This window comes from Candidatus Eisenbacteria bacterium (assembly GCA_035712145.1).
Classification (GTDB): Bacteria; Eisenbacteria; RBG-16-71-46; order RBG-16-71-46; family RBG-16-71-46; genus DASTBI01.
In genome coordinates, this window is the sequence record DASTBI010000117.1 from 1 (window position 1) to 44,903 (window position 44,903).

Sequence of the window (44,903 nt, forward strand, 5' to 3'; positions counted from 1 at the left end):
CGCGACGCGCCACCTTGATATCCCGCGCGCTCGCTGCGGCCTTCCTGGCGGCTGGCGAGGACCGTGAAGTCGAGCGGCCCGATCCGGGTCGTCGCCTTCATCCCGAAGAGACCTTCGTTCTTGCCGCTGTAGGACACGTACTGGGTGCCGGGCAGCGACAGGTTGGTGTTGCCGAGGTCGAGGGCCTGGACCAGGTCGTCTTCGTCGCCCTTGTAATTGATGGCGATCCGGTTCGCGAGCGGGATCTGGTTGGCGGAGTTCTGGAGCAGATTGACCCCGACGCGGTCCGACAACCGGCCCTCGAGACGGATGTCGAGGTCCTGCTGCATGTCGAGCGACGGGAAGAGGGAGCGCTTCTGGCCCAGCTGAGTCACCTGCTGGTTGGACCAGTTGCTCGTGCCCGAGAGCCGGATGTTCTCCGAGCCCGACACCGTGAGGGACGGATTGCCCGAGCCGAAGATCCCCTTGGCGTAGGAAGGCAACGGCGACGGGAACTCGAAGGTGAGCCCGCCGGTCGGCTTCGCGGCCGTGGTGGCCGCCGGCCCGGCCGCGAGTCCGGTGCGGGTCCGGTCGGCCCACAGGCGCTGGAAGTTCCTCCGAGTCATCTCCTGGGTGAAAGTCTCGATCGGCACCCGGGTGGGCTCGGCGACCGAGAACTCCCCGACTTCGGTGGTGTACCGCACCACCCCCGAGTCGGGCTCGAAGGACACCCGGAGCTGGCGCGGGTCGGAATTGAGCTTGATCCCCGCGGGTCCCGAGGGGATCGGAGGCAGGACGGCGCGGACGAAGTGATTCTCCAACGCCAAGCGGGACACCGGCTTCCACGCGGGAGGAAGCGAGTCCAGAGGGGGCGCCGCCTTCTGACGCAGCTTCTTGAGGTCGCCGAGACCAGGCAAGCCGGGCAGCTTCGGGAGCCCAGGCCACGCCAGGAGCAGCGCGACGAGAGGCGGCGTTATGACGGAGAACATTTGGGCATCAAATCAGATGCTTCCCCGGGAGAAAGCGACCGGGCCCCGGGGCCCCAAGCTTCGGCGCTCGAAGCCTTTACGGGCAAATTCGGTCGCCCCCGCGGGGACCCATGCGGTAGGCTCGCGTCCGTGCGTCTGCTCCGTTCCTACATCCTCAGGCTGCACTTGGTTCCGTTCCTCCTCGGCTTCGGGGTGGTCACGTTCATCCTCGTGATGGACGTGCTGTTCGACTACCTGGACCTGGTGGTCAACCGAGGAGTCGGGGTCGGCGTGGTCCTGCAGCTCTATATCCTCTCCCTGGGCTACATCGTGGCCCTCTCCGTCCCCTGCGCGGTGCTGGTCGCCACGCTCATGACCTTCGGCAGGCTCTCGCAGGACAACGAGATCACCGCCTTGAGAGCCAGCGGGGTCCACCTCGGGAGCGTCCTGGTCGGCCCCCTGGTCGCGGCCCTGGTCCTGACCGGCGGACTGACCGCGTTCAACAACTACGTCCTGCCCGAGAGCAACCACGCCTTCATGAACCTGCTCATCGATATCGGCCGCATGCGGCCCACGGTGAAGCTTCAGGAGGGGACCTTCATCACCGACTTCCCGGGGTACAACCTGTTGGTGCAGTCGGTGAACGGGCGCACCAACGAGATGCGCGGGCTCACCATCTACCAGCTCAACCCCGGGGGGCCTCCCACCACGATCCTGGCCAAGAGTGGAACGCTGTCCTACACGCCCGATGGCCGGACCGCGGTGCTGCGGCTCAAGGACGGAGAGATCCACGAGGTGCCGATGGAGGAAGGCGGGGCGCGGCGCTATCGGCGGCTGACGTTCAAGACGCACGTGATCAACGTCCTGGGCGCCGGCGCGATCCTCGAGCGCTCGGCCCGCATGGCGCGCAGCGACCGCGAGCTCTCCGCCGCGGCCTTGATGGCGCAGCGGCAGGACGAGCGCGACCGCTACCGCAACGCGATGGAGATTCGCCGCAAGCAGTACCAGGGGCGCCACCTGACCAAAGAGGTCGAGGCGATGCTCGAGTTCCAGGACCTTCCGTGGGCCACCCGCATGAGCCAGACGCTCGAGCGCCTGCGCGCCGGTCCGGAAGCCATGCAGCGTTTCACGAACGAGCACCCGATCGAAGCCGGCGAGCTGAACATCTGGCTGCTCCAGAAGAACGCCTACGAGAAACGCATTGCCAGCCTCGCGGTCGAGATCCACAAGAAGTTCTCGCTGCCGGCCGCCTGTCTCGTCTTCGTGCTGATCGGAGCGCCGATCGGCATGCGCGTGCGCCGCGGCGGTCCGGCCGTGGCGTTCCTCTCGGTCGCGTTCTTCCTGTTCTACTGGCTGTGCCTGATCGGCGGCGAGGAGCTCGCGCACCGGCTGATGATCCCGGCGTGGCTGGCGATGTGGCTCCCGAACTTCCTGCTCGGCGGGCTCGGGCTCCAGTGGACGCTCGAGGCCTGCGACGTCCAGATGCCGTGGAAGCGCGGCCGCCGGACGACCGGCCGGCGGATGGCGCGTGGTGAGCGACGGGCCGTGGCGTGAGGACACTGGATCGCTACCTGCTCCGCGAATTCTCGATGTACCTGGCGCTCGGACTGATGGGGTTCATCACGATCTTCATCGTGGTGGACGTGTTCGAGAAGATCGACGTCTTCCTCGACCATCACGCTCCGTTCGACCTGGTGTTCCGCTTCTACGTCTACCGCGTGCCCGAAGTCGTCGTGCGCGTGCTGCCCGTGGCGCTCCTCATGGCCACCTTCCTGGCGCTCGGGCAGCTCAACAAGTTCGGCGAGCTGACCGCGATGCGGGCCGCCGGGCTCTCGCTGGTGCGCATCCTGGCGCCGATCTTCGGGCTCGCCACCGTGGGCGTGATCGTCGCGCTCGCGATCAGCGAGGTCCTGGTGCCGACCGCGAACCAGCAGCGCGACCGCATCTACGACGAGCAGATCCAGAAGATTCAGCGCGACGAGGTCAGGGAGCGCGCGGACGTGACCTACCTGGGCGCGGGAGGCCGCATCTTCTACATGCGGCTCTACCTGGTGGGTGAGCGGCGCATGCACGAAGTGTCGCTGCAGGAGTTCACGAAGGGCAATCTGCGGCGCCGGATCGACGCCGCCGAGGCGACGTGGGACGGCAAGCAATGGGTGTTCAGCTCCGGATACCTGCGGACCTTCGAAGACGGCAAGGAGAAGGTCGAGCCTTTCACCCGGATGTCGGTGAAAGGCCTGCCCGAGCGGCCCGAGGACTTCGCCAAGGAGACGAGGCAGCCCGATGAGATGAGCTATCCGGAGCTCAGGAGCTACGTGGAACGCCTGCGCGCGAGCGGCAGCCGGGTATCGAACTATCTCGTGGACCTGCACCTCAAGCTGGCGTTTCCGCTGGTCAATCTGATCGTGGTGATGATTGGAGCGGCGATCGCCACGCGTCTTCGCCTGCAGAGCAACGCGCTCGGGTTCGGGCTCTCGGTGACGATCTCGTTCCTCTACTACGCCTTCATGCGCACCGGCCAGGCATTGGGGCACAACGGCGCCCTTCCTCCCTACCTCGCCGCATGGCTCGGCGACCTCGTGTTCGGGACTGTCGGCCTAACCATGATGATCCAGGCCCAGCGCCGCTAGGCTCTAGATCTCGAAGGCATCGTCCAGCGCGTCGAGGTCGCCGCAGAACTCGACGTCCCGCGCGAATTCGGGGCCCAGAGCGCGAAGGTAGCGGCCGTGCGCGGCGCCCTGGACGAGGGCCTTGGTCTCGGCGGAATCGCGCGGCGCCAGCCGGCGCGCGAGCGCGGCCGCCGGCCCCTCGGGCTTCGCTCCCCGCGCGACGAGGCGCTCCACCAGGAGTCCGGCGCAGGCGGCGTCTTCGAGCGCGAATCCTCCAAGCTTGCCCGCGCACACGATGACGACTCGAGGCTCGGACGCCACGCGCTCGGCCACGGCGTGGAGATTGACGAACGCGGCGAGCAGCCGCCGCCGCGCGTTCGCCGCCGCGATCATCGCGAGCGAGCCGTTGGTCGAGGCGAAGATCAGCGGACGGCCGGACACCGCCGTCACCGGGTACTCGAACGGTGAGTTGCCGAGATCGAATCCCTCGATGCGCCGTCCCTCCCGCTCGCCGCAGAGCAGCGCCTGGGGCATGAGACTGCGCTTGCGAAAGGCCTCTTCGGGAGTCGCGGCTGGATGCACGGCAGAGGCGCCATGACCGAGGGCCACCGTCAGCGTGGTGGTGGCGCGCAGCACGTCGATCACCACGGCGGCTTCGTTCGCGGCGGCTGCCGATGCCGCGCGCGTCTCCGCGCGCGGCGTCAACAGGACACGCACCCGGCTCGCGGCCACGCTCAGAGCAGTGGTTTGGCGATTCCGCTTCGGATCGCCTGATCGACCAGGCTCCGCACCTGCCTCTGAGCCTGGCGCGAGGCGCGCTCCATGTCGCGGCCCAGCAGCGTCATCTGCTCTCCCAGCTCCTGCTGCCGGCGGCTGAGCGGCTCCATCCTTCTCGACAGCTTCTGCTGCTCCCGGCTCAGCATCTCCATCTGGTCCGCGAGGTCTTCCTGGAGGCGCTCGAACTCCGAGCGATCCGGTCTGCCGGCCATCGCTTCCGCCAGCTCGGCTTGCTTTTGTCCAATCTCGGACTGCTTCTCGCCGACCTTGGACTGCTGCTCGCCGATCAGGCTCTGCTGCTCCCCGATCATCGACTGGACCTCGCCCAGCTCACTCTGACGCCCACCGATCGCCTGCTGGGGAGCGAAAGCATCTTCGACCCTCGAGAGAAGCGACTTGTCCTCGATGAGGTAGCGCTTGTCTCCAACACGCACCCACAGGAAGTCGCCTTTGCGCTGCTTGCTCAGACGATTGACTTCCTTCCAGTCCGCGCTGCCCCCCGAGCCCGAAAAGTTGCGCTCGGCCCCCTTCACCAGGACGTACGCGTACTGGTCCCTGCCGTGATCGCCGTCGCGGTAGGCGTATCCCGAGCCGGAGTAGCGAAACGGGACCGGCGGTGTGGGCGGTGTGGGCGGAATGGGCGGTGTGGGCGGCGTGGGTGGTGTGGGCGGAGTCGGCGGTGTGGGCGGAGTGGGTGGAGTCGGCGGTGTGGGTGGCGTGGGCGGCGTGGGCGGATCCCATTCGTCCCAGTCCCAGCGATCCCAATCCTGATCGGCGTTTCTCTCTTCGTCCGCAATGGCGCTCGTGCGGACGAGCGCTTCGTCGTCACGGGACAGCCGGTCCGTGGAGGCGGAGGACGTCGGCACCAGGCGCAACGGGGCCAGGCCGACGAGCGCAAAGCCGGCGATCACGGCGAACGCGGCGCGGCGCAGGCGCGGGGACAGCGGCGAGACGTGCTTGAGCCGCGAGAGCCTTCGCTCGAGCTGGCCTTTGCTGGGTGATCCGCACGGCATGGCCGTGGCGCCCGTCAGGCGGCGATGCACGCCGAACGCGACGAGCAGCCGGCCATAGTCGTACGGGCTCGCACCCGTGATGCGCAGCGCTTCGGCGTCGCACGCTTGCTCGCTCGCCTCGACATACTCGCGGACGCTGCGCCAGACCAGCGGATGGAACCAGAACAGCGTCTCGGCCAGGGCCGGCACCCACGCGAGCCACAGGTCGCCGCGGCGCACGTGGGCCAGCTCGTGAGCGACGGCGAGTCGCAGGTCCTTGCCCGGATTGCGGAGCATCGCCTCGGGGAGGAGCACCACCGGCCTCCAGAGGCCGGTCACCATCGGCACCGGAGCGTCGCTGCTGGCGGCGAAGCGGATCGTGGTGTCAGGCGCAAGCGCCTCGCACAACACGCCATTCAGCGGCCGGGCGCCCCACACCATCCGGCTCACGCGGAGGCCCTGACGCAAGAGCCCCATCGCTCGCACCAGGACTCCGGCGACCCAGACTCCGAAGAGGGCCAGCAGCAGCGGCTGAGGATTCCAGGGCCGGGCGGGAGGAGGCGGCGGCGCCGGACCAGCCACCGCGCGGTCCGCCTCGGTGGTCACCGGCTCGCCCAGCAACGCGCTCACGGGCGACGATTCCGGCGCGGGGGCCGAAGCGACCGGTGCCGCCACGGCCGAGGGCCACCACACGGCGGTGACCGGCAGCGCCGGCGTCCGCACCTCGAGCTGCGCGAGCGGCAGGAGGCCGATCAGCAGGCGGGCGCTCGCCATCCACCACAGGCTGGCGCGCGTCCACGCCGGCAGACCCGACCACGCGCGCGTCACGATCCACACCACCGCGATCAGGATCGCGCCTTCGAGCGAGGCGCGACCCAGCGTTTCGATCCAGGGCCAGGCGTTCATCGGCTCGTCCCTCCTCGCTTGGAGCGCAGGCGTTCCAGGGCCCGCTCCAGGTCCAGAAGCTCCGACTCGCTCACCTGCGAGCGCTCGGCGAGATATGCGGCGAAAGGCGACACCGAGCCTTCGAGCGCGCGCTGGACGAAGCGGCCGACCGCATCGCGCAGCAGGTCTTCGTCTCGCGACGACGTTGCGTATACGAAGACGCCTTTGACCCGGCGACGGGTGAGGTAGCCCTTGGCCCGCAGCCGCTCCATCATGGTGAGCACGGTGGAGCGGGCGAGATTCTGCGACGCTCCGAAAGACTCCGCCACCTGGCCGACGCTGGCGGGGCCGCCGCGGGCGATGTGGCGCAGCAGTTGAAGCTCCTGTGTTCCCGGGGGTGCTTTGCTCATCGGATCCTCCCTGCCGACACCTGTCGTCAACGGGGAGCCTATGGCTTGACTACGGATGTAGTCAACGGGGAAGTCGCGGGAAACACCCGCGCTGGTGGGTGGAGAGGCGGCGTCGGTCCGGTCTAGCGGGCGGCGCCCTGTGGCTCGCCCTTCAGCAACGCCTCGACGAAGTGGGTGTCGAGGTCGCCGGCCTGGAAGCGCGGGTCGCGCAGAGCCTTCAAATGGAAGGGGATGGTCGTCTGGATGCCCTCGACGATCATCTCCTCGAGGCCGATCTGCATGCGGCGCATGGCCTCGGCTCGGTCCTTCCCATAGGCGATCAGCTTGCCGATCATCGAGTCGTAGTGGGGCGGCACCGTGTAGCCCGCATAGACGTGGCTGTCGATCCGGAGGCCGGGACCGCCGGGCTTGTACCAATAGGTGATCTTGCCGGGACTCGGGCGAAAGTTGTGCTCGTGATCCTCCGCGTTGATCCGGCACTCGATGGCGTGACCGCGCCATTCGACTTCGTCCTGCGTGAGCGTGAGCGCCTCTCCCGCCGCGATCCGGATCTGCTCCTTGACGATGTCGATTCCGGTGACCTCCTCGGTGACCGGGTGCTCGACCTGGACGCGGGTGTTCATCTCCATGAAGTAGAAGGAGCCGTCGGCGTCGAACAGGAACTCCATCGTGCCGGCGTTGAGGTAGCCGATCGAGCGCGCGCCACGCACCGCCAGCTCGCCGACCTCCCGGCGCCGCGCGTCGGAGAGGAAGGGGCTCGGCGATTCCTCGATCAGCTTCTGGTGGTTGCGCTGCACCGAGCACTCGCGCTCGCCGAGATGGATGAGGTTGCCGTGGGCGTCGCCGAGGATCTGGAACTCGATGTGGCGGGGCTTGGTGATGAACTTCTCGACGTAGACGGCGTTGTTGTTGAACGCGGCTCCCGCCTCGGCCTGGGCGATCCCGAAGCCGGCGCGCAGCTGCTTCTCGTCGAACGCCACCCGCATGCCCCGGCCGCCACCGCCGGCGGTGGCCTTGATGATGACCGGAAAGCCGATCCCCCTGGCCACTTCCAGCGCGGCGTCGATGTCGGGCAACGTCCCTTCGCTGCCCGGGACCACCGGCAGGCCGGCAGCCGTCATGCTGCGCCGCGCCTCGGCCTTGTCGCCCATGGAGCGGATCATGTCCGGGGTGGGACCGATGAAGACGAAGTTGCACGACGCGCAGACCTCGGCGAAGTGCGCGTTCTCGGACAGGAAGCCATAGCCGGGATGGATGGCATCGACGCCGGTCACTTCCGCGGCGGAGATCAGACGGGCGACGTGGTTGTACGACTGCGAGGCCGGCGGCGGGCCGATGCACACCGACTCGTCGGCGAGACGCACGTGGAGGCTGTCGCGATCGGCTTCGCTGAACACCGCGACGGTGGAGATGTTGAGCTCGCGACAGGCGCGAATGACACGCAGCGCAATCTCGCCGCGGTTGGCGATCAGGACTTTCTTGAACATGCGCCGCGCACTATAGGGAAACCCCGTCTCCCCTGCCACGTCGGCCGGGGAAGGCTACAGCTTGGTCATCCAGCTGGGCTTGCCGCCGCCCGAAGGCGCGCCGCTCTCGGCGTCCTTCGCGGCTTCGACCGGCTGCCACAGCCGGTCCGAGGTGGCCGAGATCCCCTTGAGCTTGAGCGCGAGCTCGTTCGGATTGTTGCAGTTCTTGATCGCCTCTTCCTCCGTGATCACGCCGTCCTTCAGCAGGCCCATGACCGACTGGTCGAAGGTCTGCATGCCGTACTGCGTGACGCCCTCGGCCACCGCCGAGTGGATCAGCGGCATCTTCTCCGGGCTCAGCAGGAACTCGCGAATGGTCGGGGTGTTGATCATGACCTCGACCGCGGGCGCGCGGCCCGCCCCGTCGCGCCGCGGAATCAGGCGCTGGCAGAGCACCGCACGCAGGTTGGAGGCGATCGACATGCGGATCTCGTCGTGCTGGTGCGGCGGATAGAACGAGATCACGCGCTGCAGCGTCTGCACGACGTCGGTGGTATGAAGCGTCGACAGCACCAGGTGCCCGGTGTCGGCCGCCATGAGCGCGGTGCTCATCGTCTCGAGATCGCGGATCTCGCCGACCAGGATGATGTCGGGGTCCTGGCGCAGCACGTAGCGCAGGCCCTCGTGGAACGAGCGGGTGTCGAGCCCCACTTCGCGCTGATGGATGAACGACATCCGGTCGCGGTGGAGGAACTCGATCGGATCCTCCACCGTGATCACGTTTCGCGTGGTCACACGGTTCAGCGCGTCGATCATCGCTGCCAGCGTGGTGGACTTGCCCGAGCCGGTTCGGCCGGTCACCAGGATCAGGCCGCGCGGGGCGAAGGCCAGCTCGCGCACCAGCGCCGGGAGACCGAGGTCTTCGATGGTCGGCACGTCCACGGGAACGTGGCGCAGCGCCAGGGCCGGAGACCCGCGCTGCATGAAGACGTTGGCGCGGAAGCGCGCCAGGCCCGCGACGCCGAAGGCGAAGTCGATCTCGTGGTGGGTCGAGAAGAACAGGCGCTGCTCCTCGTTGAGGAGCTGCGACACCACCGAGCGCAGGTCGTCGGCGTTGGGCGGCGTCTCGTCGAGCGTGTAGAGCACGCCGTCGACGCGCACGACCGGGGGCGTTCCGATCTTGATGTGGAGATCGCTGGCGCGCGCGGCGATCATCTTCTCCAGCACGCTGCGGATGTTCATCGGGCACCTTCGAGGCGCCGCGGTTTCAGACCGGCTCGACCAGGAAGAGCTTCTGTCCGAACTCCACGGGCTGGGCGTTCTCGACCAGGATGTGGACGATACGTCCCTTGACCTCGGACTCGATCTCGTTCATCAGCTTCATGGCTTCGATGATGCAGACCGTCTGCCCGACTTCGACGCTCGTCCCCACTTCGACGTAGGGGTCCGCATCCGGAGCCGGCGCCCGATAGAACGTCCCCACCATCGGAGACGTGATCGCCTTCAGGTGTTCCGTCGTCTCCGGCGTCTTCGCCGGTGCAGCCGCGGCGGATGCGGGCGCCGAGGCGCTCGCGGCCTGAGGGCTCGCGATGACCGCGGAGGCCGTGCCGTGCGCGCTGATGCGCACCGTCCGCCCTCCCGAGGAAACCTCGAGCTCGCCGATCCCGGTGCGTTGCACCAGCCGGATCAGCTGCCGAAGCTCGGCGAGCTCGAAGCCGGCGGGTCGCACCCCGCCGGCGTTATCGGCCGATTTGGCGTTCGACTTCACGCTCGCGCCCTTCTTCGGCTTGCGGTTCTTCATGCCGTCCACCGACTCGCCAGCCCTCGCAGCGCCAGCTCGTAGCTCAAGGCGCCGAAACCCTGGACGACGCCGGCCGCGGCCCCCGCGGTCAGCGAGACCTGGCGGAACGGCTCGCGCGCGGCGGGATTGGTGAGATGCACCTCCACCACGGGGACGCCCGCGGCCTTGATCGCGTCGCGCAGCGCCACGCTGGTATGGGTGAGACCGCCGGCGTTCAAGATGACCGCGTCACAGCGGCCGCGCGCGCGATGCAGCTCGTCGATCAGGACCCCCTCCTGCTGGCTCTGGATACACTGCGCCTCGCAGCCGAGCTCGGAGGCCAGTTTCTGAATGCGTCGGTTGATGTCGTCCAGGGAGTCGCGTCCGTAGAGGTCCGGCTCGCGTGTACCCAACGCGTCGAGGTTCGGACCATGAAGGACCAGGATGCGATGCATCGGGCCATGTCCCGCCTCAGAGGCCGGGCTCATGCCCGAGCCCCGAACCGAAGAGCGATCTCCCGCACGAGGCGTGAGGCGATTGGACGCGGCACGCTAGCATGGCCCATGCGGGGGGTCAACACCCAGCGAACGCGACCGCGCGCGCCTTTCTTGTCACGCGACATCGCCCGCAGCAGGCGCGCGAGCGACGCGGGCGGCATGCGGCGCGGAAGGCCCAGCGTGTCGAGCAGGGCGTCCTGCCTCTGCCGCGCGCGCGAGGGCAGCCCGGCGAGGCGCTCCGAGAGCAGGGCCGCCGCCCGCATGCCGATCGCCACCGCCTCGCCGTGCAGGATGCCGCGGTAGCCGACCGCCGCCTCGATCGCGTGTCCGAGGGTGTGACCGTAGTTGAGCGAGGTGCGCGCGCCGCCTTCGCGCTCGAAGACGTCGCGCCGCACGACACGCACCTTGGCCCGCACCGCGCGACGCACCGCGCCTTCGAGGGCTCGCGGGTCACCGCGGCGCAGGGCGGCGGCATGGCGCTCGACCCATCGGAACAGCGCGGCGTCGGTCGCCATGCCCATCTTCGCCACTTCGGCGAGCCCGGCGCGGATCTGCCGGGCGGGCAGCGTCGCCAGCGTGGCGACGTCGGCGACCACCAGGGATGGCTGATGGAAGGCGCCCGCCAGATTCTTCCCCGCGGTCAGGTTGACGCCGGTCTTGCCACCGACGCTGGCGTCGACCTGGGCGAGCAGCGTGGTGGGCACGCAGATCCAGGGAACCCCGCGCAGCCATGACGCCGCCGCGAACCCGGCCAGATCCGAGACCGCGCCGCCGCCGAGCGCCACCACCGCGTCGCGCCGCGAGAGACCTTCACGAGCGAACCGATCCCACAGACGCGTGAGCTGCCGCGCGGACTTCGCCGCTTCGCGGTTCGGGACGACGATGCGCGACACCGAGATTCCCGCGGCCTCGAGCGAGGCGGTGGCGCGAGCGCCGTAGAGCCGGCCCACGCGCGCATCGGTCACCAGCGCGGCCCGGCGCGCGCCGGTGTCGCGGCGGGTGCGAAATCCGAGGCGATCGAGGGCGCCACGCGCGATGAGGATCCTCGAGTGCGCGGGCGATGGCGGATAGCGGACCAGGAGCTCGCGAGGCACGGTGGGCAGTATAGCCCCCGCGGAGCTAACGCCGGCCGGAGGTCTTGATGCGCTCGAGCTCGTCGCTCAGGCGGCGAATCTCACGCTCCAGCTCGGAGACACGCACCGGCGGCGTGCTGGGCTCGGAATCGGCCTCGTTCAGCACCCACATCGGCACCCGATCGGGCGATTCGCCGAGCGTCGTCCGGCTCGTGTGGCCGGTCTCGTCGCGCACCCATACCAGCTCGACCGTGACCCCGGGCCGCGTGGCCGCCACCCAGCGCGCCAGCTGCTCGGGATACTCCACGCGCTCGCGCTCGTAGGCGACGATCAGGTCGCCCGGCTTGAGCCCGGCGCTCTCGGCGGGTCCGCCCGCCACGACGCTCTCGACCAGCGCTCCGATCGGAGTCTTCTTGCCACTGGTCTCCACCTGGACGCTGGCCGGCCGGGTACGCACCCCGAGGAAACCGTGAGGGACACGCCCCTGACGGCGCAGGCTCTCGTACACGGGTCGCACCGTCTCGACCGGAAGGATGAAGCTGGCGCCGCCGGGCCGTCGCTCGGCGTTGGTCCCGGTGTCCGCCGGCTCGGGCGGCGAGAGCTCGCCCTGGACGATGCCCACCAGCTCGCCGCGCGAGTTGAGCGCGGCCGCGCCGCTGTTCCCTGGATAGACGGTGTTGGTGAGCTGCAGCAGAGATTGATGCGGCTCGCGATAGCGGTAGGCCACGTTTCCCACCGACTGCGTGGGTTGCGCGCGGTACGAGGTGCCGAGCGAGATGACCCAGCTGCCGATCTGGCCCTCCCGCGCGTCCGCGAACCGCACCGCCGGCAGCCGCACCGACGATACCCGGAGCAGGGCCAAGTTGAAGATCGGATCGAGCCCGACGATCTGGGCCTCGGACTGCAGGCCGTTGGCGGTGCGGATCACCACCCGCTGAGCGTTCATCACCACGCTCGCGGTGGTGAGGATACCGTTCTCCTCGACCGCGACACCCGAGCCCACCCGCGTGCGGGTGCGGCGCTCGAGGCCTCGCGGACCGGGCTTGGAGCCCAGCGTACGCTGCGCGAAGACCGTGACCACGGCGGGTCTCGCGCGCTGGGCGATCTGCTCCATGTCGGTCTGCAGAGCCGACAACGTGCTCTGGGCCTCGGACGGGCTCGCAGCCATCAAGGCGATGAGCGCCAGCCAACCGACGAGGCGACGACACGACACGCTTGGGGCCTCCTAGAAGGTGATGACGGCCTGAGCCTGCTCGCCCCGGGCCGGCTCGGGCTGCACGCGCACGACCGTGTGCGCCCGCCCCTTGCGGAGCGTGACCGGATCGAGGATGAACTCGACGTCCTCGGAGTGATCGAACAGGCTGTCGGTGACGCCTTCGGCGTCGGCCATCCACGCCGCGTCGGGAGCGGCGGGTAGAGGCGCTGCGCCGTCGGTCTTCACCGGTTGCGGCGCGATCAGGACCGGCTGCTCGAGCGCCACGGATCCTCCGTGGCGCGGGCCGAGCGGCATGCCGGACCACTGCATGACCATCGCCGCCACGATGGCGAGCAGCACGGCGGTCGCGGTGACCGGAACCCAGCGGCGCACCGTGCCGGGCATGCGGTCGACGGCCGGCGAGCGGCGCTTCGCCGCCGCCAGCGCGCGCTCGGCGAACCCGCTCGACACTTCGACGCGGGGCAGGTCGCTCACCGCCTCGAGCGTGCGGGCGAGCTGCTCGTATTCACGCCGGCACACCGCGCACGAGCTGAAGTGAGACTCCAGCCACTCCCGCTCGCCCTGGGTGATCTCGTCGTCCCAGTACGCGCTGAACAGGTTCTTCGCCTGGCGGCAGTTCATGGGTTTCCCTCCTTGCGGAGGAGCGGGATGAGCTTGCGCTTGAGGATGCCGCGCGCCCGGTTGATGCGTGATCGGACGGTGCCGCCCGGGATGTTCAACATTTCGCCGATCTCCTCGTAGGGGAACCCTTCGATGTCACGAAGCACGAGCGCCAGCCGATACTTCTCGGGCACCGACGCGATGGCCTTGCCCACGGTCTTCTGAAGCTGCTCCCTCTGCATCGACTGCTCCTTGCCCTCGGTCGGATCCGCCAGATGGCTGGAGCTGTCGCCCAAGACTTCCTGCAGCGCGTCGAGACTGAACCAGTTCCTTCGCCGCACCCGGCGCCGAATCTCGTTCTTGGCGAGGTTGGCGGCGATGGTGAACAGCCAAGTCGAGAACTTCGAGCCGCGCCGATAGTTGCGGCGGTGAACGAAGACCCGAACGAACACTTCCTGGGCCAGGTCGTCGGACGCCTCCCGGTCGTTCAACACGCGACTGACCAGATTCGTGACCCGGCCTTGGAAGCGCCGCACGAGCTCGGTGAACGCTCGCTCGTCGCCCTCGGCGACGCGCCCCATCAGGTCCTCGTCGGAGAGCCTGACGATGGGTACGGGTGTCGGATCGCGGTCTAGAACCAAAGGAGTCTGCACCCCGCTTTCTTACCCCAGCCGGAAGGCGTGGTTCCCATCCGTCTAACGAATACTGGACAGCTTGGCGCGCACGCGCTGGTTCGTGCTGTCGGCAGCCAGGCTCTTCCTGTATTGCTCGCGGGCCAAGTCCTTGAGTTGCATGTCCTTGTAGACATCCCCGAGATGCTCGTGGATGACCGGGTCGCCATCCGAGAGCGCCACCGCCCGCTCCAGCTCCTTGCGGGCCTCGGTCAGGCGGCCCAGCCGGTAGTAGGCCCATCCCAGAGAGTCGAGGAAGGCGCCGTTGTCCGGCTGCTGCGCCAGCGCCCGCTGGATCAGGCCGACCGCCTCGCCGACGTTGCGGTTGTGGTCGGCATAGAGGTAGCCGAGGAAGTTGAGCGCGGTGGGATTGTTCGGCTCCCGCGCGAGCACGTCGCGCACCGCCGATTCCGCTCCGGCGATATCTCCCAGCTTCTCTCGGCACAGCGCCAGATCGAAGGCGATCGCCGTGACGGCGGGGAACTTCGCGTGCGCGTTCTCGAGAATCGGCTCGGCGTCCGCGTGCTTTCCCGCCTTGTCGTAGGCGCGCGCCAGCAGCACCGGCGGAGCGATCGAGTCGGGAGCGATCACCATGGCGCGCTGCAGATGCTTGATGGCGCCCGGAAGATCGCCTCCCACTTCATGAGTGCGCGCCACGACCAGCCGCGCGTGCAGGTCGTCGGGACGTTCCGCCAGCCACTTCTCGGCCTCGTTGATCGCCTGCTTGCTGCGGCCGTTGCGGGCGAGGACGCCGAGCCGCACGTTGACGGCGTCCAAGTCCTTGGGAAAGTCATCGCGGATCTCGTCGAGCGCGCGCATGCCATCCTTGGGCTGGCCGGCCTGGAAGAAGAGGTCGGCTTCGAGATGCCGCAGGTCGAGGTCCTTCGGGTTCGCCTTCGCCAGGATCTGCGCCTCGGCCAAGGCTTCCTTGTACTTCTTGTCGCGCGCCAGCAGCGCCACGTAGCGGCGCCGCGTGGCCTGGTCGTCGCGGTGCGCCTCCAGGTGCTCGCGATAGCTGGCTTCGGCCTCGTCGGTTCTGCCGAGGATCTCGGCGATCCAGCCGCGCAGGAAGTGGAGCCCGGGTCGCAGCGGATTCAGCTCGGCCGCGATCGCCACCGCGGTGTCGGCCGCACCGAAGCGTCCCCTCCGCGCTTCGGCGGCCGCCAGCTGGAACCAGGCCTCGGCATCCTGATCATCGAGCCACACCACTCGCCGATAGCTTCGCGCCAGCAGATCGTATCGATCGAGCCGCTCGGCGGCACGGGCCAGCGTGCGCACGTACTCGACCGTCTGCGAGTCGATGGCGACGGAGCGCTGGAGGACGCTCAAAGCCTCTTCATCACGGCCCAGGTTGAGCAGCGCGGCGCCCTTCAGCCACAGCGCGCGGGGATCGGCGGGATCGACCTCGAGGGCGCGCTCGGCGAACTCGAGCGATCGCCCGGGATCGCCCATCTGCGCGGCGACCTCGCTCACGCGGCGCGCGACGTCCGTAGCGTGAGGGTCGAGGAAGAGCGCGCGGTAGTACTCGTCCAGCGCGCGTGGCCGGGCGCCCTGCTCCTCGAGCAGGCGGCCTTGGGCGTAGCGTCGCAGCGCTTCTTCGTTGGGGTAGACCGCCCGGGGTGACCCTGGACCGGCAGCCGCAGGCGCGGAGGCGAGGAGGGAGATCGAGAGGCCGAGTGAGCACCACATGCCGGTGACGAGGCTATCACGCGCCGCGCGAGCCCGGCTACAGACCGAGCCCGCGCGACGTCGATCGACGATCAGCGCCTCGAGCGGCGCCGGCCAAACCCCGCGGGCTTGGCCGCCGGACCGCTTTCTCGAGCCCGAGACGCAGGTGCGGGAGGCTCGGGAGCTTCGGTCTCGGTCTCGGAACGAGCGCCGAGATCCTCGTCGATCTCCTCCTCCAACTCGTCCCGCGAGGGAGCGAGCGGCGGCGGCGTGACGACCGACCGGGTTCTCAAGTCCGCTCCGCCCCAGGCGTAGGGATCGATGTGGCTGTCTTCCCTCGGCCCTTCGGGGCGTCCGACTTCCTCGTTCTCGTCCTCTTCGAACAGTCGAGGCATCGGCTCGACCTCGATCGCCCGGATGTCAGGGTCCGGCTCGGAGCGCACGCGCGCCGCGAGCCGTTCGAACCGCGTCTCGACCGTGGTGTCGGCTTCGGTGATCGGCCGGCTGGGAACGATGGGCGCTCGCTCGGGCGTGGCCGCTCGCTCGGGCGTGGCCGCTCGCTCGGGCGCGGCCGCTCGCTCGGGCGCCGTTGCACCTTCGGCGACCGGCTCGCCGGCGCGGCGCCGGCCCCGCCCTCCGCGACGTCCGCGGCGCCGCTTCCGGGCCGGCCCCGATTCGTCATCGGTGTCCAGTTCCACCTCCAGCACTTCCGGCGCCTCCTCGACGACTTCGGGGCGCGGGTGCCGGGTGCGGGCCGGACGTGGCGGCGCGGGATCACGCTCGACTTCGCGGCCGGTCCGGAGCTCGCGATCGGACACCGGACCGCGCTCGACCCGTTCGAGCGCGTTGCGCGCGGCGGCCTGCTCGGCCTCTTTCTTGTTGCGTCCTTTGCCGTCTCCCAGCGTCCGCTTGCCGACGATGACCTCGACCATGAATTGCTTCGAGTGGTCGGGCCCCATCTCGCTGCGGATGCGGTAGACCGGGTGGGTGCGGTAGGTGCTCTGCACGTACTCCTGCAGGTGGCTCTTGTAGTTGGTGTGGCGCTTGTCGGCCACGATCGAGCGCGTGTCCCGCAGCAGCCAGCGCTCGATGAAGGCGCGGGCCGCCTCGAACCCCTGGTCGAGGTAGATGGCCCCGACCACCGACTCGAAGGCGTCCGCCAGGATCGACAGACGCTGCCGGCCGCCGGACTCCACCTCGGAGTGGCTCATCAACACGAAGCGCCCGAGCCCCATCGCCAAAGCGCGCCGCGAAAGGATTGCCTTGGACACGAGCAGCGACTTGGTCTTGGTCAGCTGACCTTCGTGCTCGGTAGGGTGGGTGCGATAGAGGTACTCGCTGGTCACGAGCCCGAGCACGGAATCGCCCAGGAACTCGAGCCGCTCGTTGGAATCCCGCTGCCCCGTGACATGCAGGTACGAGCGATGAGTGAGCGCCAGCTTGACCAGCGAGGGATCGCGGAACGACAGCCCATAGTGGTTGCTGAATTCGCTGATGACGCGTGCTTCGTGATCGCTGCTGGTCTTCTTCGCCGGCACGGGCGGCCCCTGGAACAGGGAACGCACCCAGTCCCAGAAGCTGACTTTCGGCGCCGGTGTCGGTCCCGGAGGTCGCGTCCCGCGCCCGCCGCGGCGCCTGCGGCTTACGCCACGGCGCGAACGGCCAGGGTCACGTTGTGTCCTCCGAACCCGAACGAGTTCGAGATTGCGGCCGTCACGCGTTGCGTTCGGGCCTGATTCGGAACGAAATCGAGGTCGCATGTTGGATCTGGTCTTTCAAGGTTGATCGTGGGTGGTACGACCCCGCGCGCCACGGTCAAGGCGACGGCAACCGCCTCGAGTCCACCGGCGGCGCCAAGCAGGTGCCCCGTCATGGACTTGGTGGAGCTCACCATCAGCCGGCATGAGTGCGATCCAAAAACGTGCTTGATGGCCGCCACCTCGGCCGGATCACCGGCGGGCGTGGAAGTGCCATGCGCGTTGATGTGCTGCACGTCATGGGGGTCTAGGCGGGCGTCTTCCAGCGCGCGCTTCATCGCGCGCGCCGCGCCCTCCCCGTCCACGCAGGGCGCCGTCATGTGATAGGCGTCCCCCGTGGCCCCATAGCCGGCGAGCTCGCAGTACGGTTGGGCGCCGCGACGTCGCGCATGATCCTCGGTCTCGAGGACCAGCACGGCAGCGCCTTCGCCGATCACGAAGCCGTCCCGTTCGCTGTCGAACGGGCGGCTGGCTCGCGTTGGGTCGTCGTTTCGTGTCGAGAGAGCCCGGGCGCTCGAGAAGCCGGCCACCGCCATCGGCGTGATGGTGGCTTCACTTCCGCCCGCGAGAATGACATCTGCGTCGCCCGCGCGGATGAGGCGCAGAGCTTCGCCGATGGCGTGCGCTCCCGAGGCGCACGCGGAGACGGTGGCGAAATTGGGACCTTTGAGCCCGAGCTGAATGGAAACCTGGCCGGCGGCCATGTCGATGATCATCATCGGAATGAAGAACGGGCTCACCCGACGGGGGCCCTTCTGGAGGAGCGCGGTATGCTGCTCCTCGAACGTCTCCATGCCACCGATGCCCGAGCCGATGATGACTCCCACTCGGCTTCGGTCGATCGCTTCCAGATCCAGCCCCGAGTTCCGGACGGCCTCCAGGGCTGCCACGACCGCATACTGGACGAAGCGGTCCATCCGCTTCGCCTCTTTGCGGTCCAAGGCGCCCTCGGTCGTGAAGCCCTTGACCTCGCATGCAAAGCGAGTCTCGTACGCGGAGGCATCGAACCGCGTGATCGGGCCGGCCCCGGAATCTCCTTGGAGCAAATGGTCCCAGAACTCCTGCAGGTTGTTACCGATCGGCGAGACGATGCCCGCCCCGGTGATCCACACCCGCTTTCCGTCGTTTGCTGTCACGTCCTGCTCTCTCGCGATTGCTTCGCGTCCCCGCTCGGGGTTTCGAAGCCGTGTGAGATGGGTCGCGGCCTCGGCCTAGCTGGCCGTCGCGTGCGACTTGAGATAGTTCATGGCATCCCCGACGGTGCGCAGCTTGTCCGCGTCCTCGTCCGGGATATCGAGGCCGAACTCCTCCTCGAGCGCCATGACCAGCTCGACGATGTCGAGCGAATCGGCCCCAAGGTCCTCGATGAACTTGGCCTCGGGCACGACTTGCTTGGCGTCGACTTCGAGCTCCTTGGCGATGATCTCCTTCACGCGGTCTTCGCTGAACGTTGCCACTGCATTCACCTCCTTGGCGTGGGTTCTTCCGTTTACATCACCATGCCGCCGTCCACCGTCCACACCTGCCCGGTGACGTATGCGGCCCGGGGCGATGCCAGGAAAGCCACCACCTCGGCGACTTCGGTCGGGGTTCCGAGCCGGCCGAGTGGAATCCTGGCCATCAAATCGGCGCGCGCCGCCTCCGGGAGCGCGGCCGTCATGTCGGTTTCGATGAAGCCCGGGCAGATCGCGTTGACCGTCACGTTCCGCGAGGCGAGCTCGCGAGCCAGCGACTTGGTCAACCCCAGCAGTCCGGCCTTGGATGCGGCGTAGTTGGCCTGCCCGGCGTTTCCCATCAGACCCACCACCGACGAGACGTTCACGATCCGTCCGTAGCGGGCTTTCATCATGGTTCGCGCCACCGCCCGGCTGCAGCGAAACGCGCCGCCGAGATTGGTGTCGATCACCTGAGACCACTGCTCGTCGCTCATCCGCAGGAAGACGCCGTCACGGGTGAGCCCGGCGTTGTTCACCAGAATGTCGACCCGGCCGAACCGGCCGATGGCCTTTTCGATGGCGGCGTCGACCATCGCGGTCTGGGCGATATCGGTCTCGAAGCTCTCGGCCTCAGAGCCCCCCTGGCGGAGCGCCTCGGCCACCTGGTTGGCGCGCTCGAGATTGCGCGCGAAGATGGCCACCGCGGCGCCGCGGCGGCTCAGCGTCCCGGCGATCGCCCGGCCGATGCCGGTCGCTCCGCCGGTGACGAACGCCACCTGGCCTTCCAGGTCGCGGCCGGTATTGCGGGTGAGCGCCTCGTGCGCCTGCGTCATGCGCCCTCCGCGCTTCCCGCCGTCACGCCGAGACCGGCCAGCGTCGCCTGCAGGCTCTCCGGGTCCTCGACGTTCCAGGAGCGCGCCTGCTTGTCGGTGGTGCGCAGCAGGCCGCGCAGCACGGTCCCCGACCCGAGCTCGACGCACGTGGCTTCCTCGGCGATCAGGCGGCGCAGCGTGGCTTCCCAGCGCACCGCGCCCAGGAGCTGGGCGGCGAGCGACGCGCGGATCTCCGACGACAGCCTCACCGGCTCCGCGCTCACGTTGGCCAGGATGGGACAATCGGCATCGCGCAGCGGCGCGGCTTCGAGCGCGGCCGTGAGCTCGCGGGCCGCCGACGCCATCAAGGGCGAGTGGAACGCGCCGCTCACCTCGAGGCGGATCGCGCGTCGCGCGCCGCGCTCGGTGGCCAGCGCACATGCCTTCTCGACCGCCGGGATCTCGCCCGAGATCACGACCTGTCCCGGAGCGTTGTAGTTGGCGGGCACGACCACGCCATCCGCGGCGGAATCGCGGCACACCGCTTCGACCTGATCGGCCGTCATCCCGAGGATCGCCGCCATGGTGCCGGGCCGCTCGTGCCCCGCCTGCGACATCAGCTCGCCGCGGCGCCGGGTGAGCCGCAGCGCGCTCTCGAAGTCGATCGCGCCCGCCGCGACGCATGCCGAGTACTCGCCCAGGCTGTGTCCCGCAACCCACGCGGGCTTGAGTCCCGCGGCGCGGACCAAGCGCAACGCCGCGACACTGTGGGTGAGCAGAGCGGGCTGCGCGTTGACGGAGCGGGTCAGCTCATCGAGCGGGCCTTCCCAGCAAAGACGCGACAGCGGGAAGCCCAGCACACGGTCGGCGGTGTCGAAGACGGCGCGCGCATCCGCGTGCGCCTCGGCCAGCGCGCGGCCCATGCCGACCTTCTGCGCCCCCTGCCCCGGAAAGAGAAACGCCAGCTTCATGACGCGCTCGAGGTCCTGGCCAGCCGCGAGGCCGCGCCCAAGGCGGCATCCTTGGCGTTCTCCGGTGTCTGGCGCGCCAGCGTCCATCGGATCAGCGAGGCGCCCCAGGTGGCGCCGCCGCCGAAGGCCGCGAGGCCCACGCAGTCGCCGGGCTTCACGCGACCGGCTCGCACCACTTCGTCGAGGCTGATCGGGATCGAGGCCGAGGAGGTGTTTCCATAACGCTCGATGTTGACCACCATCTTCTCTTCGGGGACGCCCAGGCGCTCGCGCACCGCGTCGAGGATGCGGCGGTTGGCCTGGTGCGGGATCACGAGATCGAGGTCGTCGGGCGTGAGCCCGGCCTGATCGAGCACGGTGCGCAGGCTCTCCTCCATGGAGCGCACCGCGAACGGGAAGAGCTTCTTCCCCCGCATCGAGATGAAGTGCTTCCGGTCGCGCACGGTCTCCTCGCTCGCCGGCAGACGCGACCCGCCGGCCGCGATCTCGAGCACGTCGCCGAGCTGGCCGTCGCTGTGCATGTCGGTCGCGAGCAAACCTTCGCCGGCCTTGCATGGGCGCATGATCGCCGCCCCGGCGCCGTCGCCGAACAGCACGCAGGTGTTGCGGTCCTTGAAGTCGACGATGCGGGTGAGGGTCTCCACGCCGATCAGCAGCACGGTGTCGGCGAGGCCGGATCCGACGACGGCACGCGCCAGTCCCATTCCGAACACGAATCCCGTGCACGCGGCATAGATGTCGTAAGCCGCCGCCCGCGTCGCGCCGAGCTTTTGCTGGACGGTGCACGCGCACGAAGGCAGGTAACGGTCGGGCGACGTGGTCGCCAGGATGATCTGATCCACGTCGTTCGGCTCGAGGCCCGCCATCTGGAGCGCGCGCTTCGACGCCTCGACCGCGAGGTCGGAGGACGCCTGGTCGGGAGCCGCGATGCGGCGCTCCAGAATGCCGGTGCGCTCGCGAATCCACTCGTCGGAAGTGTCCACCATCTTCTCGAGATCGTAGTTGCTGAGGATCGCGTCCGGCACGTACATGCCGGTGCCGGTGATGGTCACGCCGCGAATCTCAGGCTGCGGTTTCACGGTCCGCCTCGATTTCTTCCCGGATGTGCTCGTTGACCCGCTGCTCCACGAACGTGGTGACGGTGCGGATCGCGCTCCGGATCGCTTTGGGGCTGCTGCTGCCATGGCCGACGAAGCAGACGCCGTTGACCCCCAGCAGCGGGGCGGCGGCATGCTCCTCCCAGTCGAGTTGGCGCATCAGGCGACGCAGGGCCGGCCGCATGAGGAAGGTGCCCGCCATCGCCAGGGGATCGCCCGAGACTTCGGCTCGGATGCGCCTGAACAAGAGTTCGGCGACTCCCTCGGCCGTCTTGAGCACCACGTTGCCGGTGAAGCCGTCGGCCACCACGACGTCGCAACTGCCTCGGAATACGTCACGTCCCTCGACATTGCCCACGAAGTTCAGGTGGGCGGCCCGGCGGAGCAGAGGCAGGGCCTCGAAGATCAGCTCGTTCCCCTTGGTGTCCTCTTCCCCGATCGACAGGAGCCCCACGCGGGGGTTCTCGCGTCCCAGGAGGTAGCGAGCGTAGACCGCCCCCATGTGCGCGAACTGCACCAGGTAGGACGCCTTGCACGAGGAGTTGGCGCCGACATCCAGCACCACGCAGCCCCCGGCGGCGTTGGGGATGAACGCGGCCAGCGCGGGCCGCGACACGGATTCGAGACGGCCCAGGCTGAGCAGCGCGGTGGCCACCACCGCCCCTGTGTTGCCGGCGCTGAAGATGGCGTCCAGCTTGCCTTCCTTGTGGAGCTGGGCCATGACCGCCAGGGACGACGTGCTCTTGCGCGCCGCGGCCGCCGCCTTCTCGGCCATGTCGATCTTCTCGGAGGCGTGGACCAGCTCGACTCGAAGCTTGTCGGCGCCCTCGTGCTTGAGCGCCTTCTGGATCTCGCTCTCGTCGCCGATCAAGGTGACGCGGAAGCGCCCGGGCATCTCGCGCAGCGCCAAGGCAACGCCCTGGACGACCACGGAGGCGCCGTGGTCTCCACCCATAGCGTCAATCCCGATGTGCGGGATCGGGGTGGTCATCAGGAGTCCCGGCCGGGAATCACTCGGCGGGCGGCTGAACGATCTCTTCGCCGTCGTAGAAGCCGCAGTTCGGACAGATGCGGTGCGGCTGCTTGGGACTGCTGCAGTGGCTGCAGGAATTCAGCCCGGGTCGGCCCAGCTTCCAGTGCGTGCGGCGTTTGCGCCCACGCGTGCTGGAGTGTCTGCGCTTGGGAACTGCCATCGATCAAATCCTCCTGTCCGCGCCCCGTTGGGGTCGCGTCAACGCGATCCTTGGCATGCACAGGGCCCGAGGTTGAGATCCGCTCCGCACCGTGGACACAGTCCCAAGCAGGTCTCTCTGCAGTGCGGCGTGATTGGAAGCTCGAGCAACAAGGCTTCGCGCGCTTCTTCTCGGACGTCGAGCTGGCGGCCGTCGTGAAATTTCATGTAGTTGTCGCGCTCGAGGGCTTCCTCGAGGCGCCGTCCGCTGCCCGCGCGGTCCGCGAGCACCGTCAGCTCGGCTTCGACGGGTTGATCGAAGGATTGAAGGCATCGCACGCATTCGAGCCGGGCCAGGGCGGACACCATTCCTTTGAGCGCCACCTGGTTTCCAGCTCGGTCGATGTCGAACACGCCCCGCACTTCCCCGGGCCATTCCGCCCCCGGCAAGTCCAAGGCTGTCGCCTCCGCCCTCGCCTCCACCCGATTCCTTCCCGGGTTCACGGTCGCTAAGTTGATGACAAATGCAGACATATCGAGGACCGCGACGGTGAGCCGAGAACCGGACGGACACTAGCACAGGGTTCCGCGACCCGTCCAGCGAGGCTGATCGCAGCGAGTTGCGGGCCTGTGCTCGCGAATCCCGGCGCTCAGCGAGCCGGTGCCGTGACCCCGAAGAAGATCTTCAGCTCCCGCTCCGCACTGGGCACGCTGTCGGAGGCGTGAACCGAGTTCATCTGCTTGCTCTGGCCATAGAGCTTGCGGATCGTGCCCGGGGCCGCCTGGGCGGGATCGGTGGCTCCCACCACTTCCCGAAGGTACGCCACCCCCTGATCGCGCTCGAGGCAGGTCAGCATGACCGGGCCGGAGGTCATGTAATCGGCCAGGTCCTTGAAGAACGGCTTGGCGCGATGCTCCTCATAGAAGGTCTCGGCTTCCTCGCGGGTGATGCGTCCCATGCGAGCCTCGACCAGCCGAAAGCCGCGATCTTCGACGTGCGCCAGGATCTTGCCCGTGAGATTGCGCTGAACGGCATCGGGCTTGACGATGAACAGGGTCCTCTCCAGGGCCACGGCTCTCTCCTCTTGAATGGTGGGTTGGGTCTCGGGTTCAACGACGCTTGCGCGAGGCGGTCTTCGAGACGCGACGAGTGGACCGCGCGGCATCGCGCGATTCCGAGGTGCGCGCTCGCGTCTTCGCCCGGGTTCCGTTGGCGGAGCTCCGGGTCTTTCGCGCGGCGGGACCATTCGCGGCACGTCCCGAACGGCGGCGAGACAGGGCCGCGGCAACCAGCCCCGGGATCTCCGAGGGGATGCGCGCCACCGGCACGCCGACCGCCTGGAACGCGGCCATCTTCTCGGCGGCGGTTCCGCTGCCGCCCGACACGATCGCGCCCGCGTGGCCCATGCGCTTCCCGGGGGGTGCCGTCTGGCCGGCGATGAAGACCACGACCGGCTTTCTCACCCGGCGGCGGATGAACTGCGCGGCCTCTTCCTCGTCGCTGCCGCCGATCTCGCCGATCAGCACGATGGCTTCGGTCTGGCGATCGGCGTCGAACATCGCCAGCGTGTCGATGAAGTTGGTGCCGATCACCGGATCGCCGCCGATGCCGATGCAGGTGCTCTGGCCGAGACCGGCATGCGTGAGCTGGTGCACCACTTCGTAGGTCAGCGTGCCGCTGCGCGAGACCAGTCCGATCGGACCTGGCTTGCAGATCTGCCCGGGCAGGATGCCGACCTTGGACAGGCCCGGGCTGATGAGGCCGGGACAATTGGGTCCGATGAGCCGGGGTCGCACGCCACCGTTGCTCTCGCGGTGAGAGGCGACGTGGTGATAGGCGGCGAGCGTGTCGCGGACCGGGACGCCTTCGGTGATGCAGACGATCAGGCCGACGCCGGCATCCGTGGCTTCGAAGATGGCGTCGGCGGCGAAGGGAGCGGGCACGTAGATGACCGAGGCGTTGGCCTTGGTGGCGGCCATGGCCTCGGCCACGCTGTCGAACACCGGCACGCCGTGGACGCTCTCGCCTCCGCGCCCCGGCGTCACGCCCGCCACCACCTTGGTGCCGTAGCTCATCATCTGCTGGGCGTGGAAGCTGCCGTCGCGACCGGTGATGCCCTGGACGATGAGGCGCGTGCTCTTGTCGATGAGGATGCTCACGCCGCGACCTCCTGGGCCTTGGCGATCACGGTGCGCACGCCTTCGTCCATCGAGGTGGTGGCGGCGAGTCCCTTCTCGGAGAGGATCTTTCGCGCGAGATCCTCGTTCGTTCCGGTGAGCCGGATCACGAGCGGGATCTGGAGCGGCGAGGCCTCGAGGGATTGCACGATGCCGCGCGCCACGTCGTCGCAGCGGGTGATGCCGCCGAAGATGTTGAACAGGATGGCCCGCACGTGCGAGTCGCCGGTGATGATCTTGAGCGCCGCGGTCACCTTGTCGGGGTTCGACGATCCGCCGATATCGAGGAAGTTGGCCGGCTCGCCGCCGTAGTGCTTGACCAGGTCCATGGTCGCCATCGCCAGCCCGGCGCCGTTCACCACGCAGCCGATGTCGCCCTCGAGCTTCACGTAGGAGAGTCCGAACTCGCGCGCCAGCTTCGCCCCCGGCGTCTCTTCGTCGGGATCGCGCCAGGTCCCCCACTCGCGGTGCCGGAACTCGGCATTGTCGTCGAGGATCACCTTGGCGTCGAGCGCGAGCACCTGGCCCTGCGGCGTGATGGCGAGCGGGTTGATCTCGGCGAGCGAGCAGTCGCCGTCGCGATACACCGTCCACAGCTTGAGCAGGATGTCGGTGGCCTGGGCCACGAGCTTGCCGTCCTTCAGCAATGGCTGGAACAGTGCGCGCGCCTGGTAAGGCCGGAGCCCGCCGGCGCCGACGAGATGGCGCACGATCTTCTCGGGGGTCTGGCGGGCGACTTCCTCGATCTCGACGCCGCCTTCGGCGGAGATCATCACCAGCGGCTGCTTGGCCGAGCGGTCGAGCACGATGGCCACGTACAGCTCGCGCGCGATGTCGGCGGCCTTGGCGACCAGCACCTTGCGCACGGGCAGGCCCTTGATGTGGAGCGCGAGGATGTCGCGAGCCTTCTGCGCGGCCTCGTCGGGGTCCTGCGCGAGCTTCACGCCGCCGGCCTTGCCGCGACCGCCGACCAGCACCTGCGCCTTGATCACCACGGCGCCGCCCAGCGACTGCGCGATATCACGCGCCTCCTCCGGCGTGGTCGCGACCTGCCCGGGCAGCACCGGCAGGCCGTGCCGCGCGAACAGCTCCTTCGCCTGATACTCGTGAAGGTTCATCGTGCGTCTCTAGTTGTTGTCGATCTGGGCCCGCTGCAGGTGGCCGCTGAAGTCGACGTAGATGCTCTTCCACTCGGTGAACGGGTCGAGCATGGTGTGGCCTGCCTCGCGATGGCCGTTGCCGGTGCCCCGCGTGCCGCCGAAGGGCAGATGGGTCTCGGCGCCCGTCGTGCCGTGGTTGACGTACACGATGCCCGTGTCCAGATCGCGCATCGCCTTGAACGCGCGGTTGACGTCGGCGGTGAAGATCGAGGACGAGAGCCCGTAGCTCGAGGCATTGTTGATCTCGATCGCCTTCTCGAGACTCTCGACCTTCACCAGCGCGAGCACCGGTCCGAAGATCTCTTCCACCGCGACCCGCGCCGTGGGCCGGACGTCGGCGAACACCGTGGGCCTGTAGAAGTGCCCCTTCGAGAGCGCACCTTCGGTGGCCGCGGCGCCTCCCGCGACCAGCGCGCCTTCTCCGCGTCCGATCTCGACGTACTCCGACACCTTCTCCACCTGGCCCCGGTTCACGAGCGGTCCCACCTCGGTCGCCGGGTCGAGGCCGTCGCCGAGCCGCAGAGCGCGCGCCTTGGCGGCGACCCGCTCCGCCAGCGCGTCGTGCACCTTCTGGTGCACCAGCACCCGGCTGCACGCGGTGCATCGCTGACCCGTGGTGCCGAAGGCGCTCCATGCGATCGCTTCGGTGGCCAGCGAGAGGTCCGCGTCCTCCATGACCAGGATCGCGTTCTTGCCGCCCATCTCGAGCGAGATGCGCTTGCCGAGCGCTCCGCCCTTGCCCGCGATGGCGAGGCCGACCTCGGTGGATCCGGTGAACGAGATCACCTGGATCCCGGGATGGGCCACCATGGGATCGCCGACCTGCGAGCCGCTGCCGAAAACGAGATTGAGCACTCCGGGCGGAAGCCCCGCCTCTTCGAAGATCTTCGTGAAGTGCCAGGCCATCTCGGGCGTGTCGCCCGCGGGCTTGAACACCGCGGTGTTGCCCGCCACCAGCGCCGGCATCAGCTTCCAGGAAGGGATCGCGAACGGGAAGTTCCACGGCGTGATCACGCCGGCCACGCCGACCGGCGAGCGCACCGACATCGCCCACTTGTCCGGCATCTCGCTGGGCGTGGTGACGCCGTACATGCGGCGCCCTTCGCCGGCGGCGAGGTAGGCCATGTCGATGCCTTCCTGGACGTCACCCCGGGTCTCCATCAGGACCTTCCCCATCTCCCGGGTCATCGCGCGAGCGAGATCTTCCTTGCGGGCGCGGATCAGCTCACCGGCGCGGTAGACGATCTCGGCGCGCTTGGGAGCGGGCGTCTTGCGCCACGCGGGAAAGGCGGCCCGCGCCGCCTCGACCGCCGCATCCACCTCTTCGGGACCCGACGAGGGGTATTCGCCCAGCATCTCGCCGGTCGCGGGGTTGGTATTGAAGAAGGTGCGGCCGGAGCGCGCCGGCGCCCAGCGGCCCCCGATATAGTTGAGGAACGTCTCCGGCATGCGTGGGTCCGCGGACGGATCCGCGACCTCCAGAAATGACGAAGGGAATGGCCCGGCGGATCGATGCAGGAGATGCCGGGAAAAGAGGCAGTAGGCTACGCGCGGGCGTGGCGGGAATCAAGAGCGAAGCGGCTGTCACCCATTCGCCGAGCCGACTCGCGCGAAGTGACGGGTCCTGTCAGCCCATCACCCGCGCAGTGTCGGCTCGGCTGTTTTCTCGGGTTACGCTCCCTCGCGCTCCGCGGAGTACACGGAGCGAGTGTCCTTCTGCTGCTGCTCGTACGCGGAACGACCTTCGTTGATTCCCTGGTGGACGCCTTCCTTCAGCCCCCCAAAGGTCGAGCGCGCCTGATTGGCCAGACCGCGGGCCTTGGCCGGCACGTCGCGGCGCAGGCGGCGAGCCGTCTCGCCGAGCTTGTGCCGAGTTTCGCTGCCCTTCGCGGGCGCCAACAGCAGAGCCACGCCGGCTCCGAGCAACGCTCCGAAGATGAATCCCATCGCTGAACCGTTTCCGGTGTGCTGACCGGTTCGTTCGTTCATGACTGACCTCCATGATTGGTTTTCGGTTTCTGGGCATGGGTCAGGCGCGATGCGATGAGTCCTAGGCCCGAACGCACTCCTCGGACGACAGCGGCGGCCATTCCGACGGGGGCGGCCACTTCATCGATGACCGTCCTCGAGACAGCAATCGCCCTCTCACTGAGCCCCTCGAACCGGGTGGTCACCCGCTGAATGCGCGAGGCGGCGTCACCCATGATCTCCATGACCTCATGGGCCTCGTGAGCGATTCCACGAGCTTCGGTGATGGCTTCTCCCAGCTGTTCCGCGGTCGTGCCAATACGATCCACCGCCTTCTCGATCCTGGACAAAGCTCGGATGGTGAAGACGCAGAGCGCGACCAGTGCCACGGTGAGCAGCACGACGGCCACCTGAACGACCGCTGGCATGTAGACCTCCTCGCCGGAGCCGCGAAGCGGTGAAGACCGCTAGACCGGGCGCCGACCCTGAATGATGCGTACCAGCACGCTGACGATGGCGAGCAGCAGGAGCAGATGGATGAAGCCGCCGAACGTATGGTTGCTGACCATTCCAACCAGCCACAGCAGGGCGAGCAGAATCGTGATAGTCCAGAGCATGTTGCCTCCCCATGTCGGCCGATTGCTTCGGCCGAATGCATGAGCTTTGGCAATGCCCGGGCCAGCGCCGTAAAGGTCGGATGTGTCGAGAAGTGGCGGCTGCTGCGCCGGCTGCGCGGGCGGATCGCGGGGGTTTTCTACAATGTGCCGTCCGTTTGGACCGGGCGTGAGCGCGATTGCAGCAGCGCCTGGAGGACGGACGCGCTCAGCGCCGCCGGTAGAGCTCGCCGAAGAAGTCTCCCGGGTTCCAACGCGGCCGGCTGGGCTGATTGGCCACACGAGACGCCATCAGCAGATGGAGGCGCGCGAAGCGGGCCAGCGACTCGTAGTCCATCCGCTGTCCGAGGTCGTCCTGCGGGCTGTGATAGACGCGACGGAGCCAATCATCGAGCGCTGCCTGGGAGGACGCGCCACCGCGCCCGGTGACGAACAGTGACGGAACCCCGCGCCGCACGAACGAGTACTGATCGCTACGGATGAAAACCACCTGCTCCGGCGTCGGATCGGTGACCACGTGGATCCCCAGCGTCGTGGCGGCCTGGCGGACGACCGCCGCCAGCGTGGAGTGCTGCGCCCCGTGCGCGACGACTTCACGCAGCGTTCCCACCATCACGTACATGTCCATGTTGAGGTTGGCCACCAGGTCCTCGATCGGCGTGGTCGGGTGCTCGGCAAAGTAGCTGGATCCCTGGAGACCCTTCTCCTCGCCCGTCACGGCCAGGAAGAGCACCGAGCGCTTGGGCCGCGGGCGGGTCGCGGCCAGAGCCGCGGCGACCTCGATCAGGGCGGCGATCCCGGTCGCGTTGTCGAACGCGCCGTTGTAGATCGAATCCCCCTGAACCGCCGCGCCGATCCCCAGGTGGTCGAGATGGGCCGTGAGCACCACGACCTCACGCGCCAGCTTCGAATCCGAGCCGCGCAGGATTCCCGCCACGTTGGGACTCGAGACGGACTCGTGGCGAGAAGCGCGGCGGATCCGCGCGCGCGCCGGGAGATCGAAGCCGCGCAGCTTGCCCTTCTCCGCCGCGTCGAACACTTCGGCCAGGGGCGAAGGGGCGCCCTGGAAGAGCTTCTCGGCCGCCGCGCGATTCAGCGTCGCTGCGCCGCGCAGCTCCGGCGTCACGCCATCCGGGATTCCGTCGGCCCCGATCCAGCGGATCGAAGGCTGTCGCGACTGCGGCGCGATCTTCTCCCACGTCGCACGGCGCTCGTCGACCGGCGTGCGGATCGTGAGCACCCCGACCGCGCCGTGCGCCGCCATGTTCGCGTCCTTGACGCGGCTGCTCGAGTAGTGCGCGCGGAGCGTATGCGGAAATGCCGGCGGAGCGCCTGACAGCACGGCGACGATCTTGCCGCGCGCGTCGATTGCCGCGAAATCGTCGTAGCCGAGATCCGGGGCGGTGATGCCATACCCGGCGAACACGATCGCGGCATTCACCTCGGTCTCGCGTGCGTAGGGGTCGGCGCTCATCAGGTAGTCGCGCTCGATCCTGAGATCGTGGCGCCGCCCCTGGACCGTGAGCGAGACGCCGCTCTCGGCCCGCCGCAGCGTCGCACGGCGCAGCGGAACCGGCTGCAGGAAGCTTCCATCGACACCGGCGGGCTCGAGCCCGATGCGCTGGTACTGGGCGATGACGTAACGCGCCGCCAGGTCGTAGCCTCGGGTCGCGGTGCCTCGGCCCTCCAGCAGGTCGTCGGCCAGGAAGCGCACGTGGCCCTCGAGCGCCGTCGGGCGAATGGATTCGAGCGCCTGGCGCGCATTCGCATCCGTGCCGGTTTGCGCGAGCACCGGCGCCGCCACGCAGAGTGCGATGGCGGTGAGCCACAAGCGTCTCACGGGTCGAGCGCGGAGCGTCCCGCTCGGATGCGGGTCACGAGCCCGGTGGTGCTATGGCCTTCGCGCACCGGCACGGTCAGCACACGGCCCCCGCGTGACTCGACGAACTCGCGGCCGACGATGCGGTCGATCGCCCAGTCGCCGCCTTTCACGAGGACGTCGGGCCCCACGTCATGGATCAGGCGCTCGGGCGTGTCCTCTTCGAAGATCACGCACAGGTCCACGCAAGCCAGCGAGCCGACCAGCTCGGCGCGCTCGTGATCGGGGACCAGTGGACGCTGCTCGCCCTTGAGACGCCGCACCGAGGCGTCGGCATTGATGCCGACCACCAGACGATCGCCGAGCGCCGCGGCTTCCTCGAGGTATTCCACGTGGCCGCGGTGAAGCAGATCGAACACGCCATTGGTGAACACGACCGACTCTCCGGCCTGGCGCCAGGCAGCGAGCGTCTCGCCCGCCTCGTCCGGCAGCCGATCGGCGGTCACGCGGGGCTCTCGGCCAGCGCCTGGAGCAACGAGTCCGGCGTGCAAGAAGCGGTGCCGACTTCACGGATCACGATCCCCGCGGCATGATTCGCGAGCGCACAGGCCTCGACGAAGTCCGCGCCGGCCGCGAGCGCCAGCGCCACCACGCTCACCACGGTGTCCCCTGCCCCGGTCACGTCGAAGACCTCGCGCGCCACGGTCGGCAGATGGGTGTAGCGCCCGCCCTGCTCGAACAAGCTCATCCCGCCCGGACCTCGGGTGATCAGCAGCGCCTTGGACTCGACGCGCTTCAGCAGTCCCCAGCCGACGTCCATCAACGAAGCTTCATCCACGATGCGCCGGCCCATCACGCCGCCGGCTTCGTACTGATTGGGCGTGAGGATGCTGACGCCCCGATAGGCGTCGATGTGGCTCTCCTTGGGATCGACGCTCACATGAACGCCGCGGCGGAACGCCGCGGCGAGTGCGGCCGGCAGCGCGGCCGCAGTGATCACGCCTTTGCCGTAGTCGCTCACGATCAATCCGTCGGAGCGCTCGATCTCCTGGGCCAGCGCGCGGGTGGTGCTTTCGGCCAGCGCCCCGTTGAATTCGGCGCGAGCTTCGCGATCCGCGCGCACCACCTGCTGCTGGTGCGCGATGATCCGGGTCTTGACCGTGGTCGGCCGCGAAGGATCCCGAGCGATCGGGCCGGTCTCGATCCCCCGCGCGGCGAGCGCGTCGACCAGCTGATCCGCCTCGGCATCGCGCCCCACCACGCCGACCAGCACCGGCCGCGCGCCGAGCGCGGCGAGGTTGGCGGCCACGTTGCCGGCGCCGCCGAGCGCGAACGTCTCTCGCTCGATCTCCACCACCGGCACCGGCGCTTCGGGCGAGATGCGATCGACCCGGCCCCACAGGTAGCGGTCGAGCATGAGGTCGCCCCACACCACGATGCGTCGTCCCGCCAGGCGGGGCACGAGCGCGCGCAGGGCGGCGAGATCGAGCGACGTCGAAGCCACGGCGCGGCACGCTAGCACCGGCGCTGCCTGCACGCCACCCGCTCCATTGACCCGGTTTGGCGAGCCCCCTTACGGTGCGCCGATGCTGACGCCACGCCCCTATCGCCCCGCCGATCGTGACGCCTTCCACGCGGTGCTTCGCGATCCGGCGTTGCGGCCTCAGCTCCAGTGGCTGATCGACAGCCACGAGCTCGACGACCCGCTGAACCATCCTTTCGTCGGGCCCGCGAAGGCCTGGGTCGCGGAAGGCGAAAACGAGCTGGCGGGGTTCTCGACCGCGTTCAAGCTCGACTCGGGGCGCGGGCCCTGGTCGGTGGTTCGGGTCGCCGTGCGACCGCGCTATCGCCGTCGCGGCCTGGGTCGCGGGCTGCTCGAGCAGGCGCGCTCGTCGCTCGCGCTCGAGCTCCCGGGCGCCGAGGTGAAGATCAGCTACTGGGAGCCGTGCCCCGAGGGTGAGGCCTTCGCCGCGGCGACAGGCTTCACTCACGACCGGTACTTCTGGGACATGGAGCGGCGGCATCTCGAGAAGCCGGTCGTCGCGTGGCCGGCCGGCATCGAGGCGCGGACCTTCGATGGATCGCCGGAAGCGCTCCGGGACTGGAACGACTGCAGCAACGCCGCCTTCGAGCAGAGCCCGATGAGCCTGACCTCGACCATCGAGCAATGTCAGATGCTCACGCGCCAGCCGCACTTCCATGCTTCGGGATTGGTGCTGGCCTATCGCGACGGCCGCTGCGTGGGATTCTGCCGCTGCGCGATCCATCCGGAGTTCGGTGATCTCGACGTGCTCGGTGTGCGCCCCGAGGCACGCGGGATCGGTCTGGGTCGTGCGGTCGTGCGCTGGGGCACCGCGTGGCTGCTCGAGCAGAAGGTCGCGAGCGTGCGGCTCACGGTCGACGGCGAGAACTCACGTGCGCTGGAGCTCTACCGGAGCGAAGGCTTCGACGTCATCAAGACCCGGCGCATCTGGGTGCAGCGGCTGAGCTGAAGACGGTTCCCGGGCAGTCGCGATCCGGCATGAGCCATCGTGATCACCTGCTCCCGAAGTCGAATCGCTGGCGGCACCACACGGCGATCGGCCTCCCTCCCTGCAGCGCCGGATAGAAGCGCATCTCGAGCGCGCACGAGACCGCGGCCTCGACCAGCAGGCTGTCGTTGCTGCCGGCGGCCCACAGCGCGTCCGAGACATTGCCTTCCTCGTCGACGCGCACGTCGAGCTCCACGGTCCCGCGTCTCCCGACCGGCGGGATGAGATTGCCGGACCTCCGCAGCAATGGCGGCTTGAGGTCCTGGTCGACGACCAGGAGCGGAGGATCGGCGGAGATCTCGACCAGGTCAGGGCTCGGGACCGGAAGCGCCGGATCGAGAGGCTCGGGTCTGGATGGGGAGACCTTGGCGAGCCACACCTTGGGGGCCGGAGCGGGGGAAGCGGGCCTCACGATGCGCAGCCGCTCGCTGCGGCCGGTGTCCGCCATCACGTTGACCGGCAAGGAAGTGGGCGGTTCCGAGCGCGATTCGCGCCGTCCGCAGCCCAGACCGGCCAGGATCAGGATCCCCATCGTGACGCGGAGGGCACGCCCCATGCAGACGAGGCTAGGAGGGGCTCACACTTCTTGTCCACCGCCACCCCTGGGCGTAGGCTCCTGTTCGACGAGAGTCAGCTGACTCCCGCCGCGGGACCTCTTAGACCGGGGGGCTGCATGGCGGTGAGAACGTCGCGCGAACGCGTTTGGGCCACGCTGCGCGGCGATGCAGTCGACAGGCCCGCGGTTTCCTTCTGGGGCCACTTCTACCACCGGGAGTCCTCGGCCCTCGAGCTCGTCGACGCCACCCTGGAGCACCAGCGCGAGTACGGCTGGGACTGGGTGAAGCTCAATCCTCGGAAGCACTACCACGTCGAGGACTGGGGCGTTCGCTACCGCTACCCGGGACGCGCGGACGAGAAGCCGGTGCTCGAGTCATGGCCCATCCATCAGCCGCCGGATTGGCGCAAGCTGACGCCGAAGAATCCGAAGCACAAAGCACTCGGAGAGCAGCTCGAGGCCGTGCGCCTCCTGCGCCAGCGACTGCCCGACGACGTTCCGATGATCGAGACGGTGTTCACGCCGCTCGCGATCCTGGCGGAGATGGTGGAGGAGCCGGGCGTGCTCAAGCTCCATATGCGCGAAGAGCCCGACGCCGTGCGCCAGGCGCTCGAAGTCGTGACCGCGACCTTCGAGCCGTTCGTCACCCAGGTGATCGCGCACGGCGCGGACGGAATCTATCTCGCCACCACCGACTGGGCCTCGAAGACCTGGATGACCGCGGACGAGTACCGCGAGTGGGCCCGGCCCTACGACCTGCGTCTGCTCGCGGCCGCGGCGGGCGCACCCTTCAACGTGCTGCACGTGTGCAAGCCTCGCAACCTGCTGTTCGACCTGTCCGACTATCCGGTGCAGGCCTTTTCGTACGACGCCACCGATCCCACCAATCCCACGCTCGACCAGGCGCTGTCGCGACTGCCGGGTGCTTTGATGGGAGGCATCTCGCACGAGGGCGCGCTGCAATCGGGAGTCGACGCTGTGACCGCGGAAGTGCGCCGCGGTTTCGAGCAGACCGGGGGCCGTCGCTGGCTGGTCGCCCCGGGATGTTCCATTCCCCCCCGTACCCCGGCTGCGAATCTGAAGGCGGCGCGTGCGGCGGTCGATGCCGTGTCGAGCGACCCGGCGGGATCGTCGCGCGCGTCACCCTCGAGGGCGATGCCGCCCTAGGAGGTCGCTGTGAAGGTCCTCGTCGTCTGTGCGCTCCTGTGTGTCGCCGCCCCTTCGGCGGCGCAGCCCAACCTCGACAAGGTTCCCACGCCGTCTCAGGGAACCGAGTCGGGCTCGCAGGCCATCCCGGTCGGTCAGTTGCGGGTGGCCGGCGTCGTCCACGTGGGTCAGTCCGCTCCGGATTTCACCGTGATGTCGAGCTCGGGACGTGAGCTGACCTTGTCGCGGCTCAAGGGCGACTGGCTGGTGCTGGTCTTCTCCGAGAATCGCGAAGACTTCGCCGCGCTGCGCGACATTCACGAGCGCCTGATCGAATCCGGGTCGTTCGTCTACGGCGTGTGCAAGGAGAAGCCGCAACGCCTGCGCACCTACGCCGAAGACGAGCGGCTGCCCTTCGAGCTGCTGGCCGATCCCACCGGCGAGATCTCGGCGCTCTACGGCTACTACGACCAGGAGCGCCGGGCCACGACGCGCGGGTTCGTGGTGCTCGATCGGCACAGCATGGTGCGCCTGGCGCTCCAGGGCCAGGCCCCTCCCGAGGAGATCGCCAGCCTCGCCCACTACACGATCACCGGCTACTAGAAGCGAGAATCGCGGGCGAGATTCAGCGGGCGCCAGGCAGTGTGGCGCCCGCCATGGGGATGGCGAGCGCGCGTGAGCACAGCCGCGCGTACTCCACATTCGGAAGGCTGCCACGCACCAGGCCGCACACCCGGCCGCGCGCATCGAGGATGAAACAACCGGGTGTGATCCGTTCGCCATCGACGACGTTGAACTGACCGGCGATCACTCCACGGGAGTCGGCGAGCACCGTGTACTGAAGGCCGAGACGCTTCACCAGCGACCGCGTCGCATTGGGCCGCGCGTCCACCACCGCCACCGGGATCACGCCCAGATCGAGGAGGGCCTCCCGCTGCTGCTGGAGCTTCTTCAGGTCCGCCTCGCGCGGCCCGAACACCAGCAGCACGGGACCCTGATCGAGCAGGTGATGGAGCCGCATGGAGCGCCCGCCGAATCCCTCGAAGGCGAAGTTGGGCGCGGGATCTCCCAGGCGAACGATCGATGCCGGCGGCTCGGGAATCCGCCCCGCCACGGAGCCGCTCGAATGCGCGCGCCGTTCGACGGACTGGGAGGCGTTGTGAGCGTCGATGCCGGGACCCATCCACAACAATGAGACGAGGCTCACCCAGGGCAGCCACATGAGGACTCTCTCCGCGTCTTTTGGGAAGGCCGCGGCGAGGTGCCGCAGCCGTCATGGTTATCGGCCGGAGATGCGGCGGAGTTGAGCTTCGTGACGCGTCAGCCGCGCACGCGGCCGGAGATCATGTCGCCCACGTGTCTCAGCGCACGATCGACGTCTTCCATCGAGAAAGGCTTGGCGATGATCAGGTCGACGCCGCGCGCCTGGGCGCTCCCTTCCTCGAGCTGTGAGCCCCATCCGGTGACGAGCACGATCGGGATCTCCGGCGCCTGCGCCTTGACGCGCCTCGCCACGTCCCAACCGTTCACTTCGGGCATGCCGAGATCGGAGAACACCACCTGGGGCGGGCGTCTCTGGAACTCGGCGAGCCCCGCCTCGCCGCCCAGCGCGAGCCGGACGTTCTGGCCGCGGTCGCGCAGCATGTCGGCGAGCACTTCGAGGACAGGCTCCTCGTCGTCGACGACCAGGATGCTCATGGCGGGAATGCCGGCCGATGACGGGTCTCCGCCACGCGAAGCCGCCACGGAGACCGGATTGCACGGGAAGCGCAGCGTGAACTCGGTGCCGAGGCCGGGCTGACTGTCGACCGTGATGCTGCCGTGATGGCGGGTGACGATGCCGTACGCCACGGAGAGACCGAGGCCCGTTCCCTTGACCGGCTTGGTGGTGAAGAAAGGGTCGAAGACGCGCACCTGGGTCTCGGCATCCATCCCGATGCCGGTGTCTCGCACCCGCGCCATGACGCCGGAATCCGCATCCTGCGTGGTGAGCAGGATGAGTCCGCCCCAGGGCATGGCGTCGAGCGCATTGAGCACCAGATTGGTGAACACCTCGCGCAGCTCGGAGCCGTTGCCGGCGATCGGCTGGGTGGCCTCGAGGAACTGCCGGATCTCGACCGAGACGCCTCGCTTCTTGGCGTTCGTCTGCCAGGCGGGGCGCGTGAACTCGATGACGTCGCGGATCACCTGGTTCACGTCGATCGGCTCGAAGTCCTCGTCCTGACGCAGGCGCGTGAACTCCTGCACCCGGCGCACCGTGCTCGCGCCGTCGAGGGCGGCCTGCTCGATGACCTGGAGCTGGCGCCGGATCTCGCCTTCCTGCGCGGCGCGCAGGAGGAGCTGCGTACGGCCGAGGATCGCCGCCAGGATGTTGTTGAAGTCGTGGGCGACGCCGCCGGCCATCTCGCCGAGCGCGTTCAGCTTCGCCGACTGCACGAGCTGATTCTGGGTGGCGCGCAGCTCCTCGTAGGCCAGCTTGATCTGCTCGTACATGCGCGCGTTCGTGATGGCGGCGCTGCACTGCGCGGCGAACAGCGTGGCCAGCTCGAGGTCGCCTTCCACGAAGAAGCGGCGCTCGGGCCCGATGCGCACCAGCGTGATCACGCCGATCACCTGATCCCGGGCGAAGAGCGGGACGCACAGCAGCGAGGACACCTCTTCGGGAGTCCCCGGCACGTCCATGGCCCGCGGATCGTCCTCGGCCTTGTTGACGATCTCGCCGCGCCCGGTCGAGGCCACGCCGCCGGTGATGCCCTCGCCCATCTTGAGGCGAAGCGCCATGACCTCGTCGCGATAGGCCTGGACGTCGCACGCCACCGGCCGCAGCGTGCGGTCGGCGTCCTCGATGAGGAACACGGTGCACTCGTCCACCTGGATCACCTTGCGCACCTGCTGGGCGATGGTGGAGAGGATGGTGTCGAGCTCGAGCGAGCTCACCATCGCCTGGCTCACCGTCAGGAGCGCGGCCAGGCGCTCCTTCTGCTCGGTCTCGCGGTCGAGCAGGTCGTGGAGCGACGAAGCCGCGGCCTCGAGGCTCATGGGGTCTACGGTGTTCTCCCTCCAGTCTTCGTCGGGAGATCGTTCGGGCAGGGCGGTCACGCAGCCTCCGGGTGCAGGTCCCCGGAGTTATCGGCGTCGGCGGGATGGACTTAAGGGTTTTGCCCGAAGGGTTTAGCGGCTCGCCGGCGCCTCGCCGCCGAGGCGGCGGAATTCGTGGAGATGACGGATCGCCTTGCGCGGCTGGCCGAGCCGCTCCCACAGCCGCGCGAGATTGAAGTGGGCATCCGCAAAGCCATCGTCCAGCTCGAGCGCCTTCTCGTAGGCCGTCGCCGCCGCGTGGGGCCGGCGCAGGTCCTCGAGCGCCACGCCCAGGTTGAAGGCCGCGGTGGCGTCCTCCGGGCGGGTCGCAAGGGCGGCGCGGTAGTGTGCCTCGGCTTCGGAGTGCCGACCCGCCTCGTGCAGCAGGCAGCCGAGGTTCAGATGGGCATCGGCGTGCTCCGGCGACAGCTCGACCGCGCGGCGATACGCTTCCCGCGCGCGCTCGGGCTCGACCGGCTCGAGGTCGCAGCCGAGGTGGAACCAATCCTCGGCGTCCATTCCGTCGCTCTCCTGCGCCGCGTCCGCCGCCTGCCGCGCGAGCGGCGCGACGGCCGACACGAGTGACCGGACGTCGAGGTCGAGAACCGCCTGGCCGGACACGGGATTCCAGGCCGACGCGCCGTCGCGCACCACGATGTCCTCACCCTCGGCGGTAAGTCGCAGCGCCGCCAGCTGCCGTCCTGCGGGAAGCTGCTCGCGGAGCTTCATCAGCGCCCGCTGCACGCGCCGCGCCGGCATGCGCTCGATCAGGTCCTTGGCGGCGCGGAGCAGCACCAGATCCTGGAAGGAGAAGCGAAGCTCGCGGCCGGGTCCGCGCTGAGGGCTCAGGCAGCCGGCGCGAACGAATGCCGAGATCTGCGGCACCGTGAGCCCGAGAAGGCGTGCGACGTCACGGGCGGGGTACCCGCTGGCGTAGGCTGCCTGCCTGACCGTCGAGGAGCTGTCCATGCTCACCACGCTGGAGTATCACAGTGGAGCGGCGTCGAGAAGCAAACTCGTACGGCTAACGCGAGGCTCGCTTCTTCGGCGCCTCCACCTTGGCGTGTCCTCGCGGCGAGCGGCGAGCCGGCTTGCGGTCGGCGGCCGGCTTCGAGGCCTTGCTCGTCCTTCGCCCGTCCTCCTCGACACCCAGGCTCGCCTTGAGCGCGTCCATGAGATCGATGATCTGGGCTTTCGGCTCTTCGGCCTCGGCGAAGGTGATCTCCTGCCCTTCCACCTTCTGCTGGATGATCTCCATCATCCGCTCCCGCACCGTGTCCTTGTAGCGCTCGGGGTGGAACTTCTCCTGGATGTTCTGCTCCATGAGCTGCATGGCGAGCTTCAGCTCCTCGGGCTTGACGTCGACGTTGGGCACCCCGATCTCGGAGAAGGGGCGCACCTCTTCGGCGTAGCGGAGCTGTTGCATGACCAGGCCGCCTTCCATCGCCCGCAGCATCACCAGGTACTGCTTGCCACGCGCCGCGTATTGCGCGAGCCCGACGACCTCGGCCTGCATCATCGCTTTGCTGAGCAGCTTGTAAGCGCGCTCGGCGCCCTTGTCGGGGCCCAGGTAGTAAGGCCGGTCGTAGTAGACCGGGTCGACCGCGGCGACCGGGACGAACTCGGTGATCGCGATCGCGCGCGTCGCCTCTTCTTCCACCGCCTTGAGCTCCTCGGGCGTGAAGACGACGTAGCTGTCCTTGGCGTACTCGTAGCCTTTGACGATCTCGTCCCGCTCGACCACCTTGCCTTCCTTCGAGCAGATGTACTGCTGCTTGAGGGGAGCGGCGTCCTTCTTGTGGAGCATGCGGAAGGAGATAGACTCGGAGCTCTGTCCGGTGGAGTAGAGCCGGATGGGAATCGTCACCAGACCAAAAGAAATGGTCGCCGAAGCAATCGAATGTGCGCTCATAGGCGTCGACTCTAGCACGGGCCTCCCAGTGCCAGGCACCCCCAAAACCGACCGGCTGACGCAGTACCGCAAGAAGCGCAAAGCCGAGGCAACGCCCGAGCCTTTTGGCGAGGCCTCGGCCGAGCGGCCTTACCTTTTCGTGATCCAGAAGCACGCCGCCCGGCGGACCCATTACGACCTGCGGCTCGAATGGAACGGGACGCTGATCTCGTGGGCGGTCCCCAACGGGCCGTCCCTCGATCCGAGCGAGAAGCGCCTCGCGGTGCACGTCGAGGACCACCCGGTCGAGTACGCGGACTTCGAAGGCGTCATCCCGGCCGGAAACTACGGCGCCGGTGCCGTGATCCTGTGGGATCGCGGGCGCTGGGTGCCGATCGACGACCCCGACCAGCTCGAGGCTTCCGGCAAGCTCCACTTCGAGCTGCATGGATACAAGCTGCGTGGCGAGTGGATCCTGGTGCGCACCAAGCGCGGCCCCAAGGACTGGCTGCTCTACAAGAAGAAGGACGCGTGGGCGCGCCCCGGCGAGCCGCCCTTCGGCGAGGAATCGATCCTCTCCGGGCTCACCGTGGAAGAGCTCGGTGAAGGCAAGACCGGCGCGCGAGAGATCGCGTCGGCGCTTGGAAAGCTCAAGGCCAAGCACGGCCACGTCGATCCGGCGAAGCTCGAGCTGATGCTGTGCGAAACCGCGGAGAAGGCTTTCTCCGGCAAGGACTGGCTCTTCGAGCTCAAGTACGACGGCTATCGAATGATCGCGGCGCGCACATCCGACGGCGTGCCGTATCTCCGCTACCGGAACGGCAATGATGTCACCGCGATCTTCCCGGAGATCGCCAAAGCGGTGCGCGCCCTGCCGTGCGGCGACGCGGTGCTGGACGGAGAAGCCGTCGTGCTGGACGAGACCGGCAAGCCGAGCTTCGCCCGCCTCCAGCAGCGTGGCCAGATCCGGCGCGCGCGCGATGCCGAGCGGGCCGCGGTCGAGCACCCGGTGACGCTCGTCGTGTTCGACCTGCTCGGGCTCGAAGGCCACGACCTGCGTGGCCTGCCGCTCACCCGGCGCAAGGAGCTGCTGCGGAAGCTGGTGCCGAAGACCGGCGCGCTCCGCTATTCCGACCACGTCGAGGCGCGCGGCGAGGAGCTGTTCGAGCGCGTGCGCGACATGGGCCTGGAAGGGCTGATCGCCAAGAAGGCCGACGCGCCCTACCGCGGCGGGCGGTCCAATCAATGGCTCAAGCTGGTGGCCGACCGCTCTGGGGACTTCGTCGTGGTGGGCTACACCGCGGGAAAGGGCGGGCGCGGCGGATTCGGCGCCCTCCACGTCGGCGCCTACCTGGACGATGGCCGCCTCGTCTATTGCGGACGCGCCGGCAGCGGCTTCAACGCGCGCCAGCTCGAGGAGATGGGCGCCGATCTCGAGGCCATCGCCCGCGACCAGCCGGCGTGCATCGGCTCGCTGCCGGTCGGGCACGAGCACCACTGGGTCGAGCCGCGTATGGTCGTGGAAGTCCGCTACAAGACGTGGACGACCGAAGGCCTGCTGCGTCACCCGGTGTTCTCGCGCGTGCGCGAGGACAAGAAACCCGAAGAGTGCTTGTACTCCGCACTACCCGGCCCGCGCCCCGACTCCGCCGTCGCGGGCAACGGCCCGCCGCCCAAGCGCTCGCCGTTCTCTCGCGGCAAGCGGGTGCGGGTGACCGATGCGCCAGCTCAGACTCCGGAGCCCGAGCCCGAGGGGCCACCCGAGATCAAGTTCACCAATCTCACCAAGATCTTCTGGCCGGCCGAGCGCTACACGAAGGGCGATCTGATCGACTACTACCGATCCGCCTGGCCGTGGCTCGAGCCCTACCTCATGGACCGGCCATGCGTGCTGACCCGCTACCCCGACGGCATCGAAGGCAAGAGCTTCTATCAGAAGGACGCGCCGACTTTCCTCCCGGACTGGATCCGTCGCGCGCCGATCTGGAGCGAGGATGGCCAGAAGGACATCCGCTACATCGTGTGCGAGGACGAGACGACCATGGCGTACCTCGCCAATCTCGGCACCATTCCGCTCCACATCTGGCACAGCCGGGTGGAGACGCTGCAGCGGCCCGACTGGTGTCTGGTGGATCTGGATCCGAAGGGAGCGCCCTTCTCCGACGTCATCCTGCTGGCGCGCGCCGTCCACGAGCTGTGCGAGGACATCGGGCTTCCGAGCCTTCCGAAGACCACCGGCTCGACCGGCATCCACATCCTGATCCCGTTGGGGCGCCAGCTCACCTACGAGCAGTCGCGGATGCTCGGCAATCTGCTGGCGCGCGTCATCCACGACCAGCATCCCAAGATCTCGACCATCCAGCGCATGATCAGCTCACGTGGCGGCAAGGTCTACCTCGACTACCTGCAGAACCGCCATGGCCAGCTCATGGTCACGCCGTTCAGCGTTCGGCCGCTGCCGGGCGCGACGGTCTCCATGCCGCTCACGTGGGAGGAGGTGAACCCCAAGCTCGAGAACGGCAGGTTCACGATCAAGAACGCGATCGCGCGCATGGAGAAGCTGGGCAAGGACCCGATGCGAGCGGTGCTCGAGATGAAGCCCGATCTCACCCGCGCCCTGGCGAGGCTTGCCGGGCGCGTCGGGAACGGCGAAGGCTGATCAGCGACCCGGCGCCCACTCGAGCACGAACTCCCGCTGCGCATCGGTGACGGGCGACTGCAGTCCGTTTGCCCGCATCCTGGCGCGCAGTCGACCGATCTCCTGGATCGCCATGCCGCCACTCATCCCGTGCCGCACCAGGTGACAACCGACCACGATTCCGGTGCGACCTGCCCCCGCCAGACAGTGGAGATAGGTCGCGCGGTGGGTTCGCAGCGACTCATCGAGCAGGTCGAGCGTCTCGATCATGTGCTCGATCGTGGGAACGCTCATGTCGGGAATGGCGCGGCGCCGATGGATGAGCGTGGTTTCGGCGCCGGTGACGGCGAGCAAGCCGCCGTAGTGTTCGCTCTCCCCTTCCTCGGTCAGATCGAGGAAGGAGTCGATGCCCGCGTTCACCAACGCCAGCAGCCGAGGCTCCAGCTGTTGGCGACCCCCGTAAGCCGGGTGCTCGCCGGCCGCGAAACGGCCGGACTCCACCCAGTAGCTGAACGAGCTGAGGACACTCGTGGTCAATGCCACCTCCCGGGGTGGGAGCGTACCCGAGCGGCGGGCGTCACGCTTGCTTGGACCCGCGAGGCTGGTCTAGGTTGGCGGCCCGCCGTCGCTCCCGCGCTCGCCCCCGCGGAGTCAGGCGATGCTCGCCCGCATCAAGACGGCCGCGTTGTGGGGACTCGACGCCCAGGCCGTCGACTGTGAAGTGGATGTCGGCCCCGGCCTCCCGGGATTCACCCTCGTGGGCCTTCCCGATGCCTCGGTGCGCGAGGTGCGAGACCGCGTGTGGCCCGCGCTGCGCAACGCCGGCCTCAAACCGCCTGAGCGACGCGTCACGGTGAACCTCGCGCCCGCAGGCCGCCGCAAGGAAGGCGCTTCGATGGACCTCGCGGTGACGCTCGGCGTGCTCGCGGCCACCGAGCAGATTCCCCTCGATCGGCTCGCATCCGCCGCGGCGCTCGGTGAGCTCTCGCTCGACGGCACGGTCCGCGCGGTGCGTGGCACGCTCGCGCTCGCGGAAGCGGCGTGGAGAGCCGGCTCGTCGCGATTGTTGTGCGCCGCTGCCGGCGCTCCCGAGGCCGCACTCGTGGAAGGGTTGTCGGTTCATCCCGTCGGCACATTGAATGACGTGGTGACCTGGGCGCGTGGATCCGACCTCTCCGTCCAGCGCGCGGCGCCGCCCGACCCCGAGCCGGCCACGGGCGAAGACCTCGCGGACGTGCGCGGACAAGCCGTGGCGCGGCGCGCGCTCGAGATCGCGGCGGCCGGCGGTCATCACGTGCTCATGGTGGGACCGCCCGGCGCCGGCAAGTCCATGCTCGCGCGCCGCCTGCCCGGCATCCTGCCCGCGCTCACCGCCGAGGAGGCGCTCACGGTCACGCGCCTCCACTCGGCCGCCGGGCAGAGACCGCCGGGTCGCGGTCTCATGCGACAGCGTCCGATCCGTGCGCCGCATCACTCGCTCTCGCGCGCCGGGCTGATCGGAGGCAGCTCGCCGCCGCGACCGGGTGAGCTGTCGCTCGCGCATCACGGCGTGCTGTTCCTCGACGAGCTGGCCGAGTATCCACGGCATCTGCTCGAAGGCTTGCGCGAGCCGCTCGAGACCGGCCTGGTATGGATCAGCCGCGCCAACGGATCCGCGTGCTTTCCTGCGCGCGCGCTGCTGGTCGCCGCAATGAACCCGTGCCCTTGCGGATGGCTCGGGCATCCGCGCCGCGGTTGCCGCTGCACGCCGACCGACCTGCAGCGCTACGCCGCGCGCGTCAGCGGCCCGATGCTGGACCGGCTCGATCTGCAGATCGAAGTGCCCGCGCTGACGTCGGCGGAGCTGGTCGCGGCGGCCGCGGCCGAGCCGAGCGCGGCGGTGCGTGAGCGAGTCATCGCCGCGCGCGCCACCCAGCGAGAGCGTGGCCACCTCAATGCGCATCTTCCCGATGGCCGGCTCCGGCCGGCGTGCGGCCTGGATTCCGTGGGTCAGAAGCTCATGGCCGACGCGATCGACCGAGCCGGAATGTCAGCGAGAGGGGTGCATCGCGCGCTGCGCGTGGCGCGGACGATCGCGGACCTCGCCGGGGAGGAGCGGGTGACGGTGATGCGCTTGGCGGAGGCGTTGCAGTACCGAGCTTACGAAGTGAGGCACGTCGTTCGACCGTAGCACTGAGCAGGTCCTGACGGTCCCTATGATCGACTCCGGAGCATCGCTCCACTCATGGCCTCAGGACAGCCCGCGCTTCGTCGAACGTTCCGCGGAAGTAGGCCACGTTATGGAACGCCTCGCGGGCGAGAGCTTCGGCCACGAATCGTGCCGCCGCCGCGTCTCGTCCGATCACGACGAGGCGAGTGTTGTGATCCTCCATCGGCAGCCGGCCATCGTCCTTCGCACGCTTGACCTCGCCGACGTCTTTTCCTTCCAACACCCCGCTCCGCGGAATGCTTCGAGCGTTGGGCAGGGTGCCGGAGCGGAAAGCGTCGAG

At 68.6% G+C, this 44,903-nt stretch carries 46 protein-coding genes; 7 read left to right on the top strand and 39 right to left on the bottom strand.

Features of this window, described 5'->3' with window-relative positions:
* On the bottom strand, positions 1-968 hold a 968-nt coding region (locus VFQ05_07130), incomplete at its 3' end, for a hypothetical protein (protein ID HET9326525.1).
* Positions 969-1,097: 129 nt separating this feature from the next.
* Here VFQ05_07130 and VFQ05_07135 point away from each other — a divergent pair.
* Positions 1,098-2,501 (top strand): LptF/LptG family permease, encoded by a 1,404-nt coding sequence (locus tag VFQ05_07135; protein ID HET9326526.1) that lies wholly within the window; start codon positions 1,098-1,100, stop codon positions 2,499-2,501.
* Positions 2,498-3,577: an LPS export ABC transporter permease LptG gene (gene lptG / locus VFQ05_07140; GenBank protein ID HET9326527.1), complete on the top strand. Its 1,080-nt coding sequence runs from the start codon at positions 2,498-2,500 to the stop codon at positions 3,575-3,577. Before VFQ05_07135 ends, lptG begins: the two co-directional genes overlap by 4 nt.
* Before the next feature lie 3 nt (positions 3,578-3,580).
* Here the strand turns inward: lptG and VFQ05_07145 are convergent, their stop codons facing one another.
* From VFQ05_07145 to rfaE1, 31 genes are all read right to left on the bottom strand, one after another.
* The gene (locus VFQ05_07145; protein HET9326528.1) at positions 3,581-4,273 is read right to left on the bottom strand and encodes a 2-phosphosulfolactate phosphatase; all 693 of its coding nucleotides are present in this window, start codon (positions 4,271-4,273) and stop codon (positions 3,581-3,583) included.
* A gap of 17 nt (positions 4,274-4,290) precedes the next feature.
* The gene (locus VFQ05_07150; GenBank protein HET9326529.1) at positions 4,291-6,231 is read right to left on the bottom strand and encodes a M56 family metallopeptidase; all 1,941 of its coding nucleotides are present in this window, start codon (positions 6,229-6,231) and stop codon (positions 4,291-4,293) included.
* A complete protein-coding gene (locus tag VFQ05_07155) occupies positions 6,228-6,620 on the bottom strand; it encodes a BlaI/MecI/CopY family transcriptional regulator (protein ID HET9326530.1) in 393 nt (130 codons plus the stop codon). The genes VFQ05_07150 and VFQ05_07155 overlap by 4 nt, the downstream gene beginning before the upstream one ends.
* A 122-nt stretch (positions 6,621-6,742) precedes the next feature.
* Entirely contained in the window at positions 6,743-8,107 is a 1,365-nt protein-coding gene (gene accC / locus VFQ05_07160) for an acetyl-CoA carboxylase biotin carboxylase subunit (GenBank protein ID HET9326531.1), read from the bottom strand.
* A gap of 54 nt (positions 8,108-8,161) precedes the next feature.
* Positions 8,162-9,328 carry a type IV pilus twitching motility protein PilT gene (locus tag VFQ05_07165; protein ID HET9326532.1) on the bottom strand — a complete coding sequence of 389 codons (1,167 nt, stop codon included), beginning with the start codon at positions 9,326-9,328 and terminating at the stop codon, positions 8,162-8,164.
* Between the two features lie 25 nt (positions 9,329-9,353).
* Entirely contained in the window at positions 9,354-9,887 is a 534-nt protein-coding gene (accB, locus tag VFQ05_07170; GenBank protein ID HET9326533.1) for an acetyl-CoA carboxylase biotin carboxyl carrier protein, read from the bottom strand.
* The gene (gene aroQ / locus VFQ05_07175) at positions 9,884-10,321 is read right to left on the bottom strand and encodes a type II 3-dehydroquinate dehydratase (GenBank protein ID HET9326534.1); all 438 of its coding nucleotides are present in this window, start codon (positions 10,319-10,321) and stop codon (positions 9,884-9,886) included. Before aroQ ends, accB begins: the two co-directional genes overlap by 4 nt.
* A gap of 29 nt (positions 10,322-10,350) precedes the next feature.
* A complete protein-coding gene (gene aroB, locus VFQ05_07180) occupies positions 10,351-11,457 on the bottom strand; it encodes a 3-dehydroquinate synthase (protein HET9326535.1) in 1,107 nt (368 codons plus the stop codon).
* Between the two features lie 25 nt (positions 11,458-11,482).
* Positions 11,483-12,649: a trypsin-like peptidase domain-containing protein gene (locus VFQ05_07185; protein ID HET9326536.1), complete on the bottom strand. Its 1,167-nt coding sequence runs from the start codon at positions 12,647-12,649 to the stop codon at positions 11,483-11,485.
* Between the two features lie 12 nt (positions 12,650-12,661).
* A complete protein-coding gene (locus VFQ05_07190) occupies positions 12,662-13,273 on the bottom strand; it encodes a zf-HC2 domain-containing protein (GenBank protein ID HET9326537.1) in 612 nt (203 codons plus the stop codon).
* Positions 13,270-13,833: a sigma-70 family RNA polymerase sigma factor gene (locus VFQ05_07195; protein ID HET9326538.1), complete on the bottom strand. Its 564-nt coding sequence runs from the start codon at positions 13,831-13,833 to the stop codon at positions 13,270-13,272. Before VFQ05_07195 ends, VFQ05_07190 begins: the two co-directional genes overlap by 4 nt.
* Positions 13,834-13,947: 114 nt before the next feature.
* The gene (locus tag VFQ05_07200) at positions 13,948-15,612 is read right to left on the bottom strand and encodes a tetratricopeptide repeat protein (protein HET9326539.1); all 1,665 of its coding nucleotides are present in this window, start codon (positions 15,610-15,612) and stop codon (positions 13,948-13,950) included.
* A gap of 71 nt (positions 15,613-15,683) precedes the next feature.
* Positions 15,684-17,129 carry a ribonuclease III gene (gene rnc, locus VFQ05_07205; protein HET9326540.1) on the bottom strand — a complete coding sequence of 482 codons (1,446 nt, stop codon included), beginning with the start codon at positions 17,127-17,129 and terminating at the stop codon, positions 15,684-15,686.
* A 104-nt stretch (positions 17,130-17,233) separates the two neighbouring features.
* Positions 17,234-18,484 carry a beta-ketoacyl-ACP synthase II gene (gene fabF / locus VFQ05_07210; protein ID HET9326541.1) on the bottom strand — a complete coding sequence of 417 codons (1,251 nt, stop codon included), beginning with the start codon at positions 18,482-18,484 and terminating at the stop codon, positions 17,234-17,236.
* A 75-nt stretch (positions 18,485-18,559) separates the two neighbouring features.
* The gene (gene acpP, locus VFQ05_07215) at positions 18,560-18,805 is read right to left on the bottom strand and encodes an acyl carrier protein (GenBank protein ID HET9326542.1); all 246 of its coding nucleotides are present in this window, start codon (positions 18,803-18,805) and stop codon (positions 18,560-18,562) included.
* 32 nt (positions 18,806-18,837) lie between these two features.
* Positions 18,838-19,617 carry a 3-oxoacyl-ACP reductase FabG gene (gene fabG / locus VFQ05_07220; GenBank protein HET9326543.1) on the bottom strand — a complete coding sequence of 260 codons (780 nt, stop codon included), beginning with the start codon at positions 19,615-19,617 and terminating at the stop codon, positions 18,838-18,840.
* Entirely contained in the window at positions 19,614-20,567 is a 954-nt protein-coding gene (gene fabD / locus VFQ05_07225) for an ACP S-malonyltransferase (GenBank protein ID HET9326544.1), read from the bottom strand. The genes fabG and fabD overlap by 4 nt, the downstream gene beginning before the upstream one ends.
* Positions 20,564-21,646 (bottom strand): beta-ketoacyl-ACP synthase III, encoded by a 1,083-nt coding sequence (locus tag VFQ05_07230; GenBank protein ID HET9326545.1) that lies wholly within the window; start codon positions 21,644-21,646, stop codon positions 20,564-20,566. Before VFQ05_07230 ends, fabD begins: the two co-directional genes overlap by 4 nt.
* Positions 21,630-22,655, bottom strand: coding sequence for a phosphate acyltransferase PlsX (gene plsX / locus VFQ05_07235; protein HET9326546.1), 1,026 nt, complete (start codon positions 22,653-22,655; stop codon positions 21,630-21,632). Before plsX ends, VFQ05_07230 begins: the two co-directional genes overlap by 17 nt.
* Before the next feature lie 19 nt (positions 22,656-22,674).
* Positions 22,675-22,857: a 50S ribosomal protein L32 gene (gene rpmF, locus VFQ05_07240; GenBank protein HET9326547.1), complete on the bottom strand. Its 183-nt coding sequence runs from the start codon at positions 22,855-22,857 to the stop codon at positions 22,675-22,677.
* Between the two features lie 38 nt (positions 22,858-22,895).
* Positions 22,896-23,291, bottom strand: coding sequence for a DUF177 domain-containing protein (locus tag VFQ05_07245; GenBank protein HET9326548.1), 396 nt, complete (start codon positions 23,289-23,291; stop codon positions 22,896-22,898).
* Between the two features lie 194 nt (positions 23,292-23,485).
* On the bottom strand, positions 23,486-23,908 hold the full coding sequence (gene ndk, locus VFQ05_07250) for a nucleoside-diphosphate kinase (protein HET9326549.1): 423 nt from the start codon (positions 23,906-23,908) through the stop codon (positions 23,486-23,488).
* A gap of 37 nt (positions 23,909-23,945) precedes the next feature.
* Complete coding sequence (gene sucD / locus VFQ05_07255; protein ID HET9326550.1) at positions 23,946-24,995, bottom strand: succinate--CoA ligase subunit alpha; 1,050 nt, start codon at positions 24,993-24,995, stop codon at positions 23,946-23,948.
* Complete coding sequence (gene sucC / locus VFQ05_07260) at positions 24,992-26,131, bottom strand: ADP-forming succinate--CoA ligase subunit beta (GenBank protein ID HET9326551.1); 1,140 nt, start codon at positions 26,129-26,131, stop codon at positions 24,992-24,994. The genes sucD and sucC overlap by 4 nt, the downstream gene beginning before the upstream one ends.
* A 9-nt stretch (positions 26,132-26,140) precedes the next feature.
* On the bottom strand, positions 26,141-27,622 hold the full coding sequence (locus tag VFQ05_07265; protein HET9326552.1) for an aldehyde dehydrogenase family protein: 1,482 nt from the start codon (positions 27,620-27,622) through the stop codon (positions 26,141-26,143).
* A 222-nt stretch (positions 27,623-27,844) separates the two neighbouring features.
* Complete coding sequence (locus VFQ05_07270; GenBank protein HET9326553.1) at positions 27,845-28,162, bottom strand: YtxH domain-containing protein; 318 nt, start codon at positions 28,160-28,162, stop codon at positions 27,845-27,847.
* Positions 28,159-28,569, bottom strand: coding sequence for a hypothetical protein (locus VFQ05_07275; GenBank protein HET9326554.1), 411 nt, complete (start codon positions 28,567-28,569; stop codon positions 28,159-28,161). The genes VFQ05_07270 and VFQ05_07275 overlap by 4 nt, the downstream gene beginning before the upstream one ends.
* 39 nt (positions 28,570-28,608) lie before the next feature.
* The gene (locus VFQ05_07280; GenBank protein ID HET9326555.1) at positions 28,609-28,758 is read right to left on the bottom strand and encodes a lmo0937 family membrane protein; all 150 of its coding nucleotides are present in this window, start codon (positions 28,756-28,758) and stop codon (positions 28,609-28,611) included.
* A gap of 205 nt (positions 28,759-28,963) precedes the next feature.
* A complete protein-coding gene (locus VFQ05_07285; GenBank protein ID HET9326556.1) occupies positions 28,964-30,595 on the bottom strand; it encodes a M28 family metallopeptidase in 1,632 nt (543 codons plus the stop codon).
* On the bottom strand, positions 30,592-31,080 hold the full coding sequence (rfaE2, locus tag VFQ05_07290; protein HET9326557.1) for a D-glycero-beta-D-manno-heptose 1-phosphate adenylyltransferase: 489 nt from the start codon (positions 31,078-31,080) through the stop codon (positions 30,592-30,594). The genes VFQ05_07285 and rfaE2 overlap by 4 nt, the downstream gene beginning before the upstream one ends.
* Positions 31,077-32,111: a D-glycero-beta-D-manno-heptose-7-phosphate kinase gene (gene rfaE1, locus VFQ05_07295; GenBank protein ID HET9326558.1), complete on the bottom strand. Its 1,035-nt coding sequence runs from the start codon at positions 32,109-32,111 to the stop codon at positions 31,077-31,079. Before rfaE1 ends, rfaE2 begins: the two co-directional genes overlap by 4 nt.
* A 49-nt stretch (positions 32,112-32,160) precedes the next feature.
* Between rfaE1 and VFQ05_07300 the strand changes: the two genes are divergently transcribed.
* A complete protein-coding gene (locus VFQ05_07300) occupies positions 32,161-33,066 on the top strand; it encodes a GNAT family N-acetyltransferase (protein ID HET9326559.1) in 906 nt (301 codons plus the stop codon).
* 43 nt (positions 33,067-33,109) lie between these two features.
* Here VFQ05_07300 and VFQ05_07305 read toward each other — a convergent pair whose 3' ends face one another.
* Complete coding sequence (locus VFQ05_07305) at positions 33,110-33,661, bottom strand: energy transducer TonB (GenBank protein HET9326560.1); 552 nt, start codon at positions 33,659-33,661, stop codon at positions 33,110-33,112.
* A 30-nt stretch (positions 33,662-33,691) separates the two neighbouring features.
* Here VFQ05_07305 and VFQ05_07310 point away from each other — a divergent pair, with 30 nt between their 5' ends.
* Both VFQ05_07310 and VFQ05_07315 read left to right on the top strand, forming a co-directional pair.
* Positions 33,692-34,828 (top strand): uroporphyrinogen decarboxylase family protein, encoded by a 1,137-nt coding sequence (locus VFQ05_07310; protein HET9326561.1) that lies wholly within the window; start codon positions 33,692-33,694, stop codon positions 34,826-34,828.
* Positions 34,829-34,837: 9 nt separating this feature from the next.
* Positions 34,838-35,410 (top strand): peroxiredoxin family protein, encoded by a 573-nt coding sequence (locus VFQ05_07315; GenBank protein ID HET9326562.1) that lies wholly within the window; start codon positions 34,838-34,840, stop codon positions 35,408-35,410.
* A 22-nt stretch (positions 35,411-35,432) separates the two neighbouring features.
* Here VFQ05_07315 and VFQ05_07320 read toward each other — a convergent pair whose 3' ends face one another.
* The 4 genes from VFQ05_07320 to VFQ05_07335 form a co-directional block, all read right to left on the bottom strand.
* Entirely contained in the window at positions 35,433-36,029 is a 597-nt protein-coding gene (locus VFQ05_07320; GenBank protein HET9326563.1) for a redoxin domain-containing protein, read from the bottom strand.
* A 98-nt stretch (positions 36,030-36,127) separates the two neighbouring features.
* Positions 36,128-37,906 carry an ATP-binding protein gene (locus VFQ05_07325; GenBank protein ID HET9326564.1) on the bottom strand — a complete coding sequence of 593 codons (1,779 nt, stop codon included), beginning with the start codon at positions 37,904-37,906 and terminating at the stop codon, positions 36,128-36,130.
* A 72-nt stretch (positions 37,907-37,978) separates the two neighbouring features.
* Positions 37,979-38,854: a tetratricopeptide repeat protein gene (locus VFQ05_07330; GenBank protein ID HET9326565.1), complete on the bottom strand. Its 876-nt coding sequence runs from the start codon at positions 38,852-38,854 to the stop codon at positions 37,979-37,981.
* 55 nt (positions 38,855-38,909) lie between these two features.
* On the bottom strand, positions 38,910-39,797 hold the full coding sequence (locus VFQ05_07335; protein ID HET9326566.1) for a Ku protein: 888 nt from the start codon (positions 39,795-39,797) through the stop codon (positions 38,910-38,912).
* Positions 39,798-39,825: 28 nt separating this feature from the next.
* On the opposite strand from VFQ05_07335, the gene ligD reads away from it, so the two are divergent.
* Positions 39,826-42,435: a DNA ligase D gene (ligD, locus tag VFQ05_07340; protein HET9326567.1), complete on the top strand. Its 2,610-nt coding sequence runs from the start codon at positions 39,826-39,828 to the stop codon at positions 42,433-42,435.
* Here the strand turns inward: ligD and VFQ05_07345 are convergent, their stop codons facing one another.
* Positions 42,436-42,951, bottom strand: coding sequence for a phosphatase (locus tag VFQ05_07345; protein HET9326568.1), 516 nt, complete (start codon positions 42,949-42,951; stop codon positions 42,436-42,438).
* A 121-nt stretch (positions 42,952-43,072) separates the two neighbouring features.
* Here VFQ05_07345 and VFQ05_07350 point away from each other — a divergent pair, with 121 nt between their 5' ends.
* Positions 43,073-44,584, top strand: coding sequence for a YifB family Mg chelatase-like AAA ATPase (locus tag VFQ05_07350; GenBank protein HET9326569.1), 1,512 nt, complete (start codon positions 43,073-43,075; stop codon positions 44,582-44,584).
* A gap of 52 nt (positions 44,585-44,636) precedes the next feature.
* On the opposite strand, the gene VFQ05_07355 is transcribed toward VFQ05_07350, so the two are convergent.
* A partial coding sequence (locus VFQ05_07355; protein HET9326570.1) for a rhodanese-like domain-containing protein occupies positions 44,637-44,903 on the bottom strand: 267 nt, incomplete at its 5' end.

Coding starts and splice junctions, on each gene's coding strand:
- VFQ05_07165 (HET9326532.1), bottom strand. CDS start 9,328: ATGAACATCCGCAGCGTGCTGGAGAAGATGATCGCCGCGCGCGCCAGC.
- VFQ05_07350 (HET9326569.1), top strand. CDS start 43,073: ATGCTCGCCCGCATCAAGACGGCCGCGTTGTGGGGACTCGACGCCCAG.
- fabD (HET9326544.1), bottom strand. CDS start 20,567: ATGAAGCTGGCGTTTCTCTTTCCGGGGCAGGGGGCGCAGAAGGTCGGC.
- rpmF (HET9326547.1), bottom strand. CDS start 22,857: ATGGCAGTTCCCAAGCGCAGACACTCCAGCACGCGTGGGCGCAAACGC.
- VFQ05_07275 (HET9326554.1), bottom strand. CDS start 28,569: ATGCCAGCGGTCGTTCAGGTGGCCGTCGTGCTGCTCACCGTGGCACTG.
- VFQ05_07330 (HET9326565.1), bottom strand. CDS start 38,854: ATGGACAGCTCCTCGACGGTCAGGCAGGCAGCCTACGCCAGCGGGTAC.
- sucC (HET9326551.1), bottom strand. CDS start 26,131: ATGAACCTTCACGAGTATCAGGCGAAGGAGCTGTTCGCGCGGCACGGC.
- VFQ05_07335 (HET9326566.1), bottom strand. CDS start 39,797: ATGAGCGCACATTCGATTGCTTCGGCGACCATTTCTTTTGGTCTGGTG.
- VFQ05_07320 (HET9326563.1), bottom strand. CDS start 36,029: ATGTGGCTGCCCTGGGTGAGCCTCGTCTCATTGTTGTGGATGGGTCCC.
- accC (HET9326531.1), bottom strand. CDS start 8,107: ATGTTCAAGAAAGTCCTGATCGCCAACCGCGGCGAGATTGCGCTGCGT.
- VFQ05_07200 (HET9326539.1), bottom strand. CDS start 15,612: ATGTGGTGCTCACTCGGCCTCTCGATCTCCCTCCTCGCCTCCGCGCCT.
- VFQ05_07300 (HET9326559.1), top strand. CDS start 32,161: ATGCTGACGCCACGCCCCTATCGCCCCGCCGATCGTGACGCCTTCCAC.
- VFQ05_07305 (HET9326560.1), bottom strand. CDS start 33,661: ATGGGGCGTGCCCTCCGCGTCACGATGGGGATCCTGATCCTGGCCGGT.
- fabG (HET9326543.1), bottom strand. CDS start 19,617: ATGACGCAGGCGCACGAGGCGCTCACCCGCAATACCGGCCGCGACCTG.
- VFQ05_07195 (HET9326538.1), bottom strand. CDS start 13,833: ATGGGGCGCGTCGCCGAGGGCGACGAGCGAGCGTTCACCGAGCTCGTG.
- VFQ05_07280 (HET9326555.1), bottom strand. CDS start 28,758: ATGCTCTGGACTATCACGATTCTGCTCGCCCTGCTGTGGCTGGTTGGA.
- VFQ05_07190 (HET9326537.1), bottom strand. CDS start 13,273: ATGAACTGCCGCCAGGCGAAGAACCTGTTCAGCGCGTACTGGGACGAC.
- VFQ05_07150 (HET9326529.1), bottom strand. CDS start 6,231: ATGAACGCCTGGCCCTGGATCGAAACGCTGGGTCGCGCCTCGCTCGAA.
- VFQ05_07265 (HET9326552.1), bottom strand. CDS start 27,622: ATGCCGGAGACGTTCCTCAACTATATCGGGGGCCGCTGGGCGCCGGCG.
- plsX (HET9326546.1), bottom strand. CDS start 22,655: ATGACCACCCCGATCCCGCACATCGGGATTGACGCTATGGGTGGAGAC.
- accB (HET9326533.1), bottom strand. CDS start 9,887: ATGAAGAACCGCAAGCCGAAGAAGGGCGCGAGCGTGAAGTCGAACGCC.
- VFQ05_07155 (HET9326530.1), bottom strand. CDS start 6,620: ATGAGCAAAGCACCCCCGGGAACACAGGAGCTTCAACTGCTGCGCCAC.
- VFQ05_07270 (HET9326553.1), bottom strand. CDS start 28,162: ATGAACGAACGAACCGGTCAGCACACCGGAAACGGTTCAGCGATGGGA.
- aroQ (HET9326534.1), bottom strand. CDS start 10,321: ATGCATCGCATCCTGGTCCTTCATGGTCCGAACCTCGACGCGTTGGGT.